Consider the following 57,671-nt stretch of genomic DNA (forward strand, 5'->3'; position numbering starts at 1 on the left):
CAGTTAAATAAAAAAGAGCCTATACAGACATAGACTCTTAGCTTAAAGTTGGTCAAAAAGAATATCTTTCAAAAGAGTGTAAGGGGTACTTGACAGTTTCGTTCATATCAGTCTACGTATATTTCCTCCGCTAGTATATGCTCACCAATTATTACTTGTGGAATTAATAAAAACGATATCGATGCGCTACCAGTCCGGGTGAGCGCAGGGCGGTGACTCCAGTGGGAATAGCACGTGTCTGAAGACTCACCGGAAGTGGGTTTCTTCCGGAGAGGCTGAATCCGTGCCCACGGAAAGCATCCGCCCGAAGCGATCCCGGACGGCGATTATTGCACATACTTGAAGAAAACAGCCAAGAAGTTAGTTCGCAGTTTCTTTCAACTCCTGATTTATTAAATACTTTCTCATATTTTGGTTTGAAGTTGGGTTGGACTTTATTTTTGTTATAATTTACAAATTGCTTGAAAAAGGTTACATTTGAATAGTATATTGTGATTCTAACCTAGCATATCTTTAAATAAACAACTATTTTAGGGAGTAGTGCTAGGTGAATAGAATGATACGAGATACGATAAAAGTGTTTGTGATTTTTACAATGTGTACCGTCATATTTTATGTAGGCTTACAAATTATGCATCGGGAGTATGAAGAAATTCATCGTTATGATCCTCCCGAAGGCCCAGCTGTTAAGGTGTTTCATTCACAAACGAAGCTATTGGAACGATTTCAATTATTTTTTAAAGCAGGGGAGTAGTATGTATGTTGAAATACGCATTGGAGGATTTTATTCACTTTCTGCAAATCGAGCGCGGTTTATCAGAAAACACACTTGGCTCCTACGGACGTGATCTTAAACATTATATCGAACATATCGAAAAGGAAGCAAAGAAACAATCATGGGATCAGGTAACTAGAAATGATATCATAAGCTTCTTATATGTGCTTAAAGATAGTGGGAAGTCGACAGCAACCATTACAAGACATGTTTCATCTATTCGCAGCTTTCATCAATTTCTAATTCGCGAACAGATTGTGACGCATGATCCTAGTTTACATATTGAAACACCGAAAAAAGAAAGAAAGCTTCCTGATATTCTGTCTCAGGCAGATGTGGAAAAATTACTCGATATTCAAACGAACTCTTCACTTTCCATACGTAATAAAGCAATGCTCGAGTTGCTTTATGCAACAGGACTTCGTGTATCAGAACTAATTTCATTGAAGGTTGGTGATTTACATTTAACAATGGGATTCGTTCAATGTTTTGGAAAGGGCTCAAAGGAAAGAATTGTTCCATTAGGAGATGCAGCAAGAAATGCTTTAGAGCAATATTTAGATCTTGCAAGAGGGAAGCTTGTTAATAACAAATCTGAATCAGCATTGTTTGTTAATCAGCATGGCAGAGCCTTATCGCGACAAGGATTTTGGAAGATCCTAAAGGGGTTAGCAAGAGATGTAGGCATAAATAAAACGTTAACACCACATACGCTAAGACATTCCTTTGCAACTCATTTATTAGAAAATGGCGCCGACCTACGTGCGGTTCAGGAAATGCTAGGACATGCTGATATTTCGACAACCCAAATTTATACGCATGTCACGAAAGCGCGATTAAAAGACATGTATAAGGCATACCATCCAAGAGCTTGAACTTGATTTAACAGTGGTCTGACATCCTACATCATAAAAATGAAACATATATTCATAGTGATGCGGGAATATAGTAACAGGAGGTTTGATAGAGATGAATCAATTTAAACGTGTATTTTTAGTTGTTTTAGATTCAGTAGGAATTGGCGAGGCACCAGATGCAGCACAATTTAATGATGTTGGTGCTGATACGCTAGGGCATATTGCAGAACATATGAGTGGATTGAATATGCCTCATATGGGTGAATTAGGATTAAGTAATATTAAGGAAATAAAAGGAATTGGCAAGGCTATTCATCCAAAAGCACACTATACAAAAATGCAGGAAGCTTCAAATGGTAAAGATACCATGACTGGCCATTGGGAAATTATGGGCCTTCATATAAGCAACCCATTTCGAACGTTCCCGGACGGATTTCCAGATGAGTTATTAAATGAATTGGAAGAAAAATCCGGAAGAAAAATTATTGGGAATAAGCCCGCATCAGGTACTGAAATATTGGATGAGCTTGGTGAAGAGCATATGAAAACTGGTGCGCTGATTGTTTATACGTCTGCAGATTCAGTACTGCAAATCGCTGCACATGAAGAAATTGTACCGATTGAAGAGCAGTATCGTATTTGTGAAATTGCTCGCGCGCTAACATTGGACGAAAAATATATGGTTGGCCGTATTATTGCACGACCGTTTATTGGTAAACCTGGTGCATTTGAACGAACATCAAACCGCCATGATTATGCATTGAAGCCATTTGGCAGGACTGTAATGAATGAACTGAAAGATAATAAACTGGACGTGATTGCTCTAGGGAAGATTTCCGACATTTATGATGGAGAAGGAGTAACCGAAGCAGTTCGAACAAAGGATAATGATGATGGCATGACAAAGCTAGTAGCGTCAATGGATCAGGATTTTACCGGTATTAGCTTTTTGAATTTAGTTGATTTTGATGCAAAATATGGACACCGAAGAGATCCAGAGGGTTATGGAAAAGCATTGGAAGAATTTGATGCAAGATTGCCTGAGGTTTTAGAAAAATTGCAGAAGGATGACTTGTTAATTATTACTGCAGATCACGGGAATGACCCGACACATCATGGTACAGACCACACGAGAGAATATGTACCGTTGCTCGTACATCATAAAGCGATTTCAGAAGGAAGAGCATTGCCAATTAAAGAAACTTTCGCAGATATCGGTGCTACAATCGCAGATAATTTTAACATACCGATGCCTAATCACGGAAAAAGCTTTTTAAATGAAATTAAATAGAGGGGAATCAGCAAAATGAATCATATAGCAATTAAAGAAGCGAGCAATTATGTGAAAAGTAAACTAAAAGAGACACCAGAAATTGGCTTAATTCTTGGTTCTGGTCTAGGAGTTCTTGGTGAAGAAATTGAAAATCCGATAACCATTGCTTATAAGGACATTCCACACTTTCCAGAATCAACAGTATCTGGACATAAGGGGCAACTTGTAATTGGAACGTTAGAAGGTAAGCAGGTTATCGCGATGCAAGGACGTTTTCATTACTATGAAGGCTATTCCATGAACCAAGTAACATTTCCAGTACGCGTCATGAAGGATTTAGGAATCGAGTCCATTATCGTAACGAATGCCGCTGGGGGAATAAATGAGGAATTCAACCCCGGAGACCTCATGCTCATTACAGATCACATTAATAATATGGGTGATAATCCTTTAATCGGAAAAAACGATGAAGACTTAGGTGTTCGTTTTCCTGATATGTCCCAAAGTTATGATCGAGAATTCATAAAGCATGCAGAAAGCTGTGCAGCTTCACTTGGTATTTTCGTTCAAAAAGGAGTGTATGTCGGCAACACTGGACCAGCATATGAAACGCCTGCAGAGGTTAGAATGCTGAGAACGCTTGGTGGAGATGCTGTAGGAATGTCTACCGTACCAGAAGTTGTGGTAAGCAGACACGCTGGCATTCGAGTGCTTGGTATTTCTTGTATTTCAAATATGGCTGCAGGTATATTAGATCAGCCGTTAACACACGATGAAGTAATAGAAACAACTGAAAAAGTAAAAACAAATTTCCTGCAATTTGTTAAGAAAATTGTAAGTACATTGCCAGCGTAAATATGTACGAACTAAAATAATAAAAAAGGTGATTATAAATGAGAATGTATGACATCATTGAGAAAAAGCGAAACGGTGGGGAATTAACCAAGGAAGAGATAACATTTTTTATTGATGGCTATACAAACGGTGAAATTCCAGATTATCAAATTAGTGCTTTATTAATGGCAATTTATTTTCAGGACATGACAGAAGTGGAACGTGCAAGCTTAACGATGGCTATGGTTGAATCGGGCGATCAAATTGATTTATCGGCGATTGAAGGGATCAAAGTAGATAAGCATTCTACTGGTGGAGTTGGTGATACAACAACTTTAATACTTGCACCTTTAGTTGCATCACTTGGTGTACCTTTAGCTAAAATGAGCGGAAGAGGCCTTGGGCATACAGGGGGAACGATTGATAAATTAGAGGCTGTTCCAGGATTTCATGTAGAAATAACAAATGAGGCGTTCATCGACTTAGTGAATAAAAATAAAGTTGCGGTAATTGGTCAGTCTGGAAATTTAACCCCGGCTGACAAAAAATTATATAGTTTAAGAGATGTCACAGCAACCGTAAATTCAATTCCACTAATTGCCAGTTCAATTATGAGTAAAAAAATCGCTTCTGGTGCTGATGGCATTGTCCTAGACGTTAAAACCGGTGCTGGAGCTTTTATGAAAGATCTTGAGGATGCTAAAGAGCTCGCACATGCAATGGTTTCTATCGGGAATAAGGTATCAAGAAATACAATGGCTGTTATATCTGATATGAGCCAGCCGCTAGGGTATGCAATAGGGAATGCGCTTGAAGTAAAAGAAGCAATTGATACACTTCAAGGAAAAGGTCCTGAGGATCTAACCGAATTATGTCTTACATTAGGAAGCCAAATGGTTGTACTTGCTAAAAAGGCGAAAAATATTGATGAAGCACGACAGCTATTACAGGAAGCTTTAACAAATGGAAAAGCGTTCGATAAATTCAAACAATTTTTAGAGTCACAAGGCGGAAATGCAGAAGTAGCTGATAATCCGGAGTTACTGCCACAGGCGAAATTTAAAATCGATCTACCAGCTAAATCTGCTGGTAAGGTAGCAGCAATTATTGCTGATGAACTAGGTACTGCTGCAATGATGCTTGGTGCTGGCAGAGCAACAAAAGAGTCTGAAATTGATTTAAGTGTCGGAATTGTGCTCCATAAGAAGATTGGTGATTCTGTTACAGAAGGAGAATCCTTACTTACGATTCATTCTAATCAGGAAAATGTAGATCAAGTCATTGAAAAGTTGTATGAAAGTATAACGATAACGACTGAGCATATTGAAGCTCCAACATTAATTTATCAGACAATAACGGATTAACAAAAGGAAAAAGCGCACGGTTGTGTGCTTTTTCTTTTTTATTATTTTCGGTGTATGAAAATGCCAATATTCGGCAATCCTTTCATTATAGAGGATGTTCAAAAAGTCTGGACAAAAACGACATTTTGGCGTTATCAAATTGGAAGATAAAAAAGTATGGTTACTAGCCAATTTGCCTTCTCTTTTTTGAACACGCTTTTATATTGATTGCTGGAGGTAAAAGATGATGAATAAGTTTTTAAGACTCATTACAATTATGATGGTAATAGCTTTTGCAGTGCCTGTTTCTGCTTTTGCAGAAGAAAATAACTCGGAGGAAGAGAATAATGGACTAGCTCTTGCTCCAGATGCAAAATCAGCTATTTTATTGGAACAGGATACCGGCGAAATACTTTTCGATAAAAATGCTCATGAAAAGTTACCGCCAGCAAGTATGACTAAAATAATGACGTTACTGCTCATTATGGAAGCGTTGGATAAAGGGAACTTACAAAAAGATGAAATGATACGTGTAAGTGAACGAGCTGCTTCCATGGGAGGGTCGCAAATCTTCTTGGAAGCAGGAGAGGAAATGTCTGTTAATGATCTATTAAAAGGGGTAGCCATCGCATCTGGTAATGACGCTAGTGTTGCTTTAGCAGAGCGCCTTGCTGGAAGTGAAGAAGCATTTGTGAAAAAAATGAATGAACGCGCAAAGGAATTAAAGCTTGAGAACACGCATTTCCAAAATTCCACGGGCTTACCTGCAGATAATCACTACAGCACATCCTATGATATGGCGATGATTGCAAATGAACTATTAAAGTATGAAGCCATAACAGATTATACTTCGGTCTATGAAGATTATTTAAGAAAAGGACAGGACAATGAGTTCTGGTTAGTAAATACAAATAAGCTTGTTCGGTTCTATCCTGATGTAGATGGATTAAAAACAGGGTATACAAGCGAGGCGAAATATTGTTTAACTGCTACAGCTAAGCGAGACGATATGCGCGTTATTGCTGTTGTAATGGGTGCAGAATCTCCTAAGGAAAGAAATACGATGGTATCCGGTTTACTTGATTATGCATTCAATCAGTTTGAGACAAATAAGCTTTTTGATAGGGACGAAAAGATTACCGATATCCATCTCTTGAAATCAAAGCAAAAGAATGTTGATATTGTAACAAAACAATCGATTAGTACCCTTCATAAGAAAGGCGAAGAGGAAAAGGATATCCAGACAGAGGTGAAGCTTCAAGACACCTGGAATTTACCAGTTAAAAGAGGAGATGAAGTTGGTAAATTATATGTGAAGGATGGGGAGCAGGTACTATATGAAATACCTTTAACAGTTGAAGAAGATATTGAGAAAACAACCTATTTTTCACTATTAAAGCGCACGGTGCAAGAAATGGTGAAATCACGCTAATTTCATCTAATTTAATTGAATAGACACTTCTTTTGTCAAGTAGCAGGAATTAGACCTCCCAATAAAGAAATAGATTCAATACAGTTCTTATAAGGAGGAATAAATATGGGGCTTCATTCAATATTTGATGTGAAGGGTGACGTCTTAATAGTAAGACTATCAGGTGAATTGGATCATCATGAAGCAGAATTGTTACGTGATAAGTGGAAAGATATGTTGTATGTAAATCCAGTTAAGCATATCATACTCAACCTTGAAGAAGTAACGTTTATGGATAGTTCCGGACTTGGTGTTGTACTCGGCCGATATAAAGAGGTTATTCAATTAGGTGGGGAAATGGTAGTATGTTCCATTTCACCACCTGTAAAGCGCTTATTTGAAATGTCAGGCCTGTTTAAAATTGTCAGACTTGAGGAGAATGAAGAATTTGCATTAGCAACACTGGGGGTGGCTTCATGAAAAACGAAATGAATTTGGAATTCTCAAGTGTGAGTGAGAATGAAGCTTTTGCTAGAGTGACTGTCGCGGCTTTTATAGCACAGCTGGATCCGACAATGGATGAACTGACAGAAATTAAGACTGTCGTTTCAGAAGCGGTAACGAATGCGATTATCCACGGCTATAATAGGGAAGCACATCATAAAGTTTATATTACATGTACATTGAATGATGAGGAAATTGAATTAACAATTAAGGATAATGGAATTGGAATTCCAAATGTAACAGAGGCATTAGAGCCGCTGTATACATCAAAACCAGAAATGGAAAGATCAGGAATGGGATTTACAATCATGGAAAACTTTATGGATTCTGTTGAGGTCATTTCGAACCCTAACGAGGGAACTGCAGTATATATGACAAAGCAGCTATCAAAGACCAAAACAGTCTATAACTGAGGGGGCTGCCATGAATGTAAATGTTAAAAACACCCGCCAAAAGGAACAGCTGTCAGATGAGAAAGTGAAAGAATATATATTAAAAAGTCAACAAGGCGATAAAGAGGCAAGAGACCTTCTTGTAGAAAGAAATATTCGCCTTGTGTGGTCGGTTGTTCAACGATTTATTAATAGGGGCTATGATCCAGATGATTTGTTCCAGATTGGCAGCATTGGGCTGATTAAGGCGATTGATAAATTTGATTTGTCTTATGATGTACGGTTTTCAACGTATGCAGTTCCAATGATTATCGGTGAAATTCAACGGTTTATTAGAGATGATGGAAGCGTGAAGGTAAGTCGCTCACTGAAGGAGACAGGAAATAAAATTCGTCGGAAAAAAGACGAGCTAACAAAACAATTGGGAAGGTCACCGACAGTGAAAGAAATTGCTGATGCATTAGAGATCTCATCGGAAGAGGTTGTCCATGCGCAGGAAGCTGCGAAATCACCTCATTCCATTCATGAAACCGTTTTTGAAAATGATGGCGATCCGATAACGCTTTTGGATCAAATTGCCGACCAGGATACAAAATGGTTCGATAAACTTACATTACAGGAAGCAATCCAGAATCTAACTGAACGTGAACGGTTGATTGTCTACTTACGCTATTACAAAGACCAGACACAAACAGAAGTAGCAGAAAGGCTCGGAATTTCCCAAGTTCAAGTCTCAAGGCTGGAAAAAAAGATTCTGGAGGATATGAAGAAAAATATGGATTCTTCCTAATAGATCTTTCTTTAAAACATCACATCTGTGGTGTTTTTTTGTTCGATTTAATATGACTTCTAATTAATGCGTATTGAGAGATTGTGCGACTAACCGCTCTGGAAACACACTACGCTCTTCGCGGGTGACCCGACGCTCTTCGTACTCCGTTCTACAGTGTCTCACTCTGGCCGCGTATCCCGAAGAAGTCTACGTGTGTTTCCTCTGCTAGAATTGGCTCATTAGCTATTTCTAACATAATTTACCGAAACAAATTTTTTGCTCAAACCAGTTCGGGTGAGCGTATGGCGGTGACTCCTCAAAAATACAAAACAATTTTCTTCGTGCGATGTAAAAGCTTGTCCTGCTGGAACAGCACGTGTCTGATGGCTCGTAGGCTGGAGGGGTTAAAGCCGTTCCCTTAGGTGCCCGGACGGCGATTATTGCACATACTTGAAGAAAACAGCCGAGAAGTTAGTTCGCCAGTTTCTTTCAAAAGAAAATTTAATAAAAATCATGATATGAAAGCGAAAAGTCATTTTGAAAAAGGTTTTACCACATTTGTATGATAAATTTATCACAACTGACAAATACTAAACGAAACAGTAATAGCTTAAATGGAAAGGAAGTTATTCCATTGGCAGAGATTATCTATCTTCGAATGAAAAAAACAGTGGAATTAAATACGCTTAAACAGCTTATGCTGAAGGATATTGCACATATATCTGCTGCAAATATCCGGAAGTATAAGCTGGAAAACACGCCTGTATACAGACTTACCAAAAAGGATAAGAACATTGTTATTATCGACAGCTTCCTAATCATAGATCATTTAATAAACGAATATGAAGGGTTAGAAATCCAAATCTCTGGGCCGGAACAAACCATTGTACGAATAAACACGCAAAAAAAACCCTTAAACATATTGGTTGCATCATTTGTATGGATTTTGCTATTCATTGGTACAGCGATGACAATTATGAACTTCCACTATGATGTTAGTATGCAGGAGGTACAACAGCATCTTCATTTCCTGCTAACTGGCGAAGAAAATGAATTCCCATTATGGATCCAGATTCCGTACTCTTTTGGTTTAGGAATTGGAACATTGTTATTTTTTAATCATTGGTTTAATCGAAGGTTTAATGAAGAGCCTAGCCCGCTTGAAGTAGAGATATATAAATATCAACAAGACCTTAATAGTTACTTAAATCATCATGAAAACAAGTTAAATGATACAGAACTTAATCGTTAACTTCTTGCAAATGCTCATTGGTTTTAGTGGGGGTCTTGCTGTGGGGGCTGGGTTTGTCGCGTTTATAACGGTACTTGGTATTATCCCAAGGCTTATTCAATTAAGTAAAACAGAAAAACTAATAAAAGTATACAGTGCAAGTGTCATCTTGGGGCTTTTGATGGGAACTTATTTTTCATTTGCGGAAGTAAATTTGCAGCAGCCGATTGTAGTACTACTGCTTTGGGGATTGTTTCACGGGATTTTCAATGGAATGCTTGCTGCAGCTTTAACGGAGGTATTGAATGTTTTTCCAATATTATCCCGCAGAGTGCGATTGGACCATTATTTATTAGTTCTTTTAATGGCAATTGTATTTGGAAAAATATTCGGATCCCTATTCCAGTGGACCTATTTTGTTAAATAAGAGGTGAATAAATTTGGGTAATAAAACTTCTATGAAAAAAATATCACCAAAAATTGAAGAAAATAAAGCCTATATGGAAGATAGACTAGGAATGGGCTATTCCTTCGATGTAGGGTATAGAGAATTAATTATACTGAAGCGGAAAATCAATATTTACTACGTTACTGGATTATGTGATACATCTACTATACAAGAAATAATGGAGCAACTCATCGATATTAATGATGTTGAAACAAATTACAAAATGGTCGCCGAAATTATCGAAAACCGTATTGTGCATCAACAGGTTACTCTTGTAAAAACGATGGATGAAGCTGCAGATCAGATTCTTTCGGGTTTGATTGCCATTTTTATCGATGGAGAACAATTTGCATTTATAGTTGATGTCAGGAACTACCCGGGTAGAAGCCCAGAGGAACCTGACACGGAGAAGGTGATTCGAGGCTCAAGAGATGGTTTTACTGAAAACATAATTGAGAATACTGCCCTCACACGAAGAAGATTGCGTGACGAAAGAATTCGTAATGAAATGTTAAAAGTTGGAGAACGTTCGAAGACAGATGTTTGTATTACTTATTTACAAGATATTGCGGATGATGATTTGATTACCTTAGTGAAAGAGAAAATGGACGCAATCGATATCGATGGAATAACAATGGCGGAAAAAACAATCGAAGAGTTTATTATCGGGCAAAATTGGAATGTCTTTCCGCTTGTCCGCTATACGGAAAGGCCTGATGTAGCTGCAAGTCATTTGCTTGAAGGACACATCATAATCTTCGTTGATACGTCTCCCAGTGCCATTATCCTGCCCACTACTTTTTTCCATCATTTACAACATGCAGAAGAGTATAGGCAGGCACCATCAATTGGTACGTTCATACGTTTTATTCGGTTTTTAGCTGTGTTCGCTTCCATGTATCTACTGCCAGTCTGGCTCTTATTTGCGCTAGATCCAAGCCTGCTGCCAAAGGAATTATCATTTATTGGTCCGAATGAACAAGGAAACATACCAGTAATGATACAAATTATACTTGCATACATTGGGATAGAATTTCTCCGAATGGCAGCAATTCATACACCGACACCATTATCAACTGCCATGGGATTAATTGCTGCAGTATTAATTGGTCAAATCGCTATTGACGTTGGTTTATTCAGTCCAGAAGTGATTCTTTACGTGTCTGTTAGTGCGATTGGAGCATATGTTACTCCGAGCTATGAGCTAAGTGTTGCCAACAAAATAATGAATTTATTTCTCGTCCTGCTTGTTGGTTTGTTCGAACTGCCAGGATTTGTGATTGGAATCTTAGTGAATGTTCTATTTTTAGCAAATATCAAATCACTTCGAACACCGTATCTATGGCCATTATTGCCATTTAATGCAAAAGCAATGTCCCATATTCTCTTAAGAAAGCCCGTTCCAGATATGTATACTCGACCAAGTATTGTACATCCGAAGAATAATTATAGACGATCTAATAAAAAGAACTAACAGTGTTTAGTTCTTTTTGTTACTTGCGCTTTTATGTTTCAATATGATAAAGTATTCCTATTATTTCATACATTAAAAGTGGAGGAGTACATATTATGATAATTAATCATCATCCGTTTCAAACGAACGAAAACGGACATCTTGAGATTGGTGGAGTAGACACGATAACACTTGCTGAAAAATATGGTACACCACTTTATGTTTACGATGTTTCCATGATTCGTGAAAATGCAAGAAGCTTTGTCAATACATTTAAGGAACTGAACGTAAAGGCAAAAGTTGCATACGCAAGTAAAGCATTTTCTTCCATTGCAATGCTGCAAGTAGCGAAGCAAGAAGGCTTATGTCTAGATGTTATCTCTGAGGGAGAATTATATACAGCATTACAAGCTGGATACCCAACAGAACGAATCCATATGCATGGAAACAATAAAAGTGCCGAAGAAATTGCAATGGCAATTGAACATGACATCGGTTGTATTGTTATTGATAACTTCCATGATATTAAACTCTTGGATGAGCAGCTAAATGCCCAAAATAAGACAATGGATGTTCTTATGCGTGTTACACCAGGGGTAGAGCTGAAAACGCATGAGTATATTATGACAGGTAATGAGGACTCGAAATTTGGATTTAACCTTCAAAACGGTCAAGCAGTTCAGGCTATAAAACAACTTTATAATCATAAAACCATTCGACTTAAAGGGCTCCATTGTCATATCGGTTCACAAATTTTTGAAACAGAAGGATTTCAGGTAGCTGTAGATATCTTATTTAATGAACTTGCTAAATGGAAAGCAGAATATGATTATGTACCAGAAGTGCTTAATCTAGGAGGCGGTTTTGGAATTCGTTATACCAAGGCTGACCAACCGTTAGGGCATCACGAGTATGTAGAAGCAACGGTACAAGCTGTCCAAAAGAATTCGGAAGAGTTAGATATCCCGATGCCCGAAATTTGGATTGAACCAGGTAGATCCATTGTTGGTAATGCTGGAATAACGCTTTATACCATTGGCGCGATGAAAGATATTCCTGGAGTAAGGGAATACGTTTCCGTAGATGGCGGTATGACAGATAATATCAGACCTGCACTATATCAAGCGAAATATGAAGCTGTTATTGCCAATAAACCGTTGGAAAAAATAACGAGGGAAGTATCAATCGCGGGTAAAGCCTGTGAATCAGGTGATATGTTAATTTGGGATCTACCAGTTCCAGATGTAGAACCAGGTGATATACTAGCTGTATTTTCTACTGGAGCATATAGTTATTCAATGGCAAGTCATTACAACCGATTCCCGAATGCTGCAGTTGTGTTTATTGAAGATGGAATCGATAAATTAGTCGTAAAACGGGAAACATATGAGGATGTAGTCAAAAATGACTTGTCCTATGAATAAAGAAGCGGCGATTCTTTCCAATCTAAATAATTAATGATAAAATAGTTTTGGATTTTACTAAATCAATGAGGAGATGTTGTTATATGTCTAAAAAAGGATATTTTCTATTAGAAAATGGAAATAAAATTGAATTTGAACTTTACCCAAACGAAGCACCAAATACGGTTGCTAACTTTGAGAAACTTGCAAATGAAAATTTCTATGATGGTTTAACGTTTCACCGTGTCATTCCAGGATTTGTAAGTCAAGGCGGATGCCCTATTGGGAATGGTACTGGGTCAGCAGGGTATACTATTAAATGTGAAACAGAAGGAAATCCACATACACATGTAGAAGGTTCTCTATCAATGGCACATGCAGGCAAAGATACAGGAAGCAGTCAATTTTTTATTGTTCATGAGCCACAACCGCATTTGAATGGCGTACATACTGTGTTCGGACAAGTAACATCTGGAATCGAGCATGCCAAATCCATGCAAAATGGCGATGTGATGAAAGAAGTTCGAGTAATCAGCGAATAAATACATTATTATCTAGGCAACTTCCATGAGTCTTTATTTATTTGTGTGCCTTGTTTTGATCATTGCACCAATTTGTACTTTCATTCATGAGCTTGGTCATGCATGCGGTGCAAAGTTGGTAAAAGCAGATCGTATTAAAATAAATTTAGGAATAGGTAAAAGACAATGGACAAGCGCAATGAATAACCTTGAGCTGACATGGCGTTCTGTTTACTTCATAGGTGGAGTAACCAAAACCGAGAGGGAAAGACCTTATAATAATTCAGAAATTATTTGGATTACATTTTTTGGCCCTATGTTTAATGGAGTGGCTGCGACGGTTATCTATATTATACTGGAAGTAAATACAAATGGTCTTTTACAGTTATTCTTTTGGTTTAATGTATGGATGGCTGTTGTGAATCTAATTCCTTTTAAATTCAAAGGGAAGCAAACAGATGGATTTACAATCTTTAGATTGATCAGCAGAAAATAATCTATTATACAATCGTATGATTTATGTGAAAATTGTCAATGCTTGAAACTGGAAACCTTTTTCCAGTATGTATATTTGACAAACACATTTAATAGTGCCATAAATATAATATAAGTATGTTTATAAAACAGTTTTCCATGTTCACAGATCATTTCTTAAAGATCAAAAGGTTTTATTAATGAGGGGTAAATATGTTAATTCGTTATAAAAAAAATCATGAAAAGATTGCAATGGGTCTATTGTCTTTTATGCCTGAAGAAAAGAAAGACGTTAAGAAATTGCAACAGACCATTAAAGAGTATGAATCCAATGATGACTGGCATCTTCATTTATGGAAAGAGGAAGATGATGTATTAGGTGCGATTGGAATTAGGATTGAAAATGGTATAGACGCAATCGTGCAGCATGTTTCAGTCAATCCTTCTCACCGAAATGCTGGAATCGGTCAAAAGATGGTCAATGAAGTCATTCGTATCTATCAGAACAAATATGCTGTTAGTACGACGGATGAAATACAGGATTTTTATAATAAATGTACACTAGCAGAAGACAGCGCAGATGCTTCTGATAGCTAAGCACAAAAGCGGAAGTGCCCAGTTAGGGACGTATGGACTGCGCCTCGAACATTCCTACGTAGGAGATTTATTCCAAAGTATAAGATGAACGATAACTTTCATCTTTTGGGAGAAAAGTCAAGTTCATCTAAAAGGAAACATGCCTCAGTAAGGGGGATGCTGACGTTAGGCTTGAGCCTGATTTAGTCGGCCATCCTTTACCTGGAGTCGGTGCCTGATTTGACCACAAGGGCATAAGTGCGACTAAGCCTCATATGTCTTTGACAGTAGGCAAGTCTTCTTTATCGCGTCATGAGGAAAGTCTCGCTGGGTGCTATAGCTGAACGTGGCTGCTCTCGTATAAGAAATCAGTCGATTTTATATTTCCTAACCAATAAGAAAAACCAGCCCCCTTTTCATAAGGGCTGGTTTTTCTTTGAAGCTACAAATTTTTATCTTACATGAACACTTAGCAGAGTTTCGGTTTTGTTCTAATTTATGATAACCGTAGTGCATTAGTAGCCTTCATAATTCCAGTGCTTTATATGCTATATAATTTTTCGGCTATCTAATTAGAACCAAGCACAACCGACAATAATCAAGAGAATGAACAAAACTACAATTAACGCAAAGCCTCCACCATAACCACCATAACCTTGACTCATAACGAACTTCCTCCTTTTTCTTCTTTCCAGAAATGTTTTGTGGTAACATTTATCTTACGCTAATAGCTTATGTTAAAAAAAAGTGTGTTGTATGGGCGCATATGCCAAACTATAAATAAATTTGTAACAAAAGAAAGTCAAAACACTTGCTGCGCTTGCCTTCAGGGTAGATCATGGTAAACTTAAACTTTCTATATTTTAATTGATACAGAAATATTGCAACGCTTCACCTGGGAATTATTAGTAAAAAGACTCAAATTGTACAAATGAAAGGAAGGAACTACTGTGAATCAAGCATACGAGGTAAAATTAGACGCATTTGAAGGTCCGCTTGATTTATTGCTGCATTTAATCAATCAGTATGAAATTGATATATACGACATTCCGATGGCACAGATAACGAAACAATACATGGAGTATATACATACCATGCAACAGCTTGAATTAAATATTGCAAGTGAATACCTAGTTATGGCCTCCACGTTAGTAGCGATTAAAAGTCAGATGCTACTGCCTAAACAAGAAATTATTGAAGATAATGAGATGGAAGAATACGCAGAGGATCCGAGAGAAGAACTGATGCAACGACTGATCGAATATCGGAAATATAAAGAAGCTGCTGAACGGTTGAAGGAAAAGGAGGTAGAAGCAAATCAAATATTTACAAGACCACCAACTGTTTTCGATGAATTAACATTCGAAAAACAACCGGTAGTACAGGGAGATGTCTCCATTTATGATATGCTCGGTGCTCTGGGGAAAATGTTTGAACGTAAAAAGTGGAATAAACCACTAGATACTACTGTACAACGGATGGACATACCGATTGAGCAGCGGATGCAAGATGTGTTGACCAAAGTAAAGTCAACACAAGGTAAGGGGATTGAATTCGATCAGTTATTTCCCTATCCATCAAGAACTCATGTAGTCGTCACGTTTATTGCAATTTTAGAGCTTATGAAAGGTAAGGAAATCTATTGCAAACAAACGAAGCATTTCGATACATTGTATATATTTGCAGAAAATAAAGCATAAAGCTTTCTTTTCTGCTTCATTACATAGAAGGCATCGCTTAAGGATAAGCCCATGCCGATTTTTCTAATATTTGGAGGAATAGATTGTGGAAATAGAAGAATTAAAAGCCGTTGTCGAAGGATTACTTTTTGCTAGTGGAGATGAAGGCATTACGATAAAGCAAGTGTGTAAGGTACTAGAAGTGTCAGAATCAGCAGTTGAACACATTCTTGAAGAACTGACATATGATTATGAACGTAAAGACCGTGGCTTAATGATTATGAAGTCGCATGAAGTACTTCATTTAACAACAAAGCCAGAGCATAGTAATTATTTCAAAAAATTACTTGAACTACCACAGACCAGCAGAATGTCACAAGCTGCTTTAGAAACATTGGCAATTATCGCCTATCAACAGCCAATAACAAGAACAGAAATTGACGAAATCAGGGGTGTTAAAAGTGATCGGCCAGTTCAAACACTGACGGCGAGATCGTTAATTGAGGAAGTAGGTCGTAAAGATAGTGTTGGACGGCCAATACTTTTTGGAACAAGCAAAGATTTTTTAACCTATTTTGGTTTAACTTCTCTTGGCGAACTTCCACCGCTGCCTGAACCTTCCGAAGAGGATAATACAGACAGTAACGAAGCTGATTTATTTTTTGAGCGATTCAGTGATGAAATTGAGAATAATTTTAATGAATAAAAATTTGAGCCTTACATACTGGCATGTAAGGTTTTTTTATTGTTCTTAAATCATCTAGCATAACAGCGTGTCCCGTGCATAAAATGTAAGGACATCTTTTTTGATAAATAGAAATAAAACTTTTTGATGTAAAAGTGCAGCGAATACTTTCACCTAATAGCTTGCAATCCAAAGTATACATGTTATTAAAAAACAAAGAATGATCCTTTAACGAATGCTAAAGATTTCTAAGGAGGCATTAAACGATGCGATTTCTCATACTCATCCTTATTCTCTTAGTTGTGCAACTTGGTTTTCCAATTACAGGACAAGCAACCCCTGTTGTTTCTGCCAACAACGCCATCTTAATCGAACAATCCACAGGCAGGGTGCTTTATGAAAAGAAGGCACATGAAGAAGCGTCTATAGCAAGTATTACGAAAATAATGACCGCAATTATAGCAATTGAATCCGGGAAAATGGATGAGATGGCTACCGCCTCGAGAAGCGCAATTTATACAGAAGGATCATCCATTTATTTGGAGCAAGGTGAAGAAATGAAATTAGAAGACCTTGTTTATGGTTTGATGCTTAGGTCTGGTAATGACGCGGCAATAGCGATAGCTGAACATGTAGGGGGAAGTGAGGAAGGGTTTGTCTATATGATGAATGAAAAAGCTAAATGGCTAGGGATGACAAATACACATTTCGATAACCCTCATGGTCTTGATTCAGAAACCCATTATTCAACGGCATACGATATGGCAATACTTACGCGCTATGCGATGGAAAACAATACATTTCAAGAAATAAGCGGTTCGGAAAATTATATCTCTGAAAATAGATCATATAGCTGGAAAAATAAAAATCGTCTGCTTACACAGTTTTATGAATATTGTACAGGAGGGAAAACTGGATACACGAAGCAAACAGGTAGAACCTTAGTAACCACTGCTGAAAAAGACGGTATGAAGTTAATTGCAGTGACACTCGATGCACCAGATGATTGGAATGACCATATCTCGATGTTTGAGTGGGGATATGAAAATTATCAGATGGAACCACTTTCAGACGAAGGACCAATAAAATACAGGTTGAATGAAACAAATTTAACGGTAAACGGTTTTGTAGAGGACGAAATATCCTATCCGTTATCTGTTGAAGAGATAGAAGTATTGACTTCGAGTACGTTTCTGCTTTCAAATTATTTGACGACAGATGAGGAGATTATTGGGAAAACTGTTTTTTACTTGGATGATGAACAATTGATGGAAACACATATTTTCCAAAATCGATTGGATCCTAACGATCATGACTTCAAACAGACTTTTACGTCAATTTTAATACAAATAATTGGATTGAAGTAAAATGATCAATATAATTTGGGCGTGTATGGCAATTGTAGGTATTGTTTTCGCAATGTTTAATGGAACAATGGATGAAGTTAACAAAGCAATTTTTGAGAGCGCAAGCGAGGCAGTAACATTAGCCATTAGTCTAATCAGCATTCTTGTTTTTTGGCTAGGTATTATGAAAATTGCAGAAAATGCTGGGATTCTAAAAGGAATTGCAAAGGTATTTCGGCCGGTTATCGTAAAGCTGTTTCCTGAGATACCAAAAGATCACCCGGCAATCGGCTATATCGTATCGAATATTACAGCTAATCTCTTTGGTTTAGGCAATGCTGCAACACCACTTGGAATTAAAGCGATGGAGGAAATGAAAAAATTAAGTGGATCAGAAACTGCATCACGTTCAATGATTACTTTTCTCGCATTAAACACATCTGGTTTGACATTAGTTCCAACAACTGTAATTGCAATCCGTATGCAATATAATTCTGTATCCCCGACTGAAATTGTTGGTACTACGATTATTGCGAGTGGAGTTGCGGTTACCAGTGCTATTTTAATTGATCGTTTTTATCATTATAAAAGTACATGGAGGAAATAGTTATGGAGATCATCACGCTTGTAAGCACCTGGCTTATCCCAACCTTTTTACTCGTCGTATTGTCCGTTGCAGTAATCAAAAGAGTTCCCGCATACGAATTATTTGTAGAAGGAGGTAAGGAAGGTGTCAAAATGGCATTTTCTTTGCTTCCTTTTTTAGTAGGTATGATTGTATCTATTGCGATACTTCGTAGTTCGGGAGCATTGGAAGCTTTTATTAACAGCATTACCCCATTGCTGCAGATGGTTGGTATACCAGCTGATATCATGCCACTTGCATTAGTGAGGCCAATTTCTGGCACAGCTGCATTGGGCATGACAACCGAATTGATCGCTACACATGGACCTGATTCGTTTATTGGCCGGTTAGCATCAACAATGCAAGGAAGTACAGATACTACGCTCTATATATTAACAGTCTATTTTGGAGCAGTTGGAATAAGGAAAATGCGCTATGCTTTAAAAGTTGGGCTGCTGGCGGACCTAATTGCTATACTTTCAACCATCATTATTGTTAAAATAGTATTCGGGTAACTAAAACTAGCGTTAATGCCATATTAACGCTATTATTGTGTAGAAAATAAAGTAGAAGTATGGTGATAGAATGGCAAATCAAAGTGAACGACTACAAAAAGTAATTGCACAAAGCGGCATAACCTCTAGAAGAAAAGCAGAACAGCTTATTATAGATGGGAAAGTCCGTGTAAATGGACAGACTGTAACAGAGCTTGGCACAAAAGTAACAAGTGATGATGAAGTTGAGGTGAACGGTGTCCCACTGGAAAAAGAATCACATGTATACTACATGCTATACAAACCAAGAGGAGTTATTTCCAGCTTGAAGGATGACAAAAATAGGAAAGTTGTAATTGATTTAATGGAGGAAGTGACAGAAAGAGTTTTTCCAATTGGCAGATTGGACTACGATACGTCAGGCATCCTGCTATTAACAAATGATGGGGAATTTGCTAATCTTTTAATGCATCCGAAGCATGAAATAGACAAGGTCTACGTCGCTAAAATTAAAGGGGTTCCTGATAAAAAAGAGCTCGGTAAGCTAAGAAAAGGGATTAAAGCAGATAAAGATATTTTAAAAGCAGTGAACTATACGATTTTATCTACGGATAAGAAAAAAAACACAATGGTGCTTGAATTAACCTTGCATGAAGGGAAAAATCGTCATATTAGAAGAATGATGGAGCAGTTAGGCTACCCTGTCATGAAATTAAAAAGAGAAAAATATGGTATGCTTACGTTGGATGGATTGAAACCAGGAGATTATCGCCCTCTGACACCGAAAGAAATAAAACAAATCAGGAACCAAGCTTCCAAAATTGTTAAAGAATAGTCAAATTTCATACTATATTTCGATGATATAATACGGTGTGGGAGTGATAATTTTGAGTTTGGATCAAATGAAGAGTAATAAACAAAAGAAAAAAAGAAACCGGTTCATTTTTAGAACAGCGATTCTTGCCGTTTTAGTAGCGGCGGTAGTTTTTGCACTCGTATCCCACTTAAAAGAAGATAACGGGGGATATAAGGTTGGAGATAAAGCACCAGACTTTAAGTTGCAGCAAATTAGTCAGAATCATGATGCAGAGGCAATTCAACTTAGTGATCTGGAAGGGAAAGGCGTCATGCTTAATTTCTGGGCAACATGGTGTAAGCCGTGTAAAGAGGAAATGCCCTATATGCAAGAGCTTTATCCTGAATATAAAGATAAAGGAATTGAAATCGTAGCGGTAAGTTTGGATGGAACAGAGCTTGTAGTTGATCGATTTATAGATGATTATGGCTTAACATTCCCAATCCTTCATGATAAAACAAGTGAAGTGAGGGATCTATATAAAGTCGTACCATTACCAAGCACTTTCTTTATCAACCCTGATGGAGAAATCCAAGAAGTCGTTAATGGAGCACTTAGCTTAGAAAGTCTTGAAGGGTATTTACAGGAAATACAGCCGTAAACAAATTGAGCATGAAAGCTATTGTGAGGGATTTAAATGAATAAAGTTAAATGTGAGTGTGGGCATGTTAACCCCGAAGGAACGGTTTTATGTGAAGCCTGTGGCAAGCCTATTGAAGGCAACCAGCACATAGATGGAAATGAAGGAAATAAATTACTGAATATGCGCTACGATGGAACTGCCCGTCGCTCACAAACCTACAACAAATCCATTATTGATAAAATATGGAGTTTCTTTTCTTCCGTTAAAGTGGGGGTTTGGCTAATTGTCATCGCACTAGTGGCGTCAATGGTCGGAACCATCTTTCCACAGGAAATTTACATACCAGCAGATGCAGTGTCTCGAGATCCTGCTATTTTCTATGAAGATCGATATGGCATTTTAGGATTAATTTACTATCAGTTGGGCTTTCATAATTTATACAGTTCATGGTGGTATATGGTATTAATTGCACTCATTGGTATTTCGCTTGTTATTTGTAGTCTGGATCGCTTTGTACCGTTGTATAAAGCGTTAAAAAGGCAGAAGGCAAAGCGCCATGAAACATTTTTAAATAGACAGCGCTTATACAGTGAGTCAGAACAAGTCACTCCAGATGATATTGAGACAGTTAAAGAGAACTTAAAAAAACAGCGTTATAAAATTACAGACGAGAATGGGCATATCCTTGCCGAAAAAGGCAGGTTTTCGAGATGGGGTCCATATGTTAATCATATTGGGTTAATCATAATTTTAATTGCAGCTATACTACGGACTACTCCGTTAATGCATACAGAAGAATATGTTTGGGTTCGAGAAGGACAGCAGATCGTTCTTCCTGGAACGAATGGAGAATACTATATCGAAAACAAAGAATTTATCATGGAAGTTCATGACGAAAATGATGAACGATTTGCACAAGCTATTCAGCAGGAAGGTGTAGTACCAAGTAATTTCCAGACAGATATTGTAATTTATCAAGAAACTAACGCTTCGGTACCAGGTGCTGAACCTGAACTTGAGCCAATATTGGAAGAATCAATTCAAATGAATAAACCAGCTAAATTTGATCGATATACACTGTATCAATCTGGATACCAGGTAAATGAATTTACAAATATGACCTTTAAAGTTCATGAAACAGATGATCCAGAAGAATCTTCATTAGGTTCTTTTACGATAGACTTAACAAATCCTGACTCTATATATGAATTGGATAGCGGGTTCCGCGTTCAAGTTGATCAGTATTATCCAGATTACATATTAGATAATGGAATTCCAACTTCGGAAACAAATTTTCCTAGAAATCCAGCTTTCGTCTTATCCGTATACCCTCCGGAAAGTGACACACCTGAAATCAGCTTTATCGGAATCGGGAAAAATATTGACGCTACTGGAGAAAACGAATACAAGGTAGGTATTGAAGATTTTGAATTACATGATGTTAGTGGTTTGACACTACGTGTTGATTTCACGTTGCCGTTCTTTATATTAGGGGCCGCAATATTCATGATCGGAGTTATCCAAGGGATGTACTGGCAACATCGTAGAATTTGGATTCATCCAAAAGAAAATGGCATCTTACTTGCAGCTCATACAAATAAAAACTGGTTTGGTATTAAAAAAGATATTGAGAAATCAATTGAAAATACACCAATTACGATGGCCCGAGACCAGCAGGAATTAGACGAATAGCATGCTATTGGGATATACCGAAGATGGGTAACTTTTTAAGACGAACAATGCACAAACTTAGCGAAGGAAATATACGTTGAATCCTGTAGGAGGAAAGGCATTAGGTGAGACACCAAATTGCGCGAGCATTTGAGCTCACCAGTCCACACCGGGGGCACCATGTATATTTTCCGAAGCGGGTTATTTGCACCAAGTCTCTACTGTTTAAGGATGAGGAGGAATTTTAATGGATTTACTTAATCTAAGTAGCACAATGCTTTATACAGCATTTATTTTATATTTGGTTGCTACACTTTTCTTTGGGGCAACAATTAGACAGGATAAGTCGGAAAGAAGAAAGAAGAGAAAATCCGGAACCATTGGTATTACCATAACGATTATCGGTTTTACTGCGCAGCTTGTCTATCTGATAACAAGATGGATTGCAAGTGGACATGCCCCGGTTAGTAATATGTTCGAATTTATGACATTTCTAGGTATGTCCATGGTTTTAGCTTTTATTATTCTTTATTTTTATTACAAGTTAAGCTTTCTTGGATTGTTTGCACTCCCAATTGCAATGATCATTATTGCATATGCGAGCATGTTTCCAACTGATATTTCACCATTGGTACCATCGTTACAAAGTCATTGGTTATATATTCATGTAACGACTGTAGCTTTAGGACAAGGAATTTTATTCATAAGTTTTGCAGCAGGAATCATGTATCTAATTAGGCAAGTCGATCAGTCTAGTTTGAATAAAGGTAGCTTATGGCTTGAAATCGTGATGTACGTTATGTTCTTATTTATTGGTTTTATCGTGATCACCACTTCTTTTAACATAATGGATTATCATGCTGAATTTGAATATACGGAAGCTGGTAATGTGACGACAACAGATTATCATTTGCCAGCTATTGCTGGTCCAAATGAGGGAGCATTATTAACAGAAGGTGTTATGGAGCCGTGGTTTGAAACTCCAACCTGGATGCAAGGCGCAGACGCCGGAAGAAAATTCAATTCGGTCATTTGGTCATTTATTACTGGTACAATTTTATATGGACTCGTACGATTAATTATTCGTAAACGAGTTGGAGCAAAACTTCAGCCGCTTCTAAAAAATGTAAAACCGGATTTATTAGATGAGATCATGTATCGTTCCGTTGCCATTGGTTTCCCAGTATTCACACTTGGCGGTCTTATCTTTGCAGCGATTTGGGCACAAATTGCTTGGGGAAGATTCTGGGGATGGGATCCAAAAGAGGTATGGGCACTTGTAACATGGTTCTTCTATGCAGCTTTTCTTCACCTTCGTTTATCAAGGGGCTGGCATGGTGAGAAATCCGCTTGGTTAGCAGTAGGTGGTTTTGCAATTATTATGTTTAACCTAATTGTTGTTAATCTTGTATTAGCAGGCCTACATTCGTATGCTTAGATGTGAAAACAAAAGCGCGGGGGCGCCCTGTAGGCTGAAAATGCGACGTCCTGTGCGTCGTAGTGACGTACGAAGGAAAGAAGTCTCTCTAGTAGTTGGGCGGTAAAGCTGGACGTGTCTGTTAACAAACGGGGTATCATTAGGATACCTCGTTTTTTTATACATTTACTTAGGATTGGTTTATACTATATACAGTGTAAAGCATAGGGGGAAGTTAAAATGGATGATAATATTAAGATATTAGTTGTTGATGATGAGGAAAGAATTCGTAGACTCATCCGTATGTATTTAGAACGTGAAGATTATATTGTTGAAGAAGCAGAAAATGGAAAAGAGGCCTTAGATAAGGCATTAAATAATGATTATAATGTCATCTTATTGGATATCATGATGCCTGAAATGGATGGTATCGAAACATGTCAAGAGCTGAGAAAAGAAAAAGACACACCTGTTATTATTTTAACCGCTAAAGGAGAAGAAGCAAATCGTGTGCAAGGATTTGAAGTTGGGGCAGACGATTATATTGTAAAACCATTTAGCCCTAGAGAAGCTGTTTTACGAGTAAAGGCATTATTACGAAGAGTGACTGCCGCCTCTTTTCATGAAGCTGATACAGCTTCAAAAAATATATTAGTATTTCCGCATATTACAATTGATCATGATGCCCATCGTGTTTCAGCAGATGGTGAAGAAGTTAGTCTAACGCCAAAAGAATATGAACTGCTATGTTTCTTAGCAAAATCACCAGATAAAGTATTTAATCGAGAACATTTATTGAAGGAAGTATGGCAGTATGAATTCTTCGGTGATTTAAGAACAGTCGATACGCATGTGAAAAGACTTCGTGAAAAACTAAGCAGTGTATCCAAACCAGCCGCTAAAATGATTGTAACTGTCTGGGGTGTTGGTTATAAATTTGAAGTTGATGATGTATAATGTTTTGGCGTAGTGTAGTTGGTAAGCTATCATTAACGATTCTATTACTTGTTGCATTTGTTTTATTTATCTTGTCATTCTTCCTGATGGAGTTCTTTGAAAATTTCCATATACTTGAAGCGGAAGATGATATGTTGCAAACAGCTACAAAAATCTCCTCACTCGTTGAAAGGGGAGAAGATAGAGAATTTATCGAGGAAATGACAGAACTATTAAAAGATCCGTCTAGTCGAATTGTGATTGCGTATAATCAAGATGAACTTTGGACATCCACAAGTAATGATGGTGATTTATTGGAAACCGATGATCATTGGATTGAAGAAAGCGAAGAATTTTCACAAGTACTTCATAACCGTCGGGAAATACAGAAACAAATTATTCAGCCCGATGAGAATAATGAAATTATGATTGTTGGTTCACCAATTGAATCAGGTGGAGCGGTCTTTGTTTATCAATCGTTGGATGTGATTTATCAAACAAAAGCACAAACCTCAAAGTTAATTCTCCTTAGTGCAGGAATTGCGATTATGTTGACTACTTTTTTTGCAGTATTTTTATCAACAAGGATTACTTCTCCACTAATAAAAATGCGAGAAGCGGCATACAACCTTACTAGAGGAGAATTTAATACGAAGGTTCCTGTTTTGACACATGATGAAATCGGTGAACTTGCAACAGAGTTCAATCGCATGGGAAGACAGCTTAAATTTCATATTAATGCTCTAAGACAGGAAAAAGAACAGCTTTCAAGTATTGTTAGTTCGATGGCAGATGGTGTGGTAACATTAAATCGAAATGGCGACATTCTTGTCATGAATCCGCCAGCCAAAAAATATATTGAAAACTGGTATTTTGAAAATGACATTGCAGATGAGCAAAACCGGAAACTTCCAAGTGAACTTAATGAGGCGCTTCAAGAAGTTTTTGAAAGCGAACAGGCAGTGCTTCGGGAAATCAGCCTGCAAGGTAGAATTTATGTTATGTTAATGACACCTTTGTACGACCAATCCTATATTAGGGGCGCTGTAGCGGTTATCCGTGACATGACAGAAGAGAGACGCTTAGATAAGCTGCGTAAAGATTTTATTGCCAATGTTTCACATGAATTACGTACACCAATCTCTATGCTCCAAGGTTATAGTGAGGCAATTGTAGATGATATTGCGGATACAAAAGAAGCTAAAAATGAACTTGCGCAAATTATTCATGAGGAATCTTTAAGAATGGGGCGACTAGTAAATGAACTTCTTGATCTAGCTAGAATGGAGGCTGGACAAATACAGTTAAATTTAGAAAAAACAGCAATTGAGTCCTATGCAAAACGTGTTGTTAATAAATTTAAAAGTCTAGCAACAGATAACGGAATTGAGCTGTCTTTATCATTGGATATCGATGTCCCGGAAGCCATATTTGATCCTGATCGTATTGAACAGGTTTTTACGAATCTAATTGATAATGCGTTACGCCATACTTCAGAAGGCGGTAAAGTCCATGTTACAATAGCTAATCGTGAAAATGAGCTTTATGTAGAAATTGAAGATAGTGGTAGCGGTATTCCAGAAGAAGATTTACCATTTGTTTTTGAACGTTTTTATAAAGCGGACAAATCAAGAGTTCGTAATAAGGAGAAGAAAGGCACCGGTCTTGGTCTATCGATTGTAAAGCATCTTATTGATGCACATCATGGTGTGATTCTTGTTAAAAGTAAGTTGAATCAGGGCACAGCTTTCAGCTTCAGACTCCCGCAGAATAAACAAAATCACTAGAACTTTTCTATTCTAACGTCATATGCTATGATAATTTTGAACTGGAATGAAAAATTATATACATTGAATTTTGGTATTCTAAGAGAACATCAGGGTATTATTTCTTAGATTAGGGAAACCAGTGGAAATCTGGCACTGTCCTCGCAACTGTAATTGATACGAAATAAGCAATACCACCGTAGTAATTACGGGAAGGGCTTAAAGTAGGTTTGAATCTTAAGTCAGTAGACCTGCCAAATTCAATTTATTTTTCTCAATGCTTCGAGGTATGAGTGATTGAGACATTCGAATACATATAGCTTTTTGTCTATAATTATTTGTTTGTCTAAAAATCCAGCTCCTCTTTGTGAGCTGGTTTTTTTTGTTCCCGAATATTTCCAGTTAAATACTTATAAAGATGGGGAGGAATTAAGTTGAAAAAATGGATTTTTCAGTTTGCGGTCATTGTAATGTCAGTTGGATTGCTGTTTGGTTGTTCTTCAGATGAGAATACAAACCAAAATACGTCTGTAAGTACGAATAACTCTTCACAATCTGAAGAAGTTGCAGAAGACTCTGTACGGATTACCATTTCTATTAATGAAGGGGAAGAATATGTAACAGAGGAAGTGATTCAGATAGAAGAAGGTGATATTCTGATGGATGTTATGGAGGAAAACTTCTACATCGAAACAGCGCATGACGGTCAGTATATTACAAGCATTGAACGAGTTGCTGCTAGCGATGAAGAGAAAACTGCATGGATGTTCTTCGTAAATGATGAAATGGCAACAGTTGGTGCAAGTGACTATGAGTTATCGCCTGGAGATGTCGTTGTTTTTGATCTACAACCCTGGGAATAAGTAAATGAGCACATACAAACTTACAATCCTTGCATTATTAGCTGCTTTGGCAGTAGGTGGAAGATATATCTTTCAATTTATTCCAAACGTACAGCCGGTAACAGCGATCATTATCATTTGTGGTATTATACTTGGTCCAACATCCGCTCTTCTTTTAGCAATTTTAACTACATTTCTTTCTAACATGCTTTTAGGCATGGGATTATGGACCTTGTGGCAGATTGTTTCCTGGGGTATTATTGGGATAATGAGCGGACTATTGGGTAAAATGCTAAAACGAGTTCCATTTCTTATCATTGTGCTTTTGGCTATATTCAGTGGTTACTTCTATGGCTTTATCATATCACTAACTACATACCAGGTTACAGGGAAATTTTGGCCATATTATATTGCAGGACTCCCTTTTGATACAAGCCATGCAATTGGTAATGCGGTATTTATTGTACTTTTGTATCCGATTATCTCCTTTTTATTTACAAGATATGCATATAATAGGTTTGATGTAAAAAATACCGACTGATATTCAGTTGGTATTTTTTCTTCATTTACATTATAGTTTAGATGAAACCTTTTTATATTTATAACGACTATATAACTGAACGGGAGGGTCTTTATGAAGGCCGTTTTCGATAAATTTTATGATACCTACCATCAAGACCTTTTCCAGTATATTTTCTATATGGTGAAAGATAAAGAAACAACAGAGGATTTGGTTCAAGAGGTTTATATAAAAGTATTAAAATCATATGCTAATTTCAAGGGTGAAAGTAGTGAGAAAACATGGCTTTTCTCAATTGCGCGTCACGTTACATATGATTATTTCCGTTCATTAAAAAGGAAGAGAGATAGAATATTTGAGTTTTTTGATTGGAATGATAAAGGAGATGTAATTCCTGATCAAAGCAAGCTACCAGATGAGATTGCTGAAGAAAACGATCAAATCAAACAGGTGTATACATACTTAAACTACTGTACACTTGACCAACGGAATGTAATAATACTGCGTTATTTGCAATCATTTTCTATTCAAGAAACTGCTGAAATACTTAATTTTACCGTCAGTAAGGTGAAAACGACTCAGCACCGTGCATTAAAAGCATTAAAAAAAGCAATGCTTGAGAAAATCAACGGAGGAGGGGATGCTAATGCGACACAATGAAGAATATGATAAAATTATCGCTAGTTTAAAGCAGCTACCTGTAGTTAAGGATAAGATGGATAAATCCGATTTATACAGTCGCATCTCCCCAAAACTGAAAGATAGCCAGAACGTAAAATCGAAGAGAAAGGTAAAAGTGGTGCCTATTCTGGCAACTGCGATGGTTGCTGTACTTCTGGCTATCATTCCATTTATACTCAATAATTCTTCAACTCAACAGGCAGATTATTCCATGAATCTTGATGTTGCAAATACGTATGATTATATGGAAGAGTCAGGAAAAACGGAGAGTAGTAATGAGCAAGAAGCCCATTCAGGCGGGATAGCAGATGATAGTCAAGAAGAGTCTACTGAGACACGGGTGGCAATGGATGAAGCACCAATGCAAAGCCATATTATTTCTGCTGATGAAGCTGGTACATTTGTATATGGTGCTGTAGCGGATGCACAGAATCAGTACGTTATTCCGATTACTTTTATTGTGGAGGACTCTGTAAATGTTGCTGCATTCTATAATCAATTGGCAACATATATCCATGAGGATTCGTGGAATACGGCTGAATATTTACTTGAAGGCGCCTCATTTGAACTAAATGAGGTGGATAAAGAGGTATTTATTGAGCTTGAAAATGGATTTACCCTTGAAGAAGGCTCTACAAATGCTTATATATTTGAACAGATGCTTGCTACGATGTTTACACCACTTGGTATTGAAAAAGCTGTTTTTAAAAATGGAGCTGACTTAGGGTCCATAGGTTTTATAAAGGAAATGGTCTTGTATCAAGATGAGGCATTATATAAACTTTATAATAATGAGTTTCTAATCCCGATACCTACCTCGAAAGAGTTGTCAATTGAAGAGGCTATTGCTGAAATGAGTCAAAATAAGCCTGAGTTTAATGTTAGTCGAACTATACCAGACGATGTTCAATTGGAAGTACAATCAAGTGGCAGCTTATTGGAATTAACATTTGCTGATGAGCAAGTGCTTCTTGACAATCAGGATATTTTAACAATGGTCGAAGCCATTTTAATGACTGCAAAAAGCTTTGGGTTTGAAGAAGTACAATTTCAGAATTCGCCTCTGCAACAAGTTAGTGAATATAATCTATCCAAGCCTATAAGTGTTCCAAGTGCAGCTAATCCTGTCGATTTAAGAGATGAATAAGCAAAAAATTAAAAAAAGTGTTTTTGAAATTATATTTTTCAAAAGCACTTTTTCCATGTATACTAGTAACAACAATTACCCAATTATGATAGCATTGTTAGGATAAAACTTGAGTTTATGTTTGACTATACCTCAACGGATTACCGTGAAACGGATGTTCTGCAATTTTAATTGAATCAGTTGGACATCCTTCATATGCATCGAATAAATCTTCCTCACAGCTTTCTGGAATTATAGAGGTACCTGTATTTTCATCGATGAGAACATAAGAAAGTCCTTCGTCATCATAGGTGAAAATCCTGGGAGCAGCTGCACCACATGCACCACAGGCTATACATGTTTCTTTGTCTACAATGGTGTAATTCACTTTATGTTTACCTCCTGAAATCAAAAGCCTTAATCCTATTCTAAAACTGATTGCTATTCATTTCAATACCCGGTTTGTATGCATCTTTTAAAAAGGGGGCAGTCATTCTTGTTTTTTGAAAGTATTATTTTAAAATGCCTTTCCCAGCTAAATGGAGAAAGGACCATATCCAGCGTGTTTCATTTATTAAATGGAAGTAAATCAATTCAAACGATTCAAGACGTGCATAATTATCAGCTTAACATGTTTTATGGTGTTTATCGCCATTTAAACAGGAACCCGTTCAATCAAAGTGTATCTTTTTTGTTAGAAAATGAATATATACATGCTTCTGAAGGTGAAGTGAACACTTTTCAATTAACAGAAAAAGCATTACCATTTCTAGCTCAGTCCGAGCAGCAATTTCCATTCGAGTATTTCAATGGATTACAATACAATGAAACTGCAGACATGTTTTATTTACGTTTACTGCTACTCATACAAACATTAACCAATACAAAAATGAAATTTTATCATTTTATCCCGATAACTGACCAGCCTTCCGTTGAACAATGGGTTAAACAAATTTATAGGAAATTAAAAACCAATGAGACACATGCATTGCAAGGGATTTATCAAGAACTGTACCAGTTGTTAGAAATATTTCCAAATAACTTTGCCTCATTATTTGTAGATCGATTAACGGGATATAAAACTTATGGTAAGAGCTTGACCCAATTAGCAGAATTAAATATGCTGTCAATTGCAGATGTGAATCTTATACTGACAGGCATTATCCATAAAATAATTGCCATAATCGAAGAAAAACGAAAAGAGTTCCCTGTTCTTTCCTTCTTATTAGGTGACTTAACAGAGAAGATCCCGATTACAAATTCTACTAATCAAACCTATCAATTGTTACAAAAGAAGTATACGCTCGATCAAATAGCGCTGATGAGAAATTTAAAAATCAATACAATCCATGATCATATTGTAGAAATTGCTTTATATGATCCATTATTCTCCTTAGATCAATACATAACAAAGGAAAGGCAACAACAAATTATCAATGTAGTCAATCGGAGAAGTACGTTTAAATTAAGAGATATTAAGAATGCTGTCCATGATGACATTAGCTACTTTGAAATTCGACTTGTATTGGCGGCAACGAAAAATAAAAGCACTGGAAGATGATATTATTGAAATAAGGTGATAGTATGCAACAACACACGCTTAACTTAGAAGAAGCATTACAACAATATTTTCAATATGATGCTTTTCGAATTGGCCAAAAAGAAATAATCCAAGATATACTGGCAGGCAAGGATGTACTTGGAATTTTGCCCACAGGATCAGGAAAATCCATTTGTTATCAGTTACCAGCCAGAATCCTGAAAGGGGTGACGATAGTCGTTTCTCCTTTAATTTCCTTGATGATTGATCAAGTAAAGCAGTTAAAGGCCGCTAATTTTAAGGAAGTTGTTGCTCTTAATAGCTTTATGACACCAAGGGAAAGGCGAAATGTTTTTCAAAATCTTATTAATTATAAATTGATATATGTTTCACCAGAGTTGTTACAGCAGCAAGAACTAATAAGAAAGCTGAAAGAAATACATGTGGGTTTGTTTGTAATTGATGAAGCACATTGTATTTCACAATGGGGGCATGAATTCAGACCAGATTATTTAAAACTTTCCGCAACGATTAAAGAGCTAGGTAATCCAACTGTACTTGCATTAAGTGCAACAGCAACCCCAGAAGTTCAATCTGATATAATGAATGCCCTAGAAAAGCGCCAAATGATCAAGCGAATTTATCCAATGGACAGGGAAAATATAGCATTTATTCTAGAGGAAGTTGCAAATGACCAAGAAAAAATTGACAGACTTATTTCCATATTTAACATGTATCAAGTACCGGCGCTGATTTATTTTACAAGTCGTGCCACAGCAGAAAATATTGCGAGCATTTTGACGCAACGACTTGCAAATAGGGAAGTTGCTTTTTATCATGGTGGTATGGAACAGGTAGATCGCATCAGTATCCAGCAACAATTTATGAATGATCAATTAGACATCATTTGTTGTACGAGTGCGTTTGGAATGGGGATTAATAAAAGTAATATTCGTTTAATCATCCACTTTCATATTCCATTACAACTTGAAGCTTATATTCAAGAAGTAGGAAGAGCAGGAAGGGATGGTAAATCCAGTGTAGGTATATTGCTGTTTTCGCCGAGGGATGCGATCATTCCAAATCATATTATTCAAAATGAACTTCCAGATGAAACGGATTTGAAAAATGTATTCAATTATTTATATACAATCTGCCACACGGAAAGGGAAATTCCAGCAGATGAACAAATCCAAGAACATTTACAATTAAATGAAATTCATTGGAAATTTTTTAAGTATCAGATAGAAAAACATGGTATGATAAACAATAATTATATTATCTATCATGAGAACAATTGGAAAATAGCCTACCATTCCATTGAGCAAGTGATTAAAGAGAGAATGCAATATAAAGAAGACAAACTACATGAGGTATTAAGTTGGGTGCAATGTGAAAGTTGCTTGCGAAAAGACCTTTATCAATCTTTTCAGTCAACTTTTCGAAAACCAATGGAACAATGCTGTAGTAATTGTGGGTTTTTATGGAATGAATGGCATCCAGAAAATACAAAAAAAATAATAGAGCGGCATGAAGACTGGAGAGAACGCCTTAAAGATCTGCTGTTAGTTGGAGAAACTTATGAAACAAGCTGAAATAATCAAGCAATTATCCGATGCAGAATTAAGGAAACAGCTATTTTTATCACAGGGCATATTCATATGCATCAGTATCGGGTTGAGCTTTTTTCTTTTTGATCGTTTTTCGGACTGGCTGTTTTATTTTAACTGGAATTTTCGTGAAATTTTGATTTACGGAGTTCTTTCGGGTTTTTTCGTAGTTCTCATTGACCTCGTTCTATTATGGATTACTCCAAAACAATTTTTAGATGATGGCGGAATTAATGAAAGAGTATTTTATAATCAATCCATTCCATTTATTTTAATAATATCACTCGTTGTTGCTATTTCAGAGGAGTTATTGTTTCGAGGGGTCATTCAAACAGTATTTGGTTATATCATAGCTAGTATGGTATTTGCACTTGTCCATTTTCGATATTTGAAAAAGCCGGTTTTATTTATTTCGGTAGTTGGTATTAGTTTTTTGATTGGATATCTATTTGAGATTACTGGAAACTTACTTGTGACAATTACGATGCATTTTATTATAGACTTTCTATTAGGTTTAGTGATTCGCTTTAAAAAGTGAGGTGCTTTACAGTGAATGTAAAATCAGAAGAACCAAAGGATCAAGCAGACGAACTTCGTCAATTATTTCAAGAAATTGAAGATGGACAGTCCACTGAGCAGCGTGTGGGAAATAAGAATTCTGAGCAGGAAAGTGAAGCAAAGCGAGACATTGATATTTTAAACCTCCCGCCCAGAAAGGAAATTCATTCAAAGGATAGTCGAACAAGCCTTAAATTAAGCGGGCCGCTTATTCGATTATTGTTTGTGATTTTTATTTTAATTGTTGGACTAGCTGGTGCATACTACATATGGGGAAACGAGCTTTGGGTACTAATTCAAAATCTGTCATAATGTTGTGGATAGATATGGTATATAGCACACAGAATGGTCAAATGACTTTTCCAGTATAAGAAGCCAAGGAAAAAGTTATCATCTTGCATAATTCGAATCATACTAATAGTAAAAGTAACGCTATGGAAAGGTCCAAACCATTTGTATTTTATATTTTTGTAAGCAAAACTTCTACATTTAAATAGAATTAAGAAATTGTGCTGTACTGTTCAACAAATGACGAAGTTGCATATAATAAATGAAGTGCTTTCCATTATAATTCGTAGTTATGATGAAATTAGAAAACCATTTAAAAAGCGCCTAAATGAGGGGGATGCAGTATGCGTATTGAACGTTTATCAAATGACCAATTTACGATTTTTTTAACGTTTGATGATTTGATTGAACGAGGTTTTACAAAAGACGACCTCTGGCATGATGCATCGAGCGTCCGCAGCCTTTTCAGTGATATGATGTATGAAGCGAGTTCAGAATTAGGTATTGAGCTTGAAGGAATATTACTCGTACAGGTTCATTTAATGCAGGCACAAGGAATGCATATATTCGTCACGCAACAAGAGGAAGATATGTATTGGGATGATGATTTCATAGAAATGAAAGTAACGCTTGATGAAAGCAAGGAATTAATTTTTTCCTTTGAGGAATTTGAATCGGTTATCCAGGTCACGTCCTATTTATCACCATTAGCGATTGAAGGTGGTAAGGTATATCATATGGATGAACGATATTATATGATCTTAGATGAAGATGATTTATCCGATGTAAATAAAGAGGATATTATAGGGATTATGTCGGAGTATTCAAACCCAAGCATTGTGACATCCTATCGCTTACATGAATATGGCAAAATTATTTTCGATTCACAAGCAGTCAAGAATATCATCAAGTTATTTTATTAACACAACATTGTAGAGAAATAGTGGATGTCAAGGGAGTGCAGATAATGAAGATAGCAGTATTATATGGTGGTGTTTCAGGTGAGCGTGAAGTTTCGCTTTCATCAGGAAAAGGAATCATAGCAGCCTTAGAAAAAAACGGACATGAAGTTATTGGAATTGATTTTAATCCGAATCAATTGCAGGATATTATACAATTAGATGTAGATTTGGTATTTATTGGACTCCATGGGAAATATGGGGAAGATGGAAGAATTCAGGGACTATTGGATATGCTAGGTATACCTTATGTTGGTTCAGGGGTTCTTGCTTCTGCCTTAGCGATGGATAAAGCAAAAGCAAAACAAATTTTTAATATGAACCATATTCCACAAGCTAAAAGCGAAGTTTACAGGCTTTCTAAGTCGAATCAAGTTGAACAGATTGGTAACGAAATAAAGACAGCTTTTACACCACCATTTGTTATAAAACCGAATAAAGAAGGCTCTACGCTTGGATTAACAATTGTTACAGATACCAGCCAAATTGAGGAAGCACTAACAAATGCTCAAGCAAGTGACGATGCGATTCTAGTAGAAGAGTTCATTGCTGGTAGAGAGTTAACAGTGGCCGTAATGGGAGCAGGCGGGAATGAATTCGCCTTACCAATTATCGAAATAATTCCGAAAAATGCTTTCTATGACTATGAATCAAAATATGCACCGGGCGGGAGCGAGCACATTGTTCCAGCAATTATAGATGAAGCAACAGCAGAACAGATTAAAACATACGCAGTTCTAGCCCATCAATCGTTAGGCTGTGAAACTTACTCAAGAGTAGACTTTATTTTAAATAAAGAAAATGTGCCAATGATTCTGGAAGTAAACACATTACCAGGTATGACGCCAACTAGTTTGTTTCCTGATGCAGCGAAATCGATTGGAATTGAATATCATGAAATGATCGAGAAATTTGTAGAACTAACCATGCATTCTAGACAGGTATAACGAATTAAAAAATGAAACCTATTTTTATTGCATATTTAAATTGAACGTGTATACTAAACTCTGAGTGGGCTATATAAAACTTTTATATATATTGTAGGAGGTAAGTTCATGGTAGCCGAAAAAGCAGCAGATTCTATCAAAGAAAACCAAGAAAATACAGATGTTTTAAGTTCAACACGAACTGTTGTAAAAACTGCATTAGAAAAATTAGGTTACCCGGAGGAGGTTTTTGAGTTACTTAAAGAACCTCTGCGTATGATGACGGTTCGCATCCCAGTACGTATGGATGATGGATCGGTTAGAGTATTTACCGGATATCGTGCACAACACAACGATGCAGTAGGTCCGACAAAAGGCGGAATTCGTTTTCACCCAGATGTAACGGAATCAGAAGTAAAGGCTCTTTCTATTTGGATGAGCTTGAAAGCTGGAATTGTTGATCTACCTTATGGAGGAGCAAAAGGTGGAATTATTTGTGATCCACGAGAGATGTCCTTCCGCGAATTAGAAGCGTTAAGTCGTGGTTATGTTCGTGCAGTAAGTCAAATAGTGGGCCCTACAAAAGACATCCCTGCGCCAGACGTATTTACAAATTCTCAGATTATGGCTTGGATGATGGATGAATATAGTAAAATAGACGAATTCAATAGTCCCGGCTTTATTACGGGAAAACCAATTGTTCTAGGTGGTTCACATGGCAGAGAATCTGCTACTGCAAAAGGTGTTACGATTGTATTGAATGAAGCAGCGAAGAAAAAAGGTATTGAGTTAAAAGGAGCAAGGGTAGTCGTTCAAGGATTTGGAAACGCTGGAAGCTTCCTTTCCAAGTTTTTGCATGATGCAGGTGCAAAAGTTGTTGGTATTTCAGATGCATACGGCGCGCTGCATGATCCGGATGGACTAGATATTGATTATCTCTTAGATCGAAGAGATAGTTTTGGAACCGTAACCAAGCTATTTAACAATACAATTTCAAATAAAGAATTATTTGAGTTGGATTGTGATATTATTGTTCCAGCGGCTGTAGAAAATCAAATTACACAGGACAATGCACATAATATTAAGGCAAGCATTGTGGTAGAGGCTGCCAATGGTCCAACAACAATGGAAGCTACTAAAATTTTAACAGAACGGGGCATTCTTCTAGTCCCGGACGTATTAGCATCTGCTGGTGGGGTTACCGTATCATACTTTGAGTGGGTTCAAAATAATCAAGGATATTATTGGTCAGAGGAAGAAATCGATAAAAAGCTTCATGAAATTATGATTAGATCTTTTAATTCTATATATAACACAGCTGAAACAAGACGTGTGGATATGCGTTTAGCAGCTTATATGGTGGGTGTACGAAAGATGGCCGAAGCATCTAGATTCCGTGGTTGGGTTTAATGAAGCCGTTTAGCTGTATTGTACCAATTGATTTAATCCATATGTGAAATAAAAAACTCTTATCGGATAAGAGTTTTTTATTTTAGTGGCAGAATACGCACTAAACTGCCATTCGTTCAAAAGTTTATCATTACTAAATTTTGAAGTTTAAAAGTTATTTCAACAATAAAGGAAGTGCCTTATATGCAAATGGAAAAAGTAATTATTATTGGTGGAGGCCCGTGTGGTATGTCATGTGCTATTGAATTGCAACGATACGGAATTAATCCATTAATTATTGAAAAAGGTAATGTAGTAAACACCATTTATAATTTCCCTACGCATCAAACCTTTTTCAGTTCTAGTGAGAAGTTAGAAATTGGTGATATGCCGTTTATAACGGAAATGAAAAAACCTGTTAGAAATCAGGCATTGGCCTATTATCGTGAAGTTGCGAAGCGGAAACAGATTCGTATGCATACATATGAAAAAGTGAAGGAAGTAAAAAAGGATAACGATATATTTCGTGTGATGACGGAAAAGGTTGATGGGCAAGAAACGACCTATCAGGCAGAAAAGGTCATTATTGCGACTGGCTATTATGATCAACCTAATTATCTTCATATTCCTGGAGAAAATTTGAAAAAAGTAATGCATTATTTTAAAGAGGCACATCCTTTCTTTAATAAAGATGTTGTTGTCATTGGAGGGAAAAATTCTGCTGTTGATGCGACATTGGAACTGCATAAAGCCGGAGCTAATGTAACAGTTCTTTATCGTGGAGGTGAGTATTCAAACAGTATTAAGCCTTGGATCCTTCCAGAGTTTGATTCGCTCGTTAAGAAAGGGATTGTAAAAATGGTTTTCCATTCACAGGTTACAAAAATTACGGAGGATGCAGTTTATTTTGAAGCTGATGGAGAAATAAATGTAATTAAAAATGATTTTGTATTTGCCATGATTGGCTATCAGCCTGATATTTCATTTCTAAATGCAAGTGGAGTAGAGGTTGATGCATCGAACGGGAAACCGAACTATAGTTCAGCAACATACGAAACAAACGTAAAAGGGATGTATGTAGCAGGCGTTGTGGCTGCTGGTTACAACAACAACGAAATATTCATTGAAAATGGGCGGTTTCATGGTCAGGAAATTGCCAGGTCAATCATAGAAGAAGCTGGGGCATAACAAAAGTGTTTAATGTTAAAGACGAACGATGCATAAGCTTAGCGCAGGAAATATACGTAGACTCCAGCGGGAGGTAAGGCATAGGTGAGACACCGTAGTGCGATAGCACAAGGGGACTCACCAGCCGCCTTTGGGTGCACGAATTATATTTCGGGAGCGAGTTATTTGCATTAATCATGTTCGGTTTTTATTTCATAAAAGTACTTTTGTCTCAGTCTCACTATAACTTAAAAAAAGAAATAGTGGGTAAAGTCACCCGTCGATGACCTTACCCACTAATCTTAGTATGTTTTTTAGGTTATAAGGATTACTATAAAGTTACTGTGGACAGATTCGGTTCTTTAACAGCTCCATCCCAGCTAGCGATCTTGGTCAGCTTCGACTCCTTACGGTCCAAGAGTATTGACTTGATCGTCTCCATAAGAATGTGTGAGCAGTGGTACACGCAGCGGGCGCAATTCGTACGTCGCTAACCGAATGCGTCTGCTTTTGTGCTCTATAGTGTTTCAAATAGTTCTTTTAGATGGTTATAATTAGATGTCTTTTCTAGAGCAATTAATAAACGAATTCTCGCTTTTGGACCAGATAACCCCCTGGCAAAAATGACTCCTAACTGTTTCAGCTGCTTGCCTCCACCGTCATAGCCATATGTCGGTTGGACAACACCTTGGTAGCATCTAGATACTAGTACTACAGGTATATTGTCTTCAATCAGTTGTTGGATTGGTTTAATTGTATCCTTTGGTAAATTGCCTTGTCCAAGACCTTCAATCACGAGACCATCCGGTTTTGCTAGCCGAATTGATTGCAAAAATTGTTCATCCATACCAGCAAAGGCTTTCAGCAGAAATACCTTTTTCGATATTGTTTGAACGGGCTGTACTCGGCGAGTGCGGATTCTTCGATGAAAAAGTATAGAATCCTTTGTAATTAAGCCAATTGGTCCAAATTGCGGACTTTGGAAGGTTGCTACGTTACTAGTTGATGTCTTTGTTACGTTTTTAGCAGCATGGATTTCATCATTCATCACAACTAATACACCTTGACGTGCTGCATCTTCATCGCTGGCAACGCGAATGGAGCTAATTAGATTGTACAATGCATCAGAGCCGATTTCGTTGCTCGAACGCATCGCTCCTGTTACGATAACGGGCTTGTCAATTTCCAATACAACGTCTAGAAAATAAGCTGTTTCTTCTAATGTGTCCGTGCCGTGCGTTACAACAATACCATCATAGTTAGGAATGAATTCAATAATTTTCTTTGCCAATTCTAGCATGTGAACTGGCGTGATTTGAGGGGAGGGTAACTCAAAAACAATTTTCTCATCAATTGTTGCGTAATGTCCTAATTGACTACCTAATGCACTTAATGGATGGATGTCTGCTGTATTTACTTCACCCGTCTCTTTATCTTCCAGCATGGAAATCGTCCCACCAGTATGAATAATGAGTATATTTTTCATGAAAATCACCTGTTCTTTAATTTCTATTTTCATTTACATGACTTAATGATACGATAAAAGTAATGTAATTGGAAAGAGGTAAACTATTATGATTGCAATTTTATCAGCTGGAATTGCACCGATTGTTGCATTAATGTCATTCATTTATTTAAAAGATCGTATTACGGAACCAATCCCTTTAATTATTCGAATGTTTATACTGGGGGCTTTATTGGTGTTTCCAATTATGTTTATCCAATATGCTTTTGCAGCTGAAGGGATAAATAGTAATCGAATCATTGAATCTTTTTTTCAGATTGCTTTTTTTGAAGAATTTTTTAAGTGGTTTATTTTTATGTTTGCTATCTATCACCATCCTGAATTTGATGACCATTATGACGGTATCGTTTATGCTGGATCTATTAGTATGGGGTTTGCATCTGTCGAGAATGTTCTCTACCTAGTAACAAATGGGATTGAGTACGCATTTTTACGTGCATTTTTCCCTGTGTCGTCCCATGCATTGTTCGGTATTATTATGGGTTACTATTTTGGAAAGGCCAAGATGAATGAACAAAAGCAGAAACTAAATTTAGGATTAGCATTTATTATTCCGTTTACGTTACATGGAATCTATAACTATATATTAACGAGCTTGGTTAGCTATTGGATGTACTTCTTAATCCCATTCATGGTCGTGTTGTGGGTTATTGCTTTGCATCGTATGAAAATAGCGAACAAAACACCACTTCAAATGGAACATCATAAACAGGTTATTCAAAAAGTCCGGTGAAAAAGAACAGAGGTCCTTCGACTAAGTACCCACACGTCCTGTGTCGAACGTTGAAGTCACCACATCCTTTTAAGCCCGTTACGGAGAGCTTTGCTGCCTCGAACTTCTCAGTCCTTTTCATTCATCATAAAGAAAATTACCTCCTGTAAATCTGTGGATTTGCAGGAGGTTTTTTATTTAAATGGCCAAAGATGAATAAAAAGGCTAATTACTCAAAAAATAGGTATTGCAATCCAATAGAACTAACGGGAGGAAAAAGTATGGTCAATCGAAAAGCAGTCTTTTTACTCATGATTATGATTATATCACTAATTGGACTGCAGCCAGATTCAACTACAAAAACTGTAAATGCTTTTAGCTCACAAGTCATACAGCATGGAGCGGTAGGGGATGACGTTATTGAATTACAATCCCGGTTGCAATACCTTGGTTTCTACAATGGTAAAATTGATGGTGTATTTGGCTGGGGTACGTATTGGGCACTTCGCAACTTTCAATATGAATTTGGTATGGAAGTGGATGGGTTAGCTGGTCAGACTACTAAAGATAAGCTTGTTCAAGCTAGTAACTATGATGAGGGGTTTGTAAAAGAAAATATTAATCAAGGGAAGGACTTCTCCCATTATGGTGGTGGCGATCGTAATGCACAGCAGCAACAAGGGCAAGGTGATCAATCCGGATCAAATGTAACGGCTGTAAATGTGCCTCAGGGATATTCCCAAAATGATATTCAATTGATGGCGAATGCTGTATATGGCGAAGCACGAGGCGAGCCATATGAAGGTCAAGTGGCAGTTGCTGCCGTAATTCTAAATAGAGTAGAAAGTTCGACTTTTCCAAATACTGTATCAGGTGTTATTTTTGAACCGAGAGCTTTTACAGCAGTTGCGGATGGTCAGATTTGGCTAACACCAAACGAGACTGCAAGACAAGCTGTTCTTGATGCAATAAATGGGTGGGATCCTTCAGGAAATGCTACTTACTATTTTAATCCGGATACCGCAACATCAGGATGGATTTGGACAAGACCTCAAATCAAGAAAATTGGTAAACATATATTCTGTAATTAGAAAGGTGTGAGAAAATGTTTCGGTGGATATTAATTGGTTTACTTGCTTTAGGAATTGCAGGAACAGCGTTCTGGGGCTATATGGAACATCAAGAGAAAAACTCCATTCTAATCCAAGCGGAAAATACGTATCAACGTTCATTCCATGAATTAACGTATCATATGGACTTGTTGCATGATCAGATCGGAACTACTTTAGCAATGAATTCGTCAGAAAAATTATCACCCCAATTTGTAGAAATTTGGAGATTGACATCAGAGGCGTTAACCAATGTAGGGCAGCTGCCATTAGGTTTGCTACCTTTTAATAAAACCGAGGAATTTCTTTCCAATATCGGTGATTTTACGTATCGAACAGCTGTAAGGGACTTGGATGATTCACCTCTTACAGATGATGAAACGAGTACATTGAAAAAGCTATATAGTCAATCAGGAGATATTAAGGATGAGTTGAGAGAAGTTCAGCATATGGCTTTAGAGAATAATTTACGCTGGATGGATGTACAACTAGCATTGGCAAATGAAGATGAACCGATGGATAACACGATTATTGATGGTTTCACGACCGTTGAAAAATCGGTTGAAGGTTATTCCGAGGGATATGCGGATTCTCCAATTATTGGGACCTCTTCAGAAGAACATCAGTACAAACATTTAAACGGGAAAGAAATTCGAGAAGAAGAGGCATTAAAAAAGGGAATGGAAATTTTAAATGTAGAAAATCAAGAAAACCTGACTATAGCAGAAACTGGCGAAGGATCAGATATTCCGATTTACAGTCTTTCCTATCAGAATGGAGATGAAAGTGGTTATATGGATTTGGCCAAGCAAGGAGGTCACCCATTAACAGTCTTGATTACAAGACCAATTGCTGAAAATAAAATTAGTCTGAATGAAGGAGCAGAAAAGGCACAAGACTATTTAGAAAAGCACGATCTTGATAGTATGATGCTTTTTGAAAGCAGCGAATACGATAATGTCGGTCTCTATTCCTTTGTTTATAATCAAGATGGAGTAAGAGTATACTCGGATGCAGTAGAAGTAAAAGTAGCATTGGATGATGGAGAGGTTATTGGATTAACAGCGCGTAACTACTATATGAATCACACCGAACGTGATATACCTGAACCAACATTATCGATGGAAGAAGCGAAAGAAATGGTTAATTCGAATGTGGATATTCAGGAAGAGTTTTTAGCTGTTATCGACAATGATCTTGACGAAGAAGTACTGACCTATGAATTTTTGGGTGTAATGGATAATGACACCTATCGTATATTTATTAATGCAATGAATGGCAGAGAGGAAAAGGTAGAGAAATTAGACGGCACTGAAATTAATTTTGCAGCAAACTTTTAGGGATAGGCAAAAAGCCTTTCCCTTTTTCTATGTTTCTGCAATAATATAGGTATATCGTATGACGTTTGAAAATTGCATAAACTGGGGTGATTCATTATGGAAATCGGAACACTACTTAATCTTGAACTAAAAGAGTCCGGAAAACAGTATACTTATTATTGCAAAATTATTGAAAAAAATGATAACTATTTAATTATTGATTATCCAATCGATGAAAAAACGAGAAAAACAAAAATATTACCGAAAAGAAGACTATTTAAAGTAAAATTCGTAGGAAAAGATCAAGTCGTCTATCAATTTACATCTGAGATAGTGGCAAAGGTAAATTTAAACATACCAGCACTCGCTATTAAAAGTCCTTCACCAGATAAAGTGGAGCGGATACAACGCAGGGAATATGTAAGGGTTGAAACAGCAGTCGATATCGCCATACATAGTACGAATCATCAATTTGAACCATTTGTTACAGTTACCTCCGATATTAGTGGAGGTGGGCTTGCAGTCCTCGTACCAAAACATATTTCGTTGGAGATTGGTACAATAGTTGATGCTTGGTTTGCGTTACAAATGAATGATAATCAATTTTATTATATATATGCCCGGGCTGAAGTAGTTTTAAATAGGGAAGCTAATAGTCGAATTAATCTTATATCGCTGAAATTCCATACTATCACAAAGCCAAATCGTCAACTGATTGTACGATTCTGTTTTGATAAACAACGAGAAGCGAAAAAGAAAGAATTAACATAATATGTTGACTGGTTTGACGTATTTTATTGGTGCAACAGAGGAGTTATGTTATGATAAACTAAGTATGAAAAACTTGGCGTTTGCCAAGTTTTAATTAGTTATCTGCTGCTTTATATCCTACTTAATAGGTACATAATAAACAAGATGGGATTATTCAGTAATTAGCAGGCATGAAGTTTTACTTGATGAGAGGAATGAATGTCAACAATGCAAAAAGGAAACATTGCAATTGCCATCGATGGCCCGGCAGCTGCTGGGAAGAGCACCGTAGCTAAAATTGTCGCAGAAAAATTATCTTATATTTATATCGATACTGGTGCTATGTACCGGGCGTTAACGTTAAAAGCAATAAACCAAGGTATTGATCTAGAAAATGATCAAGCTATTTTAGAAGTATTAATGCATACAGTAATTGAATTAAAACAATCGGAAGCTGGACAAGTTGTTTTATTGGACGGAAAAGATGTAACCAATGAAATAAGATTTCAAGATGTAACGACGAAGGTATCTCACGTTGCCAAGCATGCATCGATTCGGGAAGAAATGGTTCAAAGACAACAAGAGATGGCAAACGATCGTGGTGTAGTCATGGATGGAAGAGATATAGGTACACATGTACTTCCAGATGCAGAGGTGAAGATTTTCTTAATTGCTTCCGTTGAAGAGAGAGCGAAACGAAGATATGAGGAAAACATCAAGAAAGGCATTGCATCGAGTATGGAAGAATTAAAGAAAGAAATCGAAGAAAGAGATCGGATTGATACAAATCGCGAAGCTTCTCCTTTAATTAAAGCAAAAGATGCAATCGAGGTTGATACGACATCCCTAAGTATTAATGAAGTAGCAGGGGAAATTCTAAAAGCTGTGGCAAAGATATGAGATAGGGTCCATTGGAAGAGACAACATACCTAAAATTGGGCCATTAATTATATGCTTCAACCACATTCGAAATTGGATCCTTTGTTGAAATCACTTTTACAGCAAACATCTGTCTATAGTGAAAAAGGAATTGTTTGAAAGACGTTTTTTAGGGGAATTATGTTTATGAATCAATTCCTTTCCAGTAAAAAGAGGTCTTTCAGATAGAAAGTTTACTAACTAGAATCTAAAGCATCTCCAAAGTAAACGGCACATGACATCACACAGGAAATGATCGCTTTAAAAGAAAAATATCAAAATGAGTAAACTTTACTTGACAAATAATTGTAATTATTAGAAGTTATAGAAAGAATAGTTTTAATCATGTTTACTATTTCCATTATATTGGGATATTGGACTGTCTAGGAGGGCTATGGATATGAGTGAAGAAAACAAAGATTTACAGCAATTAAATGTAGGGGAAACGGTTACAGGAACTGTAATAAAATTAGAAGAGAAACAAGTTCTTGTAGATATTGGCTATAAAACGGAAGGTATTTTGCCAATCAGTGAACTTTCAAGCTTGCATGTTGAAAGTACGTCTGATGTTGTAAAAGAAGGCGATACAGTTACACTAAAAGTAAAAAAATTAGAAGATGATGAAGTTATTTTGTCAAAAAAGGCAGTAGATGCTGAAGCTGCTTGGGAAGATTTAGAGCAGAAATACAACAACGATGAGGTATTTGAAACGGTTGTTAAAGAAGTTGTCAAAGGCGGACTAGTTGTTGATGTTGGGCTTCGAGGGTTTATCCCAGCATCGTTAGTAGAAACGCATTTTGTAGAGGATTTTTCTGATTATAAGGATACGTCTCTAACTGTTAAAATTGCTGATTTAGACCGTGAGCAAAATCGTATTATCCTCTCTCACCGCGCAGTAGTGGAAGATGAAGCAAACGCAAAAAAGAATGAGTTACTGCAATCACTTGAGGAGGGACAGGTTTTAGAAGGAACTGTTCAACGGATTACTAGCTTCGGTGCATTTGTAGATATCGGTGGTGTCGATGGTTTAGTTCACATCTCTCAATTAGCACATGAACATGTTGCTAAAGCTTCGGATGTTGTTTCAGAGGGAGATAAGATTCAAGTAGAAATACTATCTGTAGATCGCGATAATGAGCGTATTTCACTATCACATAAAAACACACTCCCAGGGCCATGGTCAGATATCGAAAATCGTGTTACTGCTGGATCGACTATTGAAGGTACAGTGAAACGCTTAGTGAACTTTGGTGCTTTTGTTGAGATTCTACCTGGTGTAGAAGGGTTGGTTCATATTTCACAGATTGCAAACCGTCATATTGGCACACCACAAGAAGTTCTGGAAGTAGGGCAACAAGTAAAAGTAAAAGTACTTGATGTGAATGAAGCTGAAGAACGTATCTCATTAAGTATTAAAGAACTAGAACAGGAGCAAGAACAAAAAGAATATCAGCAATACGAAAAAGATGACGAACAAACTGGGTTCCAGCTTGGTGACTTTATCGGTGATCAATTAAATAAATATAAAAAATAATACATTTTGGGGTGTTCTCACCCATTTTTAAATGAAAATGGTCTCTGTATAAAAACAGGGATCATTTTTTGTAGGTAATAAATTAATAACTTTTCGAAATACTATTCTCGATAACTTTTAATATCCACTACTATTTTATTCATTTTTAGACATACTACAAATAAGCATTTCTACAGAATTTCTAGAGGTGAGAAAATGAGTGGATATATTTTCCCGATTCTATTTGGGATTGTGACTGGAACAATAGCGAGAATTCTTTTATTGCGAACGGATTACAGACAATATCCTACTTATTTACACGGCAAAATCATTCATTTGTCATTAGGATTTATTGCCGCGTCGTTGGGGGCATTGGCTGTACCTGCTTTATTGGAAAAAGAATTCACTGCTGTGACGCTCTTAACGGTTGCTGCAACTCAATTTAGGGATGTACGCAATATGGAAAGAAATACATTAACAGAAATGGACAGCTTTGAACTTGTAACAAGAGGGAAGACATATATTGAAGGAATAGCAATCTCCTTTGAAAGCAGAAATTATCTAGTTATGTTTACAGGATTTCTAACAAGTCTAACGTATATTATATGGAATGTGTTTATCGCAATCATCATTGCTATTATCTGCTTTATTTTAGGGCATATTTTGATGAGTGGCTCAATACTAGAAGATATTGCAGAAATTAATCGAGCAGATATTTCCTTTGATGGAGCTGGACTTCATGTAGATAATATTTATATTATGAACATTGGATTAGCTGAGCGGCAAAAGGAGATTATGAAATATGGTATGGGGTTTATTGTAACACCTAAGAATATGAATGCAATAACTACAATTGGCAATCTTGGTCAACGTCAAGCGATTATTCACGATGTATCTGTTGCATTAGGTGTTTTTCGAGACTCAGGGACACCTGCACTTATGCCATTAATTAAACGTGACTTAGACGATGGTCGTTTGGGTGTTTTTGTTCTTCCGCAAATCCGTGATGCAGCGGTAGCTAAAAAAGTGATCGGCTCTGTACCAGTACTAGAAAATGCAGTTCGAATGCCTTCGGAAACAAACGCTTATAAAAAAGGAGCGCATAAGAAATGAATATCGAAAAAGCTATTCTAGCTGTAATTACAACCAATAGGGAAAAAATAGCTGGTGGTGCCCCGATCTTTTTATGCGAAACAAAACAGGAATTGGAACTAATTGCAGCTAATCTTGAAGCAATTATGGATGGGATTGCGCATGCTTTAAGTGAAGAACTGTTTATTATTGTGAAACATTAATACTTATTGTTAATATTTCCTTCTTTTGCTAGAATGTATAAAGTGAAACTTCATTCAGTGGGTGGTCTTACTCCTGCTGAAAGTTAGTACACAAGGGAGACCGAAAGCCTTGAACAGAATTAGGAATTTATGAGCTGTTCCTCTCCACTTTCACATGTTTTGGCTACTATAAGCATAAAGGTGGGGATTACAGTCCGTTATCGCGTGAACAAGGTAAATAGACATAAAGAGAGAGGATGTTCCTTTATATGAGGAAATCTGTGGTTGCAATTGTAGGAAGACCAAATGTGGGAAAATCAACCATTTTTAATAGATTGGTTGGTGAAAGAATATCAATCGTTGAAGATATACCGGGTGTAACCCGTGATCGGATATACGCTTCTGCTGAATGGCTGAATCAAGAATTTAATTTAATTGACACTGGTGGAATTGAAATCGGTGATGAACCTTTACTTGTTCAAATGCGTCAACAAGCTGAAGTTGCTATTGATGAAGCAGATGTTATTATATTTATTCTCAATGGTAAGGAAGGAATAACGGGCGCAGACGAAGAAGTTGCAAAATTATTATTCAAATCGAATAAACCAGTAGTACTGGCAGTCAATAAAATTGATAACCCTGAAATGCGTGAGACGATTTATGAATATTATTCACTCGGATTCGGAGAACCATTCCCAATTTCAGGTTCACATGGACTTGGACTCGGTGATTTACTGGATGAGGTTGTCAGTCATTTTCCAGAGGTTTCAGAGGACGAAGTAAATGAAGATACCATTTATTTTAGTCTGATTGGTAGACCAAATGTTGGTAAATCGTCATTGGTAAACGCACTTTTGAATGAGGACCGAGTTATTGTAAGTGAAATAGAAGGAACGACTAGAGATGCCATTGATACGCATCTTTATAAAGATGATCAGGATTTCGTGATTATTGATACTGCAGGAATGCGTAAACGAGGGAAAGTATACGAAACAACAGAAAAATACAGTGTTTTGCGAGCTTTAAAGGCAATCGAACGATCAGATGTCGTCCTTATATTGATTGATGCAGAGACAGGCATTAGAGAACAAGATAAGCGTATTGCTGGGTATGCCCACGATGCTGGTCGAGGTATTGTAATTGTTGTAAATAAATGGGATACTGTTGAATCAGATGAAAAGGCAATGAAAGAATTTGAAGCAAATGTACGTGCGCATTTCCAATACTTAGATTATGCGCCAATTGTATTCTTGTCCGCAAAGACGAAGAAAAGGCTGCATACACTAATACCAGCCATCAAAATTGCAAGTGAAAGTCATGCAAAACGTATACCAACAAATGTACTCAATGATGTTATTATGGATGCACTCGCTATGAATCCAACTCCTACCGTAAAAGGGAGACGATTAAAGGTGCTCTATGCGACACAAGTAGCTGTGAAGCCGCCAAGCTTTGTCATTTTTGTTAATGATCCTGAATTGATGCATTTTTCTTATGAACGTTTTCTGGAAAACAAGATCCGGGATGCATTTGGTTTTACTGGTACACCAATTAAACTATTTGCAAGAAGAAGACAATAGTGAACAAAAGCGGAAGCGCCCGGTAAGCGATGTACGGACTCCCGTACTTTGGAGATTCACTTCACCGGAAGGGTATAAGTGCGACTAGGCCTCGTGTCTTGACAGTCGGCAAGTCTTCTTTATCATACGGAGGTGAAGGAAGTCTCGCTAGGCGCTGGAGCTAGAAAAAAGGAGACCAGACTTATGGCAAATGTTGCAGTGTTAGGAGCAGGAAGCTGGGGTACTGCATTAAGTATTGTACTAGCAGATAATGGGCATGATGTTCGCCTATGGTCACACCGTAAGGAACAGGCAGAAACCATTAATCGTACTCGTAAAAACGAAAAATATTTACAGGGCATTTTGCCGGAGCAAATAACAGCTTTTCACGATTTAAAAGAAGCTGTTACTGGAGTTGCCGCTATAATTGTTGTAGTTCCAACAAAAGCGATTCGAGAAGTTTCCCAGAATTTAAATAACATGTTAGCAGAAAAGCCCACCATTATTCATGCATCGAAAGGAATTGAACCAGATACATTAAAAAGGGTCTCTGAAATGATTAGTGAGGAATTGACAACCTACGATTATGAGGAAATCGTTGTTCTTTCAGGTCCTAGTCATGCAGAAGAGGTAGCATTAAGGCACCCTACAACTGTTACAGTATCTGCTGTTAACATGGATAATGCAAAGATCGCACAAGACCTTTTTAATAGTGATACATTTCGAGTTTATACAAGCTCAGATATACTTGGTATAGAGCTAGGTGGGGCTTTAAAGAATATAATCGCTTTAGGAGCGGGAATTTCGGATGGGCTTGGCTATGGCGATAACGCAAAAGCTGCATTAATGACTAGGGGGCTTGCTGAAATTGCTCGGTTAGGAACATCGCTTGGTGCAAATCCACTTAGCTTTTTGGGGCTGCCAGGTGTTGGAGATCTAATTGTAACGTGCACAAGTGTCCATAGCCGAAATTGGCGTGCTGGAAATTTATTAGGAAAAGGCAATAAGCTAGATGATGTTCTTGAGCAAATGGGAATGGTTGTTGAAGGTGTAAGGACCGTAAAAGCAGCATATCAATTTGCAAAAGAGCAACAAGTGGAGATGCCAATTACTTCGGGAATTTATCAAATATTATTTGAAGAAAAAACACCTAAAGCAGTTGTTGATGAACTCATGAGCAGAGATAAACGAGACGAAATGGATGATATTTCAATCTTATTAAACGAGCGTTATACGCAATAACACGTTATCAACCTCCTTGCATATACTATGTTGAATGATTATAGCAAGGAGGAGAATAAGTGAATAATTTTCAAAAGGGAATGTTTGACAAGTTACAAAAAAATGCCAATATTAACCCGGATGATGTTATGAAGGTGGCCGATTCTGTAAAAAACGCAAATTTTTCGGATGAAAAAACAGTTCGAAATTTAGTGAGGCATTTAGCAAAAATGGCAGATAGACCTTTAACAAAAGAAAAAGAAGATAAAATTGTTCAAGCAATTGTTAATAATAAAATGCCAGGGGACATGCAATCGTTAAACCATTTATTTAAAAAATAACGAATCATAGGTAACCTGCGGATACGATATACTATATCCTTGCATAAGATAAATCGCACAAGCATTCATGGATAGAGTTGCTGAGGATTTTATTTAGTCAACCCGGGATGGAGAGGCCCCCTTCATTTCGGGTATTTGTTTGTTGAAAGCGGCTGTACTAATTTACCATTTCGATACGTGCAGGTATGACTCATATGTTATAATACGGTGTGCAAAGGAAAATAGAGATCTGGGGTGAACAAAAATGTCATTATCGATGCTTATGATGTATATCTCTTTTGTTGGAATGTTTTTATTAATAGTAGCTATTGGTTTAATTGTACTGAGTAGAAAAAAATTGAAGGGATGGTTAGCTGGGATTGTGTCCTTTATGGCATACCTTTCATTAATTTCGGGTGGATTAATCATTCTTTACGTCGTATTAAGTGGTCCTACACGGTAGCTGATAAGGAGGCTATTGCAATGAAGCATACATATTATAAGATTATCGGAATACTATTACTTTCAGTGCTATTAAGTGGCTGTCTGTATCCACAAAGTGAAAGAGAGCAAAATCAAATTCCATACGAAGATCAATTGGATACCGTTCAAAATGCTGTTAACGATTATCGAGAAGAGAAACAAGGTTTGGTGCCAATACGTACAAAGTCGAGCGATACGCCAATCTTTGAAAAGTATTTAGTTGATTTCACTTTATTAAAAGAAAACGGCAATTTATCTAATGCACCTGGAAATGCTTATGAACAAGGCGGCGTTTATCAATATACATTAATCACACCTGAAGATGATCCAAGGGTTAAATTAATTGACTTACGTGTAACCGAAGCAATTCGCAGTGTAAATGTCCAATTAGATATTTTTCGGAGTGAACATATTTATCCAGCATACGGCGAAAAAATTGTAAACGGTCTATATACAATTGATTATGAAAAACTAGGTTTAAATAACGCTCCAACTGTAGTCAGTCCGTATTCACAGGAGAATTTGCCTATTATTATGGATGTGGATGGTAATCTCTATGTTGATTACAGTATCGATTTAAATAATGCCTTAAATGAATATGATCATGATTATAAAGAAGGCGACGACATCCGTTACATTTTAGCCGATCATACTCCTTTTGTGCCAGCATATTCCCTTCCTTATACCATTAAAGATAATGAGCCGGTTTTCTTAATGGAAGAGGAGTAAAGCGTAGGATGTGAGGAAATTAGAAATAACGGTTAAAGTTTTGATAAATATAACATATAAATTCCCTTGTAACATATATTGTTGCAAGGGAATTTTATTTTTTTCATTTATTTTGCCTGAATAAATTGCTCTAGGGTGAATTAATTTAGGAAACAGACTGAAACAAGTCATATTTTAATAGGACAACATCATAGACTCATAATGTCAATATATTACGGGTGGTCCATATTAAAGTACGGAGATCGGGAGGGGATCTTTTGGAAAAAATCGATATTTTTAAAGATATTTCCAAACGGACAAATGGAGATATTTATCTAGGAATCGTTGGTGCAGTCCGTACAGGAAAATCGACATTTATTAAAAAGTTCATGGAGTTAGTTGTGTTACCGAATATTGAAGATGAGAGTGAACGAACGAGGGCGCATGACGAATTACCCCAGAGTGCAGCTGGACGTACAATTATGACGACAGAGCCAAAGTTTATCCCAAATCAAGCTGTTCAACTAACTGTGGATGAAGGGCTTGACGTAAATGTTCGTCTTGTGGATTGTGTCGGTTATGCAGTTGAAGGGGCTAAGGGGTTTGAAGATGAAAATGGACCAAGGATGATTAACACACCATGGTATGAAGACCCGATTCCGTTTCATGATGCAGCCGAAATCGGTACACGAAAAGTTATTCAAGAGCATTCAACGATTGGTGTAGTTGTGACCACAGATGGATCCATTGGAGAAATTCCGCGTAATGATTATGAAGATGCAGAATCTCGAGTTGTGGAAGAGTTGAAAGAGGTCGGGAAGCCATTTATTATGGTAGTTAATTCCGTTCGACCATCTAGCCAGGAAACAGAATTACTACGTCAAGACTTAGCAGAAAAATACGATATCCCAGTACTTTCTATGAGTATCGAATCGATGACAGAACATGATGTTTATAATGTTCTCCGTGAAGCGTTATATGAATTCCCAGTTCTTGAAGTGAATGTTAATCTTCCAAGTTGGGTCATGGTTTTAAAAGAAAACCATTGGCTAAGAGAGAACTACCAAGAAGCAATTCAAACAACCGTAAAAGATATTAGAAGATTACGGGATGTTGATCATATTGTCGGCAATTTTTCTGAATTCGAGTATATTGATAAAGCAAACCTTGCGGGAATGGAAATGGGTGAAGGGGTAGCTGAGATTGACTTGCATGCACCAGATCACTTATATGATCAAATTTTAAAGGAAATTGTTGGAGAAGAAATTCGCGGGAAAGATCATCTCTTAGAATTAATGCAAGACTTTTCATATGCGAAAAGGGAATATGATCATATTTCCGGAGCTTTACAAATGGTAAAGCAAACGGGATATGGAATTGCCGCCCCAACTTTGGAGGATATGTTATTGGATGAGCCTGAAATCATTCGCCAAGGCTCAAGATTTGGTGTTCGTTTGAAGGCCGTTGCACCTTCCATCCATATGATTCGAGTAGAAGTAGAATCTGAATTTGCTCCTATTATCGGAACGGAAAAACAGAGTGAAGAACTTGTTCGGTACTTAATGCAGGACTTTGAAGAAGACCCATTATCCATCTGGGAATCCGATATTTTTGGCAGATCACTCAGCTCCATTGTGCGCGAAGGTATCCAAGCTAAAATATCACTAATGCCTGAGAACGCCAGATATAAACTGAAGGATACGCTAGAAAGAATCATAAATGAAGGATCCGGAGGACTAATAGCAATTATTTTATAGCAGCTGATTATAAGCTGCTTTTTGTTTTGCTTTAACTTAGCTCAAAATGAATATAAACTTCGAATTAACACATAATGTTTGTGCGTATATCCGCTCCGGAAATATAATTCGCGCATCCAAAGGGGTGCTGGTGAGCCTCCTTGTTCTGTCGCACTGCGTAGTCTCACCGATGCTCTTCTTCCGGAGAGGCTGAAGCCGTGCCCACGGAAAGCATCCGCCCGAAGCGATCCCGGACAGCGATTATTGCACATACTTGAAGAAAACAGCCGAGAAGTTAGTTCGCAGTTTCTTTCAATTCTAATGTATTTCAATCTCACGCTGTGAAAATAGGGATATAAAAATGACGTATTAATTACCTTTTTTTCATAGAAATTAACAAAATTTCAGTTTGCAAAGCTGAAATTTTTACTTCTTATAGGCTAATTATTGATAAAAATATTTTTATGAACGGAAGGAAATTTACAGCTAGTGTCGTATATGTATAATAAACCAGCTGTAAGCCATGGGACACATAGCTTTTACAGATTTACCAAAAAATGGGTGGTTTTTCGTCATTCAGAGGGCATTTTTGGCTTTTTTGCAAATAAATATCAATAAAATCGTTACTTATTGTTGAATTTTATCGCAAACTCAGTTAATATAAGCCTTGTCATCAAATGAACTGAATGACATTTGCGTATAAAGAGGCAAACAAGTGTGCAGAATGGATTCATAGAAATGGATTTATTTTGTTCCCATGTCGAAGCATACATTTTGGGAGGAGGTGAATGTCATGAACAAAACAGACTTAGTGAATGCAGTTGCTGAAAAAAGTGAGCTTTCTAAAAAAGACGCTACAAAAGCTGTAGACGCAGTTTTCGAATCTGTCATGGATTCACTTAAAAATGGTGAAAAAGTACAGTTAATCGGATTTGGTAACTTTGAAGTACGCGAGCGTTCAGCACGTAAAGGACGTAATCCGCAAACTGGAGAAGAGATTGAAATTCCAGCAAGTAAAGTTCCTGCTTTCAAACCAGGAAAAGCCCTTAAAGACAGCGTAAAATAAGCTACATAGGGCATAGAAAGGGTGCGTAATCATACGTACCCTTTTTCTATTATTTTGGCAGATATGAAAGTATAAAACTTTCATATCTGCATAAGTGATTCTAAGAAAGCAAAATACACTTACTAGGAATCCATTTAAAGAACGTCAAGTTTTCTAAAAACGCCGAGAATTAAATTGACTTTCATAATATAATAGGACATAGTAAATATAAAAAGGGGCAAAAAACAGCAATGAACAATTCTTCGATTAAATCGGATTTTTTTGTTATTAAGGCTTTAGAAGATGGAGTAAATGTAATCGGTTTGACCCGAGGGAATGACACGAAATTTCATCACACAGAAAAACTGGATGAAGGTGAAGTTATGATAGCGCAATTTACAGAGCATACTTCAGCTGTAAAAGTTAGAGGTAAGGCAATTATTCAAACGAGTCACGGTGAACTAGATAATCGATAAGGTTTTAGTAAATCCTATCACTTTTTAACCATCCTCCGTATTCTTTCGTTTTTATAACCGACAATATATGCTATAATAACGAAAGCACTCGAAGGATGAAAGGGCTAAGGTGATATCTTTGAACACTTCAATGACAGAAATTCAACATATAAGAAATCTACTAGAAGATAAAATCCATAATGAATATCTTGAAAGACATATACAAAAGCCCATAATTCATGAAGGGAAACTGCAGATTTTAGCTGAATTAGTCTTTAGTTGTGATTCTTTAAGCATCATTCAAAAGGAACGTTTCGTCATAACAACGATGATGGTGCAGATGGCACTTGATACACATGATTTAGTACCAATTGGTAATGAAGAGAATGAAACGAAAGAAGAGAAGCTAAGCAAGCAGCTTAATGTTTTAGCAGGAGATTATTACAGTGGATTATATTATTATCTATTGTCTGAAATAGAAGATGTTGAACTAATACATACACTTGCAATTGCAATTAAGAATATTAATGAATACAAAATGAAACTTTATTACAAAGAGATTGAAACATTTGAGACGTTTATGGATGTAACAAAACAAATTGATTCCATGCTGCTTGTACGAGTAGCGCGATTTCTTCATGGAGACGAATTGAATCAAGTTATAAGTGATTGGTTGCTAACAGAAAGGTTAGTTCATGAAAAAATAGGTGCTACGGCTAATAGGACACCATTACTCGTACAGTGGAAGGAAATGAATATCGATACTTCGTATAAAACGGGGTTAAATCCAATTGATTCGTTAATCGAAAAACAACTAGATAAAGTTGATAAAGCTCTATCACAGGTACCTGGTAAATATGCAGCATTTCAATCGTTAATTAGAAAAAAACTAGAAAATATGAGTTTTTATCAATCCTCGATTGTGGAAGAAGGTTGACTTATGCACGAACAAAGTAAAGAAGAACGTGTGCACCACGTCTTTGAAAAAATCTATACGAAGTATGACTCGATGAATTCGATAATCTCTTTTCAACGACATGTTGCATGGCGTAAAGATGTCATGAAGCGAATGCAGGTTAAGAAGGGGTCTAAAGCATTAGATGTATGCTGCGGTACTGGGGATTGGTCCATCTCACTTGCAGAAGCTGTTGCAAAAGAAGGCACCGTGATTGGTCTTGATTTTAGTAAGAATATGCTCTCTATCGCTAAAAAGAAGCAACAGGAATTAAAACTGGATCAATTGGAACTCGTACATGGAAATGCAATGGAACTTCCATTCGATGATAATACATTTGACTATGTTACAATCGGATTCGGGTTAAGAAATGTTCCTGATTATATGACGGTCTTAAAAGAGATGTACAGGGTTGTAAAGCCTGGTGGAAAGGTTGTATGTTTAGAAACATCACAACCTACGCTAATTGGTTTCAGACAGGGTTATTACTTGTACTTCCGTTTTATTATGCCTTTATTCGGCAAGCTATTTGCGAAAAGCTATAAAGAATACTCCTGGCTTCAAGAATCTGCGAAGGATTTCCCTGGAAAAACCGAATTAAAACAGATGTTTTTGGATGCTGGTTTCTCTCATGTTGAGATGAAAAGCTATACAGGCGGGGTTGCAGCAATGCATATGGGCTTTAAGAAATAATGGTAGATCAAAAGCTCGGTTAGTGGCATATGGACCTTGTCCCGGGTGGTTAAACTTGTCGATAATACCTTAGGCGAGGATTCACTCCTAAGTATAAGATAAACTATGACTTTTCCCGATTTGAACGAAAAGTCAAGTTCATCTAAAATGGAACATGCTCCTGTATGGAGATGCCGACGTTAGGTTTTGTCCCGGTATTATTCGGCCATTCTTCATATAAAATTGATGTTAATTTAGATTGTCAAGAGGGTGTGGAAGGCTTACTGCGGCTTTAGCACTTTGTGGACGTGGCTATACCGGTAACTAAGTTATTCACAAAATACAAATTAACCCCGCAAATATACTATTTATTTTTCAAGGTTATAAATAAGGTGACATAATATGAGACTTCCAAAAATGTATAGTTTTTTAAAAAAAGATTTAGATCTAATTGAATCCGCACTGCATCAAAGTATACAAGCAGAACATCCTGTTCTGCGTAATGCTTCTGTTGCTCTTTTGGATGCTGGAGGAAAAAGAATCCGTCCAGTATTTGTATTGCTTGCAGGACAAATTGGAAATTATAACATAGAACGTATTCAAAAGATTGCAGTTACCCTTGAATTAATTCATATGGCAACACTCGTCCATGATGATGTAATTGATGAAGCTGAACTTCGGAGAGGGAAACCAACCATTAAATCTGTATATGGCAATCGTGTTGCTATGTATACAGGTGATTACATATTAGCAAGAGCTTTAGAGGTTGTAACGTCTATTAAAGACGTGCAAGTTCACCAATTGCTTTCTAAAACACTTGTTGAGGTAAGTATTGGAGAAGTAGAGCAGATCAAAGATAAATTTAAGTGGGATCAAACACTTCGTGACTACTTAAGAAGAATTAAACGTAAAACTGCATTGCTTATTGCAACGAGCTGCAAGCTTGGTGCGATCGCAAGCGGCTTATCTGAACGGGATGCAGGGAAATTGTATCGGTATGGATATTATATTGGTATGTCTTATCAAATTATCGATGATATCCTTGATTTTACATCATCTGCCAAGGAACTTGGAAAGCCAGCAGGAAATGACTTGCTGCAAGGAAATATAACATTGCCTGTATTATATGCGATGAGGGATCAAAGCTTTTACAAATTGTTGAGGGAGATTTTTGCAAATCCCAGCACAGTTGGCGATCAGGAGATGCAGCAGATTATTTCTGAATTGAAAAAGACACAAGCGATTAAGCAGGCATACGAAACGAGCGATTTATACCTCCAAAAAGCTTTAAAATCATTGGATTCGTTACCGGCTTCAAAGGCAAAGCAAACCTTACAGGATATTGCGAAATATATTGGTAAAAGGCGTTCATAATGTATATTGTTATTTTTATAAAAATTTGTTAAAATTTTAGAGGTTACTGTTTTTATACATAATAACGAGGTGAAATAATGGAAAAGACATTT

Annotated in this window: 62 protein-coding genes and 1 riboswitch (1 of these 63 running past the window's edge); of the genes, 59 read left to right on the forward strand and 3 right to left on the reverse strand. The window is 37.0% G+C overall.

Annotated elements, in window-relative coordinates; translation table 11 throughout:
* The first annotated feature begins 556 nt into the window (after positions 1-556).
* The 16 genes from D1B32_RS12425 (at position 557) to D1B32_RS12500 (ending at position 14,288) form a co-directional block, all read left to right on the forward strand.
* Positions 557-754, forward strand: a complete 198-nt coding sequence (locus tag D1B32_RS12425) for a DUF4227 family protein (RefSeq protein ID WP_095308889.1) — start codon at positions 557-559, stop codon at positions 752-754.
* A gap of 5 nt (positions 755-759) precedes the next feature.
* Entirely contained in the window at positions 760-1,650 is an 891-nt protein-coding gene (gene xerD, locus D1B32_RS12430; protein WP_095308890.1) for a site-specific tyrosine recombinase XerD, read from the forward strand.
* A 94-nt stretch (positions 1,651-1,744) separates the two neighbouring features.
* Positions 1,745-2,923 carry a phosphopentomutase gene (gene deoB, locus D1B32_RS12435; RefSeq protein ID WP_095308891.1) on the forward strand — a complete coding sequence of 393 codons (1,179 nt, stop codon included), beginning with the start codon at positions 1,745-1,747 and terminating at the stop codon, positions 2,921-2,923.
* Positions 2,924-2,938: 15 nt separating this feature from the next.
* The gene (locus D1B32_RS12440; RefSeq protein ID WP_095308892.1) at positions 2,939-3,760 is read left to right on the forward strand and encodes a purine-nucleoside phosphorylase; all 822 of its coding nucleotides are present in this window, start codon (positions 2,939-2,941) and stop codon (positions 3,758-3,760) included.
* 38 nt (positions 3,761-3,798) lie between these two features.
* On the forward strand, positions 3,799-5,103 hold the full coding sequence (locus D1B32_RS12445) for a pyrimidine-nucleoside phosphorylase (protein WP_095308894.1): 1,305 nt from the start codon (positions 3,799-3,801) through the stop codon (positions 5,101-5,103).
* A 223-nt stretch (positions 5,104-5,326) separates the two neighbouring features.
* Positions 5,327-6,514 carry a D-alanyl-D-alanine carboxypeptidase family protein gene (locus D1B32_RS12450; protein WP_379601125.1) on the forward strand — a complete coding sequence of 396 codons (1,188 nt, stop codon included), beginning with the start codon at positions 5,327-5,329 and terminating at the stop codon, positions 6,512-6,514.
* 105 nt (positions 6,515-6,619) lie between these two features.
* A complete protein-coding gene (gene spoIIAA, locus D1B32_RS12455) occupies positions 6,620-6,973 on the forward strand; it encodes an anti-sigma F factor antagonist (RefSeq protein WP_095308895.1) in 354 nt (117 codons plus the stop codon).
* A complete protein-coding gene (gene spoIIAB, locus D1B32_RS12460) occupies positions 6,970-7,410 on the forward strand; it encodes an anti-sigma F factor (protein WP_118889597.1) in 441 nt (146 codons plus the stop codon). Before spoIIAA ends, spoIIAB begins: the two co-directional genes overlap by 4 nt.
* Before the next feature lie 10 nt (positions 7,411-7,420).
* Positions 7,421-8,179 carry an RNA polymerase sporulation sigma factor SigF gene (gene sigF, locus D1B32_RS12465; RefSeq protein WP_095308897.1) on the forward strand — a complete coding sequence of 253 codons (759 nt, stop codon included), beginning with the start codon at positions 7,421-7,423 and terminating at the stop codon, positions 8,177-8,179.
* A gap of 616 nt (positions 8,180-8,795) precedes the next feature.
* On the forward strand, positions 8,796-9,413 hold the full coding sequence (locus D1B32_RS12470) for a stage V sporulation protein AA (RefSeq protein ID WP_118889598.1): 618 nt from the start codon (positions 8,796-8,798) through the stop codon (positions 9,411-9,413).
* Positions 9,391-9,819: a stage V sporulation protein AB gene (locus tag D1B32_RS12475; protein WP_095308900.1), complete on the forward strand. Its 429-nt coding sequence runs from the start codon at positions 9,391-9,393 to the stop codon at positions 9,817-9,819. Before D1B32_RS12470 ends, D1B32_RS12475 begins: the two co-directional genes overlap by 23 nt.
* A 31-nt stretch (positions 9,820-9,850) precedes the next feature.
* The gene (locus D1B32_RS12480) at positions 9,851-11,314 is read left to right on the forward strand and encodes a spore germination protein (protein WP_118889654.1); all 1,464 of its coding nucleotides are present in this window, start codon (positions 9,851-9,853) and stop codon (positions 11,312-11,314) included.
* Positions 11,315-11,409: 95 nt separating this feature from the next.
* Entirely contained in the window at positions 11,410-12,717 is a 1,308-nt protein-coding gene (gene lysA, locus D1B32_RS12485) for a diaminopimelate decarboxylase (RefSeq protein ID WP_095308901.1), read from the forward strand.
* A gap of 83 nt (positions 12,718-12,800) precedes the next feature.
* On the forward strand, positions 12,801-13,238 hold the full coding sequence (locus D1B32_RS12490; protein ID WP_095308902.1) for a peptidylprolyl isomerase: 438 nt from the start codon (positions 12,801-12,803) through the stop codon (positions 13,236-13,238).
* 55 nt (positions 13,239-13,293) lie between these two features.
* Positions 13,294-13,713, forward strand: coding sequence for a site-2 protease family protein (locus D1B32_RS12495; RefSeq protein WP_187393154.1), 420 nt, complete (start codon positions 13,294-13,296; stop codon positions 13,711-13,713).
* A 191-nt stretch (positions 13,714-13,904) separates the two neighbouring features.
* Complete coding sequence (locus tag D1B32_RS12500; RefSeq protein ID WP_095308905.1) at positions 13,905-14,288, forward strand: GNAT family N-acetyltransferase; 384 nt, start codon at positions 13,905-13,907, stop codon at positions 14,286-14,288.
* A gap of 551 nt (positions 14,289-14,839) precedes the next feature.
* Here D1B32_RS12500 and D1B32_RS12505 read toward each other — a convergent pair.
* A complete protein-coding gene (locus D1B32_RS12505) occupies positions 14,840-14,932 on the reverse strand; it encodes a YjcZ family sporulation protein (protein WP_095308906.1) in 93 nt (30 codons plus the stop codon).
* 285 nt (positions 14,933-15,217) lie between these two features.
* On the opposite strand from D1B32_RS12505, the gene D1B32_RS12510 reads away from it, so the two are divergent.
* The 15 genes from D1B32_RS12510 to D1B32_RS12580 all read left to right on the forward strand — a co-directional run bounded on the left by D1B32_RS12510 (position 15,218) and on the right by D1B32_RS12580 (position 29,515).
* The gene (locus D1B32_RS12510; protein WP_095308907.1) at positions 15,218-15,967 is read left to right on the forward strand and encodes a segregation/condensation protein A; all 750 of its coding nucleotides are present in this window, start codon (positions 15,218-15,220) and stop codon (positions 15,965-15,967) included.
* Between the two features lie 85 nt (positions 15,968-16,052).
* Positions 16,053-16,652 carry an SMC-Scp complex subunit ScpB gene (gene scpB / locus D1B32_RS12515; protein ID WP_095308908.1) on the forward strand — a complete coding sequence of 200 codons (600 nt, stop codon included), beginning with the start codon at positions 16,053-16,055 and terminating at the stop codon, positions 16,650-16,652.
* 245 nt (positions 16,653-16,897) lie between these two features.
* Entirely contained in the window at positions 16,898-17,998 is a 1,101-nt protein-coding gene (locus D1B32_RS12520; RefSeq protein ID WP_118889600.1) for a D-alanyl-D-alanine carboxypeptidase family protein, read from the forward strand.
* 1 nt (position 17,999) lies between these two features.
* Entirely contained in the window at positions 18,000-18,584 is a 585-nt protein-coding gene (locus D1B32_RS12525) for a nucleoside recognition domain-containing protein (protein WP_095308913.1), read from the forward strand.
* A 2-nt stretch (positions 18,585-18,586) separates the two neighbouring features.
* Complete coding sequence (locus D1B32_RS12530; RefSeq protein WP_095308914.1) at positions 18,587-19,117, forward strand: spore maturation protein; 531 nt, start codon at positions 18,587-18,589, stop codon at positions 19,115-19,117.
* A gap of 70 nt (positions 19,118-19,187) precedes the next feature.
* A complete protein-coding gene (locus tag D1B32_RS12535; RefSeq protein WP_118889601.1) occupies positions 19,188-19,931 on the forward strand; it encodes a pseudouridine synthase in 744 nt (247 codons plus the stop codon).
* 52 nt (positions 19,932-19,983) lie between these two features.
* On the forward strand, positions 19,984-20,553 hold the full coding sequence (gene resA / locus D1B32_RS12540; RefSeq protein ID WP_095308917.1) for a thiol-disulfide oxidoreductase ResA: 570 nt from the start codon (positions 19,984-19,986) through the stop codon (positions 20,551-20,553).
* A 36-nt stretch (positions 20,554-20,589) separates the two neighbouring features.
* Positions 20,590-22,227, forward strand: a complete 1,638-nt coding sequence (gene resB / locus D1B32_RS12545; protein ID WP_095308918.1) for a cytochrome c biogenesis protein ResB — start codon at positions 20,590-20,592, stop codon at positions 22,225-22,227.
* Between the two features lie 226 nt (positions 22,228-22,453).
* A complete protein-coding gene (gene ccsB / locus D1B32_RS12550; protein WP_095308919.1) occupies positions 22,454-23,644 on the forward strand; it encodes a c-type cytochrome biogenesis protein CcsB in 1,191 nt (396 codons plus the stop codon).
* A gap of 219 nt (positions 23,645-23,863) precedes the next feature.
* Positions 23,864-24,580 (forward strand): response regulator transcription factor, encoded by a 717-nt coding sequence (locus D1B32_RS12555; RefSeq protein WP_095308920.1) that lies wholly within the window; start codon positions 23,864-23,866, stop codon positions 24,578-24,580.
* Positions 24,580-26,346 carry an ATP-binding protein gene (locus tag D1B32_RS12560; RefSeq protein WP_095308922.1) on the forward strand — a complete coding sequence of 589 codons (1,767 nt, stop codon included), beginning with the start codon at positions 24,580-24,582 and terminating at the stop codon, positions 26,344-26,346. The genes D1B32_RS12555 and D1B32_RS12560 overlap by 1 nt, the downstream gene beginning before the upstream one ends.
* 54 nt (positions 26,347-26,400) lie before the next feature.
* Positions 26,401-26,598, forward strand: a riboswitch (cobalamin riboswitch).
* Positions 26,599-26,759: 161 nt separating this feature from the next.
* Positions 26,760-27,188: a DUF4430 domain-containing protein gene (locus D1B32_RS12565; RefSeq protein WP_240033787.1), complete on the forward strand. Its 429-nt coding sequence runs from the start codon at positions 26,760-26,762 to the stop codon at positions 27,186-27,188.
* Positions 27,189-27,192: 4 nt separating this feature from the next.
* On the forward strand, positions 27,193-27,708 hold the full coding sequence (locus D1B32_RS12570) for an ECF transporter S component (protein ID WP_095308923.1): 516 nt from the start codon (positions 27,193-27,195) through the stop codon (positions 27,706-27,708).
* Between the two features lie 93 nt (positions 27,709-27,801).
* Positions 27,802-28,347, forward strand: coding sequence for an RNA polymerase sigma factor SigX (locus tag D1B32_RS12575; protein WP_095308924.1), 546 nt, complete (start codon positions 27,802-27,804; stop codon positions 28,345-28,347).
* Positions 28,334-29,515 (forward strand): RsiX family anti-sigma factor, encoded by a 1,182-nt coding sequence (locus D1B32_RS12580; protein WP_095308925.1) that lies wholly within the window; start codon positions 28,334-28,336, stop codon positions 29,513-29,515. Before D1B32_RS12575 ends, D1B32_RS12580 begins: the two co-directional genes overlap by 14 nt.
* Before the next feature lie 115 nt (positions 29,516-29,630).
* On the opposite strand, the gene D1B32_RS12585 is transcribed toward D1B32_RS12580, so the two are convergent.
* Entirely contained in the window at positions 29,631-29,882 is a 252-nt protein-coding gene (locus D1B32_RS12585) for a ferredoxin (protein ID WP_095308926.1), read from the reverse strand.
* A 108-nt stretch (positions 29,883-29,990) separates the two neighbouring features.
* On the opposite strand from D1B32_RS12585, the gene D1B32_RS12590 reads away from it, so the two are divergent.
* The 8 genes from D1B32_RS12590 to D1B32_RS12625 all read left to right on the forward strand — a co-directional run bounded on the left by D1B32_RS12590 (position 29,991) and on the right by D1B32_RS12625 (position 37,952).
* Positions 29,991-31,055: a YpbB family protein gene (locus D1B32_RS12590; protein ID WP_158586263.1), complete on the forward strand. Its 1,065-nt coding sequence runs from the start codon at positions 29,991-29,993 to the stop codon at positions 31,053-31,055.
* Positions 31,056-31,078: 23 nt separating this feature from the next.
* Positions 31,079-32,629, forward strand: coding sequence for a RecQ family ATP-dependent DNA helicase (locus D1B32_RS12595; RefSeq protein WP_095308929.1), 1,551 nt, complete (start codon positions 31,079-31,081; stop codon positions 32,627-32,629).
* Positions 32,616-33,182, forward strand: coding sequence for a CPBP family intramembrane glutamic endopeptidase (locus D1B32_RS12600; protein ID WP_095308930.1), 567 nt, complete (start codon positions 32,616-32,618; stop codon positions 33,180-33,182). Before D1B32_RS12595 ends, D1B32_RS12600 begins: the two co-directional genes overlap by 14 nt.
* An 11-nt stretch (positions 33,183-33,193) precedes the next feature.
* A complete protein-coding gene (locus D1B32_RS12605; RefSeq protein ID WP_095308931.1) occupies positions 33,194-33,514 on the forward strand; it encodes a sulfite exporter TauE/SafE family protein in 321 nt (106 codons plus the stop codon).
* A 320-nt stretch (positions 33,515-33,834) separates the two neighbouring features.
* The gene (locus tag D1B32_RS12610; RefSeq protein ID WP_095308932.1) at positions 33,835-34,413 is read left to right on the forward strand and encodes a genetic competence negative regulator; all 579 of its coding nucleotides are present in this window, start codon (positions 33,835-33,837) and stop codon (positions 34,411-34,413) included.
* A gap of 44 nt (positions 34,414-34,457) precedes the next feature.
* The gene (locus tag D1B32_RS12615) at positions 34,458-35,396 is read left to right on the forward strand and encodes a D-alanine--D-alanine ligase family protein (RefSeq protein WP_095308933.1); all 939 of its coding nucleotides are present in this window, start codon (positions 34,458-34,460) and stop codon (positions 35,394-35,396) included.
* Between the two features lie 108 nt (positions 35,397-35,504).
* A complete protein-coding gene (locus D1B32_RS12620) occupies positions 35,505-36,785 on the forward strand; it encodes a Glu/Leu/Phe/Val family dehydrogenase (protein ID WP_095308935.1) in 1,281 nt (426 codons plus the stop codon).
* A 183-nt stretch (positions 36,786-36,968) separates the two neighbouring features.
* On the forward strand, positions 36,969-37,952 hold the full coding sequence (locus D1B32_RS12625; RefSeq protein WP_118889602.1) for a YpdA family putative bacillithiol disulfide reductase: 984 nt from the start codon (positions 36,969-36,971) through the stop codon (positions 37,950-37,952).
* Positions 37,953-38,448: 496 nt separating this feature from the next.
* On the opposite strand, the gene D1B32_RS12630 is transcribed toward D1B32_RS12625, so the two are convergent.
* Positions 38,449-39,417, reverse strand: a complete 969-nt coding sequence (locus tag D1B32_RS12630) for an asparaginase (RefSeq protein ID WP_118889603.1) — start codon at positions 39,415-39,417, stop codon at positions 38,449-38,451.
* A gap of 88 nt (positions 39,418-39,505) precedes the next feature.
* Between D1B32_RS12630 and prsW the strand changes: the two genes are divergently transcribed.
* The 20 genes from prsW to ndk all read left to right on the forward strand — a co-directional run.
* A complete protein-coding gene (prsW, locus tag D1B32_RS12635) occupies positions 39,506-40,189 on the forward strand; it encodes a glutamic-type intramembrane protease PrsW (RefSeq protein ID WP_095308938.1) in 684 nt (227 codons plus the stop codon).
* 290 nt (positions 40,190-40,479) lie between these two features.
* Positions 40,480-41,259: a spore cortex-lytic enzyme gene (gene sleB / locus D1B32_RS12640; RefSeq protein WP_379601289.1), complete on the forward strand. Its 780-nt coding sequence runs from the start codon at positions 40,480-40,482 to the stop codon at positions 41,257-41,259.
* Positions 41,260-41,273: 14 nt separating this feature from the next.
* Positions 41,274-42,617 (forward strand): germination protein YpeB, encoded by a 1,344-nt coding sequence (gene ypeB, locus D1B32_RS12645; protein WP_118889604.1) that lies wholly within the window; start codon positions 41,274-41,276, stop codon positions 42,615-42,617.
* A 96-nt stretch (positions 42,618-42,713) separates the two neighbouring features.
* On the forward strand, positions 42,714-43,367 hold the full coding sequence (locus tag D1B32_RS12650; RefSeq protein WP_118889605.1) for a flagellar brake protein: 654 nt from the start codon (positions 42,714-42,716) through the stop codon (positions 43,365-43,367).
* A 207-nt stretch (positions 43,368-43,574) separates the two neighbouring features.
* Positions 43,575-44,246, forward strand: coding sequence for a (d)CMP kinase (cmk, locus tag D1B32_RS12655; RefSeq protein ID WP_095308965.1), 672 nt, complete (start codon positions 43,575-43,577; stop codon positions 44,244-44,246).
* Positions 44,247-44,664: 418 nt separating this feature from the next.
* Complete coding sequence (gene rpsA, locus D1B32_RS12660; protein ID WP_095308944.1) at positions 44,665-45,798, forward strand: 30S ribosomal protein S1; 1,134 nt, start codon at positions 44,665-44,667, stop codon at positions 45,796-45,798.
* A 195-nt stretch (positions 45,799-45,993) separates the two neighbouring features.
* On the forward strand, positions 45,994-46,890 hold the full coding sequence (locus D1B32_RS12665; protein WP_095308946.1) for a YIEGIA family protein: 897 nt from the start codon (positions 45,994-45,996) through the stop codon (positions 46,888-46,890).
* A complete protein-coding gene (locus tag D1B32_RS12670) occupies positions 46,887-47,072 on the forward strand; it encodes a capping complex subunit for YIEGIA (RefSeq protein WP_095308948.1) in 186 nt (61 codons plus the stop codon). Before D1B32_RS12665 ends, D1B32_RS12670 begins: the two co-directional genes overlap by 4 nt.
* A gap of 248 nt (positions 47,073-47,320) precedes the next feature.
* Positions 47,321-48,631, forward strand: a complete 1,311-nt coding sequence (gene der / locus D1B32_RS12675; RefSeq protein ID WP_118889606.1) for a ribosome biogenesis GTPase Der — start codon at positions 47,321-47,323, stop codon at positions 48,629-48,631.
* Positions 48,632-48,814: 183 nt separating this feature from the next.
* Positions 48,815-49,852 carry an NAD(P)H-dependent glycerol-3-phosphate dehydrogenase gene (locus tag D1B32_RS12680; RefSeq protein WP_095308952.1) on the forward strand — a complete coding sequence of 346 codons (1,038 nt, stop codon included), beginning with the start codon at positions 48,815-48,817 and terminating at the stop codon, positions 49,850-49,852.
* A 59-nt stretch (positions 49,853-49,911) separates the two neighbouring features.
* A complete protein-coding gene (locus D1B32_RS12685; RefSeq protein ID WP_095308954.1) occupies positions 49,912-50,172 on the forward strand; it encodes a stage VI sporulation protein F in 261 nt (86 codons plus the stop codon).
* 244 nt (positions 50,173-50,416) lie between these two features.
* Positions 50,417-50,614 (forward strand): DUF2768 domain-containing protein, encoded by a 198-nt coding sequence (locus tag D1B32_RS12690; protein ID WP_095308956.1) that lies wholly within the window; start codon positions 50,417-50,419, stop codon positions 50,612-50,614.
* Between the two features lie 20 nt (positions 50,615-50,634).
* Positions 50,635-51,363, forward strand: a complete 729-nt coding sequence (locus D1B32_RS12695; RefSeq protein WP_095308959.1) for a YphF family lipoprotein — start codon at positions 50,635-50,637, stop codon at positions 51,361-51,363.
* A 257-nt stretch (positions 51,364-51,620) separates the two neighbouring features.
* Positions 51,621-53,099, forward strand: coding sequence for a stage IV sporulation protein A (gene spoIVA / locus D1B32_RS12700; protein ID WP_095308961.1), 1,479 nt, complete (start codon positions 51,621-51,623; stop codon positions 53,097-53,099).
* A 772-nt stretch (positions 53,100-53,871) separates the two neighbouring features.
* Complete coding sequence (locus tag D1B32_RS12705) at positions 53,872-54,144, forward strand: non-specific DNA-binding protein Hbs (RefSeq protein ID WP_010650679.1); 273 nt, start codon at positions 53,872-53,874, stop codon at positions 54,142-54,144.
* 230 nt (positions 54,145-54,374) lie between these two features.
* Positions 54,375-54,599 carry a trp RNA-binding attenuation protein MtrB gene (gene mtrB / locus D1B32_RS12710; protein ID WP_095308967.1) on the forward strand — a complete coding sequence of 75 codons (225 nt, stop codon included), beginning with the start codon at positions 54,375-54,377 and terminating at the stop codon, positions 54,597-54,599.
* A 118-nt stretch (positions 54,600-54,717) separates the two neighbouring features.
* The gene (locus D1B32_RS12715; protein WP_187393155.1) at positions 54,718-55,515 is read left to right on the forward strand and encodes a heptaprenyl diphosphate synthase component 1; all 798 of its coding nucleotides are present in this window, start codon (positions 54,718-54,720) and stop codon (positions 55,513-55,515) included.
* Between the two features lie 3 nt (positions 55,516-55,518).
* The gene (gene menG, locus D1B32_RS12720; RefSeq protein WP_095308972.1) at positions 55,519-56,226 is read left to right on the forward strand and encodes a demethylmenaquinone methyltransferase; all 708 of its coding nucleotides are present in this window, start codon (positions 55,519-55,521) and stop codon (positions 56,224-56,226) included.
* A gap of 381 nt (positions 56,227-56,607) precedes the next feature.
* Complete coding sequence (gene hepT, locus D1B32_RS12725; RefSeq protein ID WP_095308974.1) at positions 56,608-57,579, forward strand: heptaprenyl diphosphate synthase component II; 972 nt, start codon at positions 56,608-56,610, stop codon at positions 57,577-57,579.
* A gap of 77 nt (positions 57,580-57,656) precedes the next feature.
* Positions 57,657-57,671, forward strand: the 5' portion of a protein-coding gene (ndk, locus tag D1B32_RS12730) for a nucleoside-diphosphate kinase (RefSeq protein WP_095308977.1). 432 nt of this gene lie beyond the right edge of the window; the window shows 15 of its 447 coding nt (coding positions 1-15); the start codon lies at positions 57,657-57,659; its stop codon lies off the right edge, out of view.

This window comes from Oceanobacillus profundus (genome assembly GCF_003515705.1).
Classification (GTDB): Bacteria; Bacillota; Bacilli; order Bacillales; family Amphibacillaceae; genus Oceanobacillus; species Oceanobacillus profundus.

Coding starts and splice junctions, on each gene's coding strand:
- D1B32_RS12425 (WP_095308889.1), top strand. CDS start 557: ATGATACGAGATACGATAAAAGTGTTTGTGATTTTTACAATGTGTACC.
- xerD (WP_095308890.1), top strand. CDS start 760: ATGTTGAAATACGCATTGGAGGATTTTATTCACTTTCTGCAAATCGAG.
- deoB (WP_095308891.1), top strand. CDS start 1,745: ATGAATCAATTTAAACGTGTATTTTTAGTTGTTTTAGATTCAGTAGGA.
- D1B32_RS12440 (WP_095308892.1), top strand. CDS start 2,939: ATGAATCATATAGCAATTAAAGAAGCGAGCAATTATGTGAAAAGTAAA.
- D1B32_RS12445 (WP_095308894.1), top strand. CDS start 3,799: ATGAGAATGTATGACATCATTGAGAAAAAGCGAAACGGTGGGGAATTA.
- D1B32_RS12450 (WP_379601125.1), top strand. CDS start 5,327: ATGATGAATAAGTTTTTAAGACTCATTACAATTATGATGGTAATAGCT.
- spoIIAA (WP_095308895.1), top strand. CDS start 6,620: ATGGGGCTTCATTCAATATTTGATGTGAAGGGTGACGTCTTAATAGTA.
- spoIIAB (WP_118889597.1), top strand. CDS start 6,970: ATGAAAAACGAAATGAATTTGGAATTCTCAAGTGTGAGTGAGAATGAA.
- sigF (WP_095308897.1), top strand. CDS start 7,421: ATGAATGTAAATGTTAAAAACACCCGCCAAAAGGAACAGCTGTCAGAT.
- D1B32_RS12475 (WP_095308900.1), top strand. CDS start 9,391: ATGATACAGAACTTAATCGTTAACTTCTTGCAAATGCTCATTGGTTTT.
- D1B32_RS12480 (WP_118889654.1), top strand. CDS start 9,851: ATGAAAAAAATATCACCAAAAATTGAAGAAAATAAAGCCTATATGGAA.
- lysA (WP_095308901.1), top strand. CDS start 11,410: ATGATAATTAATCATCATCCGTTTCAAACGAACGAAAACGGACATCTT.
- D1B32_RS12490 (WP_095308902.1), top strand. CDS start 12,801: ATGTCTAAAAAAGGATATTTTCTATTAGAAAATGGAAATAAAATTGAA.
- D1B32_RS12500 (WP_095308905.1), top strand. CDS start 13,905: ATGTTAATTCGTTATAAAAAAAATCATGAAAAGATTGCAATGGGTCTA.
- D1B32_RS12505 (WP_095308906.1), bottom strand. CDS start 14,932: ATGAGTCAAGGTTATGGTGGTTATGGTGGAGGCTTTGCGTTAATTGTA.
- D1B32_RS12520 (WP_118889600.1), top strand. CDS start 16,898: ATGCGATTTCTCATACTCATCCTTATTCTCTTAGTTGTGCAACTTGGT.
- D1B32_RS12525 (WP_095308913.1), top strand. CDS start 18,000: ATGATCAATATAATTTGGGCGTGTATGGCAATTGTAGGTATTGTTTTC.
- D1B32_RS12530 (WP_095308914.1), top strand. CDS start 18,587: ATGGAGATCATCACGCTTGTAAGCACCTGGCTTATCCCAACCTTTTTA.
- D1B32_RS12535 (WP_118889601.1), top strand. CDS start 19,188: ATGGCAAATCAAAGTGAACGACTACAAAAAGTAATTGCACAAAGCGGC.
- resB (WP_095308918.1), top strand. CDS start 20,590: ATGAATAAAGTTAAATGTGAGTGTGGGCATGTTAACCCCGAAGGAACG.
- ccsB (WP_095308919.1), top strand. CDS start 22,454: ATGGATTTACTTAATCTAAGTAGCACAATGCTTTATACAGCATTTATT.
- D1B32_RS12555 (WP_095308920.1), top strand. CDS start 23,864: ATGGATGATAATATTAAGATATTAGTTGTTGATGATGAGGAAAGAATT.
- D1B32_RS12560 (WP_095308922.1), top strand. CDS start 24,580: ATGTTTTGGCGTAGTGTAGTTGGTAAGCTATCATTAACGATTCTATTA.
- D1B32_RS12570 (WP_095308923.1), top strand. CDS start 27,193: ATGAGCACATACAAACTTACAATCCTTGCATTATTAGCTGCTTTGGCA.
- D1B32_RS12575 (WP_095308924.1), top strand. CDS start 27,802: ATGAAGGCCGTTTTCGATAAATTTTATGATACCTACCATCAAGACCTT.
- D1B32_RS12580 (WP_095308925.1), top strand. CDS start 28,334: ATGCGACACAATGAAGAATATGATAAAATTATCGCTAGTTTAAAGCAG.
- D1B32_RS12595 (WP_095308929.1), top strand. CDS start 31,079: ATGCAACAACACACGCTTAACTTAGAAGAAGCATTACAACAATATTTT.
- D1B32_RS12600 (WP_095308930.1), top strand. CDS start 32,616: ATGAAACAAGCTGAAATAATCAAGCAATTATCCGATGCAGAATTAAGG.
- D1B32_RS12610 (WP_095308932.1), top strand. CDS start 33,835: ATGCGTATTGAACGTTTATCAAATGACCAATTTACGATTTTTTTAACG.
- D1B32_RS12615 (WP_095308933.1), top strand. CDS start 34,458: ATGAAGATAGCAGTATTATATGGTGGTGTTTCAGGTGAGCGTGAAGTT.
- D1B32_RS12620 (WP_095308935.1), top strand. CDS start 35,505: ATGGTAGCCGAAAAAGCAGCAGATTCTATCAAAGAAAACCAAGAAAAT.
- D1B32_RS12625 (WP_118889602.1), top strand. CDS start 36,969: ATGCAAATGGAAAAAGTAATTATTATTGGTGGAGGCCCGTGTGGTATG.
- D1B32_RS12630 (WP_118889603.1), bottom strand. CDS start 39,417: ATGAAAAATATACTCATTATTCATACTGGTGGGACGATTTCCATGCTG.
- prsW (WP_095308938.1), top strand. CDS start 39,506: ATGATTGCAATTTTATCAGCTGGAATTGCACCGATTGTTGCATTAATG.
- sleB (WP_379601289.1), top strand. CDS start 40,480: ATGATTATGATTATATCACTAATTGGACTGCAGCCAGATTCAACTACA.
- ypeB (WP_118889604.1), top strand. CDS start 41,274: ATGTTTCGGTGGATATTAATTGGTTTACTTGCTTTAGGAATTGCAGGA.
- D1B32_RS12650 (WP_118889605.1), top strand. CDS start 42,714: ATGGAAATCGGAACACTACTTAATCTTGAACTAAAAGAGTCCGGAAAA.
- cmk (WP_095308965.1), top strand. CDS start 43,575: ATGCAAAAAGGAAACATTGCAATTGCCATCGATGGCCCGGCAGCTGCT.
- rpsA (WP_095308944.1), top strand. CDS start 44,665: ATGAGTGAAGAAAACAAAGATTTACAGCAATTAAATGTAGGGGAAACG.
- D1B32_RS12665 (WP_095308946.1), top strand. CDS start 45,994: ATGAGTGGATATATTTTCCCGATTCTATTTGGGATTGTGACTGGAACA.
- D1B32_RS12670 (WP_095308948.1), top strand. CDS start 46,887: ATGAATATCGAAAAAGCTATTCTAGCTGTAATTACAACCAATAGGGAA.
- der (WP_118889606.1), top strand. CDS start 47,321: ATGAGGAAATCTGTGGTTGCAATTGTAGGAAGACCAAATGTGGGAAAA.
- D1B32_RS12680 (WP_095308952.1), top strand. CDS start 48,815: ATGGCAAATGTTGCAGTGTTAGGAGCAGGAAGCTGGGGTACTGCATTA.
- D1B32_RS12690 (WP_095308956.1), top strand. CDS start 50,417: ATGTCATTATCGATGCTTATGATGTATATCTCTTTTGTTGGAATGTTT.
- D1B32_RS12695 (WP_095308959.1), top strand. CDS start 50,635: ATGAAGCATACATATTATAAGATTATCGGAATACTATTACTTTCAGTG.
- D1B32_RS12705 (WP_010650679.1), top strand. CDS start 53,872: ATGAACAAAACAGACTTAGTGAATGCAGTTGCTGAAAAAAGTGAGCTT.
- mtrB (WP_095308967.1), top strand. CDS start 54,375: ATGAACAATTCTTCGATTAAATCGGATTTTTTTGTTATTAAGGCTTTA.
- menG (WP_095308972.1), top strand. CDS start 55,519: ATGCACGAACAAAGTAAAGAAGAACGTGTGCACCACGTCTTTGAAAAA.
- hepT (WP_095308974.1), top strand. CDS start 56,608: ATGAGACTTCCAAAAATGTATAGTTTTTTAAAAAAAGATTTAGATCTA.